A 54,215-nucleotide genomic window follows, 5' to 3' on the forward strand; every position below is an offset into this window, starting at 1 on the left:
GTTATCGGCACGCTGTTGAGTTCTCAAAGAACACGCGCACACCGCAGCTAATCTCCGAAGAGAGTCACTTCCGGGGCTGTGTCTGGCTTAGAAGTTTTTCGTCGAGCTCCGTTCCGGCTTGTTTCCGACCCGTTCCGCTCTGACTTGGAGAACATTACACGGGCCAGTTTCGATCTCCAAATCGGGGGGTGCCTCCAGCGCCGAAACCACCGCTGACCTGCGCTTTCGTCGTCGTGAGGTCGGTCGGCGGTTCGCCGCCGCCTCCAACGCCGAGACCGGGTCACCGGCGGTTGCGTCGAAGAAAGGCCTGGTCACGGCTGAGCTCCGCGCGCAGGGGGCCGGGACTGGCGCGGAATCGGCCGCAAGAACCTCGTGCAAAACGACTTGACGTGACCTACGTCCCTCCGCAGGACCGTCATGCGGGCCGACCGTGAGCTGCTGTCAGGTAGGTCGTGGCCGCGAGGTCAATCATGGACGTCGTGACGTACGACGTGGTGGTGATCGGCGGAGGTCCGGCCGGCAGGGCGCTTGCCCGTGCCTGCGCACAGGAAGGCCTCCACACGGCGATAGTCGACCGTCAGCCGGATCGCGTCTACACGGCGACTTACGGCGCGTGGGCCGACGAGCTCCCAGCAGGTACGCCGACCGCAGCCGTGAGTACGACCGTGCATGCCTACGCGCGCACGGAACACCTAATCCCCCGCACCTACGTAGTGCTCGACAACGCGAAGCTCCACGAACTGCCTGAAGAGGTGGAGGTTCTCCGACAGCCAGCGCCAGCGCGCTACACGTTCAACGCCACAGGTGCGCGCAAGGGCCGTGCCGAGCAAACGGCCGTGGGCACCGTCATCGAGTCGGACAGCACTGAGACGACGTTGATGGACTGGCGCGACGGTGACACGTTCCTCTACACGGTCCCTCTCGGCGGCAACCGCGTCCTCGTGGAGGAGACCTGTCTGGCACGACGCCCCGGCATGTCGTTGAAAGTCCTGCGTGAACGCCTGCACGCCCGGCTCCAGCCGGGGGGCGAAGAGGAACGCGTCCGCTTCCCCCTCGACGCTCCCAGGGCCGAGGGTCTGGCGTTCGGCGCGGCAGCGGGGTTCATCCACCCCGCCACGGGCTACAGCGTCGCCACCTCTCTCACGCTCGCTCCTCGGGTGGCGCGGGCCATCAAGATGAAGAAGGACCCGAAGCGCGTCATCTGGTCCCCCAGTGCGCGCCTCGTGCACGCGACGCGCAAGCACGGGCTCGAGGTGCTCCTCGAACTGGACGCCGAGGAGACGCGGGACTTCTTCGAGCTGTTCTTCCGGCTCGATCCGGACCACCAGCGCGCCTACCTGTCCGGGCGGGAGGACGTGAAGGGCGTCGCGAAGGCCATGACGGCGTTGTTCAAGGCCGCGCCAAGCCATCTCAGGTGGAAACTCCTCTAAGCGAACTCCCAGCGTGAACGGGGTGTCACCGAACGCGGCACCGGTGTGGCAAAAGGTCGCCAACATCGTGAACAGCTGATGAACCCCCTTGGAGGGGACTCGTTCGCACCGGCACGATCGGGAGCGTGCCCGCATTGCTGGATGACGTCAGGTTCGCCTTCCAGCCGCTGTTCAACCTGAACACCGGGGGTGTCGTCGCGATCGAGGCCCTGGCCCGGCCGCACGACGGCAGCGTGCAGGACCTTCTCCAGGCCGCCTTTCGCGCGGGTCTGCTCGCCAACGCCGACGTCGGGCTCGCGTGCCGGGCCGTGCGCGCCGCGGCCGACTTCGACCTGATGCTGCCGCTGCACGTGAACCTGCTCGCGATCACCGTGGCGGACAAGCCGGAGGTCATGAGCCCGCTCTACGGTGCTCTGCGGGACGCCGGGCGGTCGCCGGACAGCGTCGTGGTCGAGATCGGCGAGCCGTACTCGCGGGCCAACCGCGTCCGGCTCGCCCGCGGCATGGAGACGTTGCGCAACAACGGTTTCCGCCTCGCGCTCGACTGCGTGGGCGAGGGTGACGTGCCGCTCGGCCTGCTGACCAGCTCCTCGCCCGACTACATCAAGCTCGACCGCGAGATCGTCCGCTCGCTGCCCGACGACGCCGCGCGGGGCGCGCTGGTGAAGTCGCTGGTGCACCTCGGCGAGTACACGGGCGGTCAGGTCGTGGCCGAGGGTGTGGAGACCGAGGCGGAGCTGACCTACCTGCGGAGGCTGGGGGTGGGGTACGCGCAGGGCAGGTTCCTCGCTCCCCCGCAGCGGCGGCCGGCGGTGAACGCCCGCATCGTGCCGGAGGCGGTCTCGGAGACGGGCGAGATCCGCCGCGGCACCACCGGTCCGCGCATCACGGCGTTCCTGCACCCGGCCACGGTGCTGCCCGAGAGCGCCACGAGCGAGGAAGTGCGCGAGGTGTTCGTGTCGCAGCCGTCGGTCACGGGGGTCGTGCTGCTGGACGACGAGGGCCGCCCGAAGTGGTCGGTGGACCGCAACCGGTTCCTGCTGGCGGTCACCGGTCCGTACGGGCATGCGCTGCACGCCAAGCGGGAGGCCGCGCGTCTCGCGGACAAGCCGCACGTCATCGGCACCGAGTCGTCGGCGCTGGACCTGCTCGACGTGGTGGCCGGTGCGAACCGTGAGCGCACGAACGACGACCTGATCGTCGTGGACCACAACGAGCGGTGCATGGGCGTTGTGCGCGTGGCGGACGTTGTGCGCGGTGTGGCCGAACTCAAGGTGGAGCAGGCGGCCGCGTTGAGCCCGCTCACCCGGCTGCCGGGCAGCGACGCCCTCTCGGAGGAGGTGGACCGCCGGATCGGGCTCGGCGAGATCTTCGCGGTCTCGTGGCTGGACGTGGACAGGTTCAAGCTGGTCAACGACACGGTGGGGTTCGCGGCGGGTGACGACCTGATCCGCGAGATCGGCTACGACCTGGCGGACCTCGCGCACGCGTTCCCCGGTGTGCAGGTCGGACACGTCGGTGGTGACGACTTCCTGCTTCTCGCCGGGCTCGACGAGACTGTGCCGCTGAGTGCTCGTTTGCTCGACAAGGCGTACACGGCGGAGGGACGACACGTGACCCTCTCTCTTGCGACCCTTATCTGTGCCCCGGGATCAGTGGGGTCGTATCGCGAGGTGTCGCGGTTGTTGGCGCCGGTGAAGGAACACGCGAAGTCGCTCTCCGGGTCCAGCTGGGTCATGGGCCGGCCGGGCAGCGAACGACGTGATGTGCTGCGTGGTGTTCCGCAACGTGCGGTGAGTTGACAGATACAACCGAACGCCTCCTGTGCGGCGCACTGATCACTCATAGCATCGGGTGTGCTACTCAGTGCACAGGAGGTTCGACGTGCAGGTCGGCAGCAGAACTCAATCGGTTCCCGCGCAACGGACGAGCATGGACGGCCTCCTCACCGTTGGGGTGGAAGAGGAATTCGTCCTCGTCGAAGCGTCGACAGGCCATTTGGCCAACCGCGCCGAGGACGTTCTCGCCGGGGCGGACCGCCACGAGGTCGACCTGCAGCCGGAAATCGCGCAGTACCAGGTGGAATCGGCGAGCGGCATCTGCACGGACATGGGCGTGCTGAGCGACCAGCTGACGCGGGCGCGGCGGGCGTTGATCGAACGGGCGGCGGGCCACGACGCGAGGCTGGCGGCGACCGGGACCCCGGTGCTGGGCCTCACGATGCCGACGCCGCTGACGAACTCCCCGCGCTACCACCGGATGGCGCAGGAGATGGGCGCGCTCACCAACGACCTCGCGATCTGCGGCTGCCACGTGCACGTCGGGCTGCCCGACGACGAGTCGAAGATCTTCGTGAGCAACCACCTGCGGCAGTGGCTGCCGACGTTGCTGGCGCTGGGCGCGAACTCGCCGTACTGGCTCGACGGCGACACGGGGTACGCGAGCTGGCGGTACGTGGTGTGGAACCGTTGGCCCACTTCGGGTGCGCCGCCGCACTTCGACAACGCGGCCGAGTACTACGCCGCACGGGAGGAGATCGTCGCGAGCGGCGCGGCGATCGACGCCGGGATGCTCTACTGGGACGTCCGGCTCTCCGCCCGCCACCCCACGCTCGAGCTGCGCGTCTCGGACGTCGCGCCGACTGTGGAGGAAGCGGTGCTGATGGCCGCGCTGGTGCGGGGGATCGCCTCCACGGCGCTGAGTTCCGGTGCTGTGCCGCCGAAACTGCCGCCGCACCTGGTGAAGGTCGCGATGTGGCGTGCCGCGCGGGACGGCCTCGAAGGCTTCGGCGTCGACCCGGTGACGGGGTCGCCGACGCCCGCGTCCTCGATCGTCGCGTCGTTGCTGCGGTGGATCCGGCCGGCGTTGGAGTTCGCCGGCGACTACGAGAGGGTGACGGCGGGGATCGACCGGTTGCTGCTCGACGGCACGGGGGCGGCGAGGCAGCGCAGGGCGTTCGCGCGACGGGGGCGGCTGGACGACGTGGTGGGGTTCCTGGTCGCGCAGACCGCTCCGGTGTGACCTGCGGGTGGACGAGGTCCCGTCGAGGCCGCCCGCACGTCGATGCCGCGGACGGGCGTCGTTCGTGGAACGGGTCTACGCCGGAACGCCGCGTTCGAGGTAGCGGGTCTCGCCTGACTCCCGCGCCCGCAACGCTTGTCCCACCCGGCGCGCGAGCCTGGGAACCAGGCGGCGCGCTGCTTCGCCGGGGGTCACGAACTCGCAGGCCTTCAGCTCTTCGGTCCGCAGGACGATGTGGTCGTCAGCGGTGATCAGACCGCCTTCGAACACGAACAGGACGCGGTCCTCGCCGTCGCGCGGAGCCCAGTCGACGACGAGGAGCCGGCCGGGTTCCCTGACCAGGCCGAGCTCTTCCTCGACCTCGCGGCGGCAGGCCTGCGACGGCGTCTCGCCGTGTTCGACCGCGCCGCCGGGGATCTCCCAGTACGGCTTGTAGGTGGGCTCGACGAGCAGGACGCGGCCCGTCTCGTCGAAGAACAACGCGCCGGCCGCGGCGAGCGCTCTGCTGCTGTGGTCCATCCGTTCTTTCTACGTTGGTCGTCCCGCCAGGACTTGAACCTGGGACCTGCCGCGTATCAGACGGACGCTCTCACCGGGCTGAGCTACGGGACGGGAGTGGAAGACGAGGGTGTCGAACCCTCCAGGGCGATCTTGCAAGGATCACCTGCGCGCCGGCGCGTCCCCCTTGTCGTGTTGCAGTGCCCTGGGCAGGATTCGAACCTGCACTGGACGCGTTCTGAGCGCGTTGCCTCTTCCGTTGGGCTACCGGGGCGTGGTGCGGATCCGGGGAGTCGAACCCCGACTGGCATGGCCCTCGACCATGTGCCTCTCCCTGTTGGGCCAGACCCGCACGAGAGCGACCGGAGGGCATCGAACCCTCTTCTTCGGTTTGGAAGACCGACGTGTCCGCCGAGTTCACCACGATCGCATGCGTGCATTCTTTCGTGCCGCACCGACGGAAGGAGTCGAACCCTCGGGAAACTGTTTTGGAGGCAGTTCCGCTTCCGAAGCTCGTCGGCATTGGTGGTGCGCAAAAAGAAAACCGCCCAGGGTTTCCCGTGGGCGGCTCCGAGGTCATGACCTGGGGATCAGGTCATGGCGTGGAGCCCCACGCCACCGCCAGCAGACCGCCGGCGATGAGGGCGAGAATTCGCCATCCCGCGAGCTGTGCCTTGGCAAGCATGTCTTCCTCCGGTTGATCTCTGTCGGTTGCGATGGGATCAAGCTATGTGACGTCGGCGTGGGCGTGCAACGCATTTAAATGAGGTTCACCCGGTGTTCCACATGGTGGATTGCTGTTTCGCAGGTGTCCATGACGGGTACACGTTCGGGATTCGGGGTACGAGCCCTCTGACGGGCTGTCGGTGACCGCGTTCCTCGACCTGCTCTGAACGACGAACGGCGCGCACCCCGTGGGATGCGCGCCGTTCGGAGGAAATCCGGTCAGACGGTGAAGCCGAGCGCCCGCAGCTGCTCGCGGCCGTCGTCGGTGATCTTCTCCGGGCCCCACGGCGGCATCCACACCCAGTTGATGCGGAAGTCCGACACGAGACCGCCGCCCGCGCCGCCGGTCAGGGCCGCGCGGGTCTGGTCCTCGATGACGTCGGTCAGCGGGCAGGCCGCCGACGTGAGCGTCATGTCGATGGTGGCGACGTTCTTGTCGTCGACGTGGATGTCGTAGACGAGGCCGAGGTCGACGACGTTGATGCCCAGCTCCGGGTCCACGACGTCGCGCATCGCTTCTTCCACGTCGTCCAGCGCGGCGACGTCAGCCTTGGGCTCGAAGACCGGCATGCCTTCGGCTCCCCGGACGACTTCTTCGGTGCTCATGCTGCTCCCTGGCTTCGTGCTACTGCGTCTTTGAAGGCCATCCAGCCCAGCAGCGCGCACTTCACGCGCGCCGGGTACTTCGAGACGCCGGCGAAGGCGATGCCGTCCTCGAGGACGTCCTCGTCGGGCTCGATCTGACCGCGGCTCTGCATCAACTCGACGAACGCGTCCATCTTCTCGAACGCCTCGCCCAAGGGCTTCCCCACGACGAGGTCGGTCAACACCGACGTCGAGGCCTGGCTGATCGAGCAGCCCTGGCCGTCGTAGGAGACGTCGGAAACCACGCCGCCGTCGAGCTTGACCCGCAGTGTCACCTCGTCGCCGCAGGTCGGGTTGACCTGGAACGACTCCGCGTCGAACGGGTCGCGCAGGCCACGGCCGTGCGGGTTCTTGTAGTGGTCCAGGATGATCTCCTGGTACATCTGCTGGAGCTGCATCTCAGGCCACCCCGAAGAACTTCTGCGCCTCGCGGACGCCGTCGACCAGTGCGTCGACCTCGTCCAGCGTGTTGTACAGGTAGAACGTCGCGCGCACCGACGACTGGGCGTTCAGGCAGCGGTGCAGCGGCCACGCGCAGTGGTGGCCGACGCGCACGGCGATGCCCAGGCTGTCGAGCACCTGGCCGGCGTCGTGCGGGTGCACGCCCTCGATCTCGAACGGCACGGCGCCGCCGCGGTTCACGGCGTCGGCGGGGCCGAGCAGCCGGACGCCCTGGACGGACGACAGGCCTTCCAGCGCGGCAACGGTCAGCGCGTGCTCGTGGGCGTTGATCCGCTCCATGCCCACGACGCTGAGGTAGTCGACCGCGGCACCCAGGCCGACGGCCTGGGACGTCATCGGCGAGCCGGCCTCGAAGCGCTGCGGCGGCGGGGCGAACGTCGAGCCCTCCATCTTCACCAGCTCGATCATCGAACCGCCGGTGATGAAGGGGGGCAACGCCTCCAGCAGCTCACGACGTCCGTAGAGGACACCGATGCCGGACGGGCCGAGCATCTTGTGGCCGGAGAACGACGCGAAGTCGACGCCGAGCCGGTGGAAGTCGACCGGGCTGTGCGGAACGGACTGGCACGCGTCCAGCACGGTCAGCGCGCCGACCTTCTGCGCGGCGGCGACGAGCACGTCGACCGGGTTGACCACGCCGGTCACGTTGGACTGGTGCGTGAACGCCACGACCTTCGCCCGAGGCGTGATCACGCTGTCCACATCGGACAGGTCGAGGCGGCCGTCGGGGGTCAGCTGGAACCACTTCAGCGTCGCGCCGGTCCGGGCGGCGAGCTGCTGCCACGGAACGAGGTTCGCGTGGTGCTCCATCTCGGTCACGACGATCTCGTCGCCGGGACCGATCCGGAAGCGCGCGGCCTCGGGGCCCGAGGTCGCGGCGTTGCCCATCCCGTACGCCACGAGGTTGAAGCCCTCGGTGGCGTTCTTGGTGAACACCAGCTCGCCGAAGTCGGCGCCGACGAAGTCCGCGATGCGCTGACGCGCACCCTCGTACGCGTCGGTCGCTTCTTCCGCCAGCTGGTGGGCACCCCGGTGGACCGCCGCGTTGGCGGTCTGCAGGAATGCCCTCTCCGCGTCCAGGACCTGCGTCGGGCGTTGCGAGGTGGCGCCGGAGTCCAGGTAGACCAGGCGCTTCCCGTCACGAACGGTGCGGGACAGGATCGGGAAGTCCGCTCGGAGAGCGGCTACGTCCAATGGTGCTGCGGTGGTGGTCACAGCGCCTCCTCTCAACACCTGCAACGTCAGGAAAGGGCCGCGGCTTCCGTCTTACCGGTGTACTTCACGTAACCCTCGGACTCGAGCACGTCGGCCAGCTCGCGGCCACCGGACTCGACGATGCGGCCGTTCGCGAAGACGTGCACGAAGTCCGGCTGGATGTACTTGAGGATCCTGGTGTAGTGCGTGATCAGCATGACGCCGACCTCACCGGAGGCCTTGTAGCGGTTGACGCCCTCGGAGACGACGCGCAGCGCGTCGACGTCCAGACCGGAGTCGGTCTCGTCGAGGATCGCGACCTTCGGCTGGAGCAGGCCCAGCTGCAGGATCTCGTGGCGCTTCTTCTCACCGCCGGAGAAGCCCTCGTTCACCGAACGCTCGGCGAACGCCGGGTCGATGTCGAGGTCGGCCATCGCGCCCTTGACCTCCTTGACCCAGTGGCGCAGGGCCGGGGCCTCGCCGCGCACGGCGGTGGCGGCGGTGCGCAGGAAGTTCGACATCGAGACGCCGGGGACCTCGACCGGGTACTGCATGGCGAGGAACAGGCCCGCGCGGGCGCGCTCGTCGACGGACATCTCGAGGACGTCCTCACCGTCGAGCGTGACGGTGCCCGAGGTGATCGTGTACTTCGGGTGCCCGGCGATCGCGTAGGACAGCGTGGACTTGCCGGAGCCGTTGGGGCCCATGATGGCGTGCGTCTCGCCGGCCTTGATCGTCAGGTCGACGCCCTTGAGGATCTCCTTGGGAGCGTCCTCGCTGACGACCGAGACGTGCAGGTCCTTGATCTCAAGGGTGGCCATGACTTGCGGTTCTCCTGGTTGCCAATGGAAAGCTAGCGCTGGGCTAGAAGTCAGTTCTTGGTGGCGGTGACGTCGACGAACACGTCGCCGTCACGGATGTCGACGGCGTAGACGTCGACCGGTTCGCTGGCGGGAGGCGACGAGGGCTTGCCGGTCTCCAGGTCGAAGCACGACCCGTGCAACCAGCACTCGATCCCCTTGCGGGAGACCTCGCCCTCGCTCAGCGACACCGCGGCGTGCGAGCACAGATCCGCGAGCGCGTGCACCCGCTCACCGTCGCGCACCAGGACGACGTCCACGTCGTCCACGGTGGCGGCGAACGGCTTGCGGTTGTCCAGTTCGGACAGTGCACACACTCGGATCACTGCTCCTCCGCTGAGGAGCGCACGTCGTCGCGGCTCACACGCCCACCGCCTCGAGCTCTGCCTCGATGGCGGCCTCGAGGCGCTCGCGCACCTCGGGGACGGCGATCTTCGCGATCAGCTCCTGGAAGAAGCCGCGCACGACGAGCCGCCGCGCCTGGGTCTCCGGGATGCCGCGCGCCTGCAGGTAGAACAGCTGCTCGTCGTCGAACCGGCCGGTGGCGCTGGCGTGGCCCGCGCCCTCGATCTCGCCGGTCTCGATCTCCAGGTTCGGCACCGAGTCGGCACGCGCACCATCGGTGAGGATCAGGTTCCGGTTCAGCTCGAACGTCTCGGTGCCCTCGGCGGCGACGCGGATGAGCACGTCACCGATCCACACCGCGTGCGCACCCTCGCCCTGCAACGCGCCCTTGTAGACGACGTTGCTGCGGCAGTTGGGCTGCCCGTGGTCGATGAACGGCCGGTGCTCCTGGTGCTGGCCCGCGTCCGCGAAGTACAGACCGAACAGCTCCGCGTCGCCACCGCGACCCGCGTACTGCACGACCGGCGTCACGCGCACGACGTCGCCGCCGAGCGTGACCACGGTGTGCTTGATGGTCGCGTCGCGGCCGAGCTTCACGTGGTGCTGCGAGACGTGCACGGCGTCGTCGGCCCAGTCGTGGATGGTGATCACCGTGAGGTGAGCGCCGTCCGCGACGAGGAACTCGACGTTGTCCGCGTACGCGCCGGAGCCGCGGAAGTCCAGGATCACGGTGCCCTCGGCGAACTGCGAAGCCTTGATCTGGATGTGGCCGTAGGCAACGGTTCCGGTGCCCGCGCCGGTCACCGTGACGGTGGTCGGCTCGGTCTTCGCGTCGCCGGGCAGGGTCACGATCGTGGCCTGCTCGAACGAGGAGTAGGCCTGCGCGGCGACGCGGTCACCGGGGACGCCGGCCCCGCCGAGGCGGTCGTCGTCACGACCGACCGTCTCGACGGTGACACCGGCGGCGGCGTTCACCTCGACGGCAGCGGTACCCGTTGCCGCAGCGCCGGAGTGCAGACCGGCCAGACGCTTGAGAGGTGTGAAGCGCCAGATCTCCTCACGGCCGCCCGGGACCTCGAACGCGTCCACGTCGTAGGACGTGAAGTGCTCCGCGCGCGAGGCGACCGGGACGACGGCACCGTGGGAGTGAGGTTGAGTCGACAGGGCGGCCATGTCAGCCGACGGCCCCTTCCATCTGCAGTTCGATCAGGCGGTTCAGCTCGAGGGCGTACTCCATGGGGAGCTCGCGCGCGATGGGCTCGACGAACCCGCGCACGATCATCGCCATGGCCTCGTCCTCGTTCAGGCCGCGCGACATCAGGTAGAACAGCTGGTCCTCGGAGACCTTCGAGACCGTGGCCTCGTGGCCCATCGCGACGTCGTCCTCGCGGACGTCGACGTACGGGTAGGTGTCCGAGCGGCTGATGGTGTCGACCAGCAGCGCGTCGCACTTCACCGTGGACTTCGAGTGGTGCGCCCGCTTGTTGACCTGGACCAGGCCGCGGTAGGACGTGCGGCCACCGCCGCGCGCCACCGACTTCGACACGATGGTCGAGGAGGTGTGCGGGGCCATGTGGACCATCTTGGCGCCGGCGTCCTGGTGCTGGCCCTCGCCCGCGAACGCGATCGAGAGGACCTCGCCCTTGGCGTGCTCGCCCATCAGGAAGACGGCCGGGTACTTCATGGTCACCTTGGAGCCGATGTTGCCGTCGACCCACTCCATGGTCGCGCCCTCTTCGGCCTTGGCGCGCTTGGTGACCAGGTTGTAGACGTTGTTCGACCAGTTCTGGATCGTCGTGTAGCGGCAGCGGCCGCCCTTCTTCACGATGATCTCGACCACGGCCGAGTGCAGCGAGTCCGAGGAGTAGATCGGCGCCGTGCAGCCCTCGACGTAGTGCACGTAGGCACCCTCGTCGACGATGATCAGCGTGCGCTCGAACTGGCCCATGTTCTCGGTGTTGATCCGGAAGTAGGCCTGCAGCGGGATGTCCACGTGCACGCCCTTGGGGACGTAGATGAACGACCCGCCGGACCACGTCGCGGCGTTCAGCGCGGAGAACTTGTTGTCACCCGCGGGGATGACCGAGCCGAAGTACTCCTTGAAGAGCTCCGGCTGCTCCTTCAGGGCCGTGTCGGTGTCCAGGAAGAGGACACCCTTCTCCTCCAGGTCCTCGCGGATCTGGTGGTAGACGACCTCGGACTCGTACTGGGCGGCGACACCCGCGACGAGGCGCTGCTTCTCCGCCTCCGGGATGCCCAGGCGGTCGTAGGTGTTCTTGATGTCCTCGGGCAGGTCCTCCCAGGAGGTGGCCTGCTTCTCGGTCGAACGCACGAAGTACTTGATCGAGTCGAAGTCGATCCCAGAGAGGTCAGCGCCCCAGTTCGGCATCGGCTTGAGGTCGAAGAGCTTGAGCGCCTTCAACCGGTACTCGAGCATCCACTCGGGCTCGTCCTTCTTCGCCGAGATGTCGCGGACGACATCCTCGCTGAGGCCTCGGCGGGCGCTCGCGCCGGCAACGTCGGAGTCGGCCCAGCCGAACTCGTAGTTGCCGAGAGACGCAATCGTCTCTTCCTGCGTGAGCGGAGACTGCACCGTGGTGGGCGTGCGCTGCTCGGCAGCGGCAGTCATGCGGGCTCCCCTCCATCATCTGGGATCCGTTGAACGTTCGGGATGTGCGTCGTGCACACGGCGTGGCCGCGGGCTATCGTCGCGAGGCGCTGCACGTGGGTACCGAGGAGGTTCGCGAACGTCTCCGTCTCGGTCTCGCACAGCTGGGGGAACTCGGCGGCAACGTGGGCGACCGGGCAGTGGTGCTGGCACAACTGCTCGCCCACCCCGACGTTTCGCGCCGATGAAGCGTAACCCTCCCTGGTCAACGCGGCTGCGAGGGCCTTCGCCCGTTCGGCGGGCGTGACCTGGGCCACGATCGCTGAACGGTGCCGGTCCACCAGTGCGTCGACACGACTTCGCGCAAAAGCGCGCACAGCCTCTTCCCCACCTGTTTGGGCGAGGAACCTGATCGCGGCGACCGCGAGGTCGTCGTAGGCGTGGCCGAACCGGGCGCGTCCGGCGTCGGTCAGCAGGAAGAGCTTCGCGGGACGGCCACGGCCACGTTGGGTCTGCCGGGGTGCGTCCCTGGTGATCGCCTCGCCGTCCGCGAGCAGCGCGTCTATGTGACGACGCACGGCCGTGGGGCTGATGCCCAGTTCCTCCGCGACGGCTGCCGCGGTGACCGGACCCTGCTCCAGGAGGAGCCTGGCTACGGCACGCCGAGTCTTGCCGTCGTGCTGCGGCACGGCGTCAAGGTGGGTCTCGGCGTTTTTCACAACACCAGTGTTGCGTATTTCGCCGGAGGTCGCAAAGATCGCGGTCACAGGGTGACCTGACTCACGGCTGAACGTGGCTGGATACGCTGCTCCCATGTCCACCAACGGCGGAGCCCTGACTCCGGAGAGCGACCTCCTGAACGTGCGGGAACGTCGCCAGCTGGACATCGTGCGCCGCTGGGGCACGATCGGCGCCCTCCTGCTGACCGTGGGGTCCCTCGGCGGTGGCGCGGCACCCATCTACTCGCCGCTCTACGGCGTGCCCGTCCTCGGACTCTTCTCGAGGATGCCCAGCGTCGCGATGGGGGTCGTCTGGACCGGCATCTTCATGATCGTGTCGGCCTGGCTCGCGCTCGGCCGGTTCGTGCGCCCGGGCAGGCCGCGGCTCATCTCGCGCGGTCAGATGGACCGCACGCTGCTGATGTGGACCGTTCCGCTGGTCTTCTGCGTGCCGATGTTCTCCCGCGACGTGTACTCCTACCTCGCGCAGAGCGAGATCGCGGCGCGCGGGCAGGACCCGTACGAGTTGGGGCCGGCGACGGCGCTGGGCGTCGACCACGTGCTGACGCGCGGTGTGCCGAACATCTGGCGGGAGACGCCGGCGCCGTACGGGCCGCTGTTCCTCGCGTTCGGGCGGCTGACCGCGATGCTGACCGGGGACCACGTCGTGTCCGGCGTGTTCGTGCACCGGCTGCTGGTGCTGTGCGGCCTGGCGATGATCGTGTGGGCGCTCCCCCGGCTCGCGGCGCGGTTCGGGGTGCCGCCGGTCGGCGCGCTGTGGCTGGGCGCGCTGAACCCGCTGGTGCTGTTCCACATCGTCATCGGCGTGCACAACGACGGTCTCGCGCTCGGCCTCATGCTGGTCGGCCTGGAGCTCGCGATGCGCGGGCTGGAACCGTTGAAGTGGTCGTGGATCGTGCTGGGCTCCGGGGTCATCGTGTGCGGCGCGATGGTGAAGATCCCCGCGATGGCCGCGCTCGGGTTCCTCGGCGTGCTGGTGGCGCGCAAGCTCGGCGGTCAGGTCAAGCACCTCGCGCTGGTGGCCGGGATCATGGCGGTGATCGCCGCGGCCGGGGTGGTGGTGATCTGCCTCGGCACCGGGTTCGGGTTCGGCTGGGTCGAGACGCTGAACGTCGCCTCCACCGTGAAGTCGTGGATGTCGCCGCCGACGGCGCTGGGGTTCCTGGGGGCCGGCACCGGCATCCTGCTCGGCCTCGGCAACCACACCGAGGCGATGATCTCGCTGACCCGGCTGCTCGGGCAGGGCATCTCGATCGTGATCACCGTCATGCTGCTGTGGCGCAGCTTCAAGGGCCGGATCAAGGCGATGAACGGCCTGGGCGCGGCGCTCGGCGCGATCCTGGTGCTCGGGCCGGTGCTGCAGCCCTGGTACGTGCTGTGGGCGGCGCTCCCGCTGGCCACGGCGGTGGTCGGGCCCAAGTTCCGGATGATCGCCATGGTGGCCTCGGCGGTCATCGCGATCATCCTGCCGCCGACCGGCTCCGCGTTCGACGGGCGGGCCTACACGGTGCCGCAGGCGGTCGCGGGCGCCGTCATCACCTTCGCGGTCTGCGTGCTGATCGCGCGCAAGCGGGTCGGTCCGTTCCTGAAGTCCGACACGGCCGTGTGACGGACTTTCCGGACCGGTAACCCCGAACCCCCGGCGGACGACCCCCAAGTCACGGGAAGATCGTCGCCGAGGGGGTGGTGCGACATGACCGGGCAACCCATGTCGCGGGAAGAGGTGCGGTTCGCCGTCGTGCTCAACGGCGGCGTGAGCCTGGCCGTCTGGATGGGCGGCGTCGTGCTGGAGCTGGACCGCCTGACCAGGCCGGGATCGGTGTACCAGCCGTTGCTCGACCTGGTGGGCTGCACGGCCAGGGCGGACGTCATCGCGGGCACGTCGGCCGGGGGCGTCAACGGGGCCGCGCTCGCGTTGTCGCAGGTCAACAAGAACGCCGACCTGAGCAGGCTGCGCGACCTGTGGGCCGAGCAGGGCCGGATGGAACAGCTGCTCAGGACACCGTTCCGCGGCCAGCCCGCGTCGCTGCTGCAGGGCGACGAGTTCTTCCTGCCCCGGCTGCAGGAGGCGCTGGCCCGCCTCACCACCGACTTCTCCCCGACCGGCGCCGACGAGCGCCCGATCGACCTGCGCATCACGACGACGCTGCTCGGCGGTGTCCCGGCGGTCACCTACGACGACCTGGGCCAGCCGCTCACGCAGTCGGTGCACCAGGGCTCGTTCTCGTTCCGCCGCGACCCCTACACCTGGGTCAGCGAGGACACCAGGGACGACTTCCGCGCCGACACCCTGCCCGGCCGCGTCCGGCAGCTCGCGCTCGCGGCCCGGTCCAGCGCGAGCTTCCCGTTCGCGTTCGAGCCGAGCTTCATCCCGGTCGGCGGGCAGGGCACGCCGGACCGCCCGGACATGGCGGACGTCGCGAGCTGGGCCGGTGAGGGCGACCGCAGCAGGTTCGCGGTCGACGGCGGCGTCCTGGTGAACACGCCGACCAGGGAGGCGCTGGAGGCCATCGACCGGATGCCCGCGGACGGACCGGTGCGCCGGGTCATGCTGCTGGTGTTCCCGCACGCCGAGCCGCTGGGCTCCGAGCCGGTCGCCGACACCGCGGACGAGGTGATGACGACGGTCAGCTCCGGCGGCAGGCTGCTCAGCGCGATGTCGAGCCAGGCAGGCCGGACCTACGTCGAGAAGATCGAGGAGCACAACCGGCGGGCCGCGAGCTCGCGCGGCGGCCGGATGGCGTTGCTGGAACGGCTGCACTCGGGCGGCGGTGACGTGGTCGACGAGGTGTACTCGCTGGCGGACAAGCTCTTCGGCCACTACGAGGACGTCGAGATCCGGCTCGCGGCGCGGCAGGTCACGGCGCAGCAGTTCGCGCTGCGGGGCGGGAACCCGGCGAACTGGTCGTTCGAACGGGCGCGGCGTGCGGCCGAGACCGCGCAGCGCAGGTGGAAGGAGCGGCACGGCGTGCTGCCGTACGTGCCGGGCGTGAAGCTGCCGGACACCGTGTGCCGCGAGGACGCGGGCTGGGAGTGGGGCGTCACGATGGCCGAGCGCCTCGGGGCGTCGGCGCTCGACCTGCTCAAGCGGCTCGTGTGGGTCGTGCCGCAGGAGCAGGCCGACGAGATCACCCAGGCCCGCCGGGGACTGCACCGGGTGCGGGCGGAGCTGCGCCGGCTGCGGGCCGAGCTGTTCGCGTGGGAGCCGTCCTCGTCGCTCGGCGAGGAGTACTGGACCGGCCGGCTCGCGAGCTACCAGGAGCACGTGGTCGACGGGCGCCTCGGGCGGGAGGTCAGGGCGCAGGTCGCCGAGGTCGGGCGGATCGTCGGGCAGGCCCGGCAGGTGGTGGCGGCGCTCGACGAGCACCGGCTGCGGCTCGGCGGGCTCGTCTGCTGGCACGCCCTGCTCGACGCCCCGCCGACGCCGCGGGAGGCCGGGCTGGACGACGGCGAGCGGTGGCTGAACCGCCTGCTGGCGCTGGAGGTCGCGGGCACGTGCCTGTCCGACGACGCCTCGACCGGGCTGGACACGCCGGTCGAGCTGGTGCAGGTGTCGCTGCAGACGCGCAACGCGTTCGCGCAGCAGTCGATCACCGCCGACGACAAGGCGGGCGGGGCGTCGCTGTCGCGGTTCTCCGGGTTCCTCAAGCGCTCGTGGCGGGTCAACGACTGGATCTGGGGACGCCTGGACGGCGCGACGATGCTGTGCCGGGTGCTGTTCGACCCGCGGCGGCTGCGGCGGATGGACCAGCTGGGACGGCCCGCCGGTGACGAGCGCACCTCGGCGCAGCGCGCGCGGGCCGTGGTCGACCAGGTCGTCGCCACCATGTTCGGGCCGGAGCTGCCGGTCCGGGTCGCGGCGTGCGCGGAGCTGGCGTGCGAGGAGCTGACCGGGATCTACGAGGCCGAGGGCGACCTGTCGCCGTCGTCGCTGAAGCTCGCGGAACTGGCCGCGTGGGGCCTGCACTGGCGGATCATCTGCGAGGAGCTCCCCCGGCTGCGCGCCGCGATCATCGCCGACCGGGGCGACGGCGCGGACAAGCGGTCACGGGGAGAGCTGTTCCTCGAAGAGCACGCGGACCTGTTGCGGCGGCTGGAATATCCGCACGAGCACACGGTCACCCTCGGCATGTCGGCGCTCAGCGCCTTCGACCGCGCCGGCATCGGCCGCGAGCCGCTCACCCAGGAGGCCGCGTCGGACCAGATGATCCGCACGGCCGCCACCGCCGCGGCCGTCGCGGTCACGGTCGCCGACTCCGAGCAGTCCGGGCTCGCCGCCGTGCGGCCCGTGACGCGGGTCCTGCGCGGAGCCGCCCTGCTGCCCTACTGGACGATCACCGGCCTGACGCGGGGCGGCAAGCTCGCGCAGTTCCTGGGGTTGCTGGGGCTCGCGGTCGGCGGCGCGCTGGTCGTGATGGCGCTGTTCGGGATGCTGCCGGCGTGGGCGGCGGGGCCGGGCGCGGCGATCGGCGCCGCGAGCCTGCTCGCCGCTTTCGGTTACGCGGCGCTGAGAAGCGGCACGATGCTGCACGGGCTGGTGTTGCTGTCCCCGGTGATCCCGCTGGCGGCGATCGCGGTCGACAGGATGCCGGACGACCGCTCCGAGGTCACGACGGGCACGGTGACGGTGGCGGGGGTGGCGTTCGTCGTCGCGTCCCTGCTGGTGCTCGGCTCGTTGCCCGCCCCGGTCCGCACGCCGCTCGCGGTGCTCGCCGACTTCGAGCCGTTGCGGATCATCCGGCGGCGCTGGAAGCAGGCCGCCGTGGCGCTGGTGGCGGCCGGGGTGGCCTGGTCGGTGTGGCGGTTCGGGCTGTACGCGCAGCCGTGGCTGGTGGTCCCGGCTTCGGTCCTGTGTGGAGCGTTCGGGGTGTGGACGGCCCTCAGCGGCGGCAAGTCGCTGCAGCGGTGGCGCCGGGCGGAGGGCGTGTGGGGCACGGAACGCGCGGAGCCTCCCGCCGCCGCGACCGCGGGCTGGGCCGTCGTCTACGGCGTCGCCTACCTCGCGGTCGCCGACGTGCTGCTGGTCGCCGGGCCGCGCGGGTGGGGCTGGCAGGCGGTGATCGGCACGGCGCTGGTGTTCGGCCTGACGCTGCTGCTGATCACGTCCTGGTACGTGCCGCGCGCCGAACGGCGCCGCATCCGCCGCCAGCTCGTCGACGAGGCGATCCCGGCGATCTACCCGCGTGGCTGCGACGTGGCGGCGACGCTGCGCGAACGGCTGGAGGGCCACGCCTCGCTGTACCGGTTCCTGGTGGACGGCGAGGGCGAGCACCCGGCCGAGCTGGCGCTGTCGCGCACCGGGCTAGGCGTGGCGCGGCGGATCGAGGAGAAGCTCCGCTAGTCGCTCCACAAAGGACCGAAAGCCGGTACGGCGACTCGCGCGAGGAGCGTCCGGGAAAGCGGCACCCGCGCAGTGGCCGGGAGCTGAGGCCCGGCCGCCACGCGCGACCAGGCCGTTCCCGTGCGCAACCGTCAGGCCGCCAGTGCGATGACGGGTGCGGTGCGTCCCATCGCTCGTGCGTAGAGGCCCTCGAAGCGTTCCAGCGTCGTGGCCAGCGCGTGGTGGGAGATGATCTCGCTGCTGGCGGCCCCCATGCGGGCCCGCATGGGGGCGTCGTGGACGAGGGTGTGCAGGCGTTGGGCGAGTTGGTTGACGTCGCCGGGCTCGAACAGCCAGCCGTTGCGGCCGGGGTGCACCAGGTGTGGCAGGGCCATGGCGTTCGCGGCGATGACCGGTTTGCCCGCGGCCATCGCCTCCATGGTGGCGAGGCTCTGCAGCTCGGCGACACCGGGCATGACGAACAGGTCGGCGCGGGCGTAGGCGTCGAGCAGTTCGTCTTCGGAGACGAAGCCGTGGAAGCGCACGCGGTCGGCGATCTGCAGGTCGCGGGCCAGCAGCTCCCACTCGGCCCTGCAGGTGCCGTCGCCGACGATCTCGCCGGACGCGCCCGGCACGCGGGCCAGGGCGCGCAGGAACTCGCCGACGCGCTTCTCCTCGTCGAGCCGGCCGACGAACAGGGCGGTCGGGCGGTCGTTGCGGGTGACCGAGCGCCGGTAGCGGGCGATGTCGATGCCGCACGACACGGGGATCGCGCGTTCGGGGAAGCCGCTTTCGTGCAGCAGCTGCACGGCGCGCGGTGTCGGGGCGGTGACGACGTCGGCGCGGCCGAACACGCGGGCCAGGTCGCGGTAGGCCCACTTGCGGGACAGGCCCTGCAGGAACGCCGGCACGTGCGCGTGGCTGAACAGGTTCTCCGGCATGAAGTGGTTGGTCGCGAGGGTCGGTATGCCTTGGGCGACGGCGGAGTTGAGGACGAACCGGCCCACCACGAAGTGCGCCTGCACGTGCACGACGTCCGGCTTGAGCGCCTTGACCAGTTCGTCGGCCTCCTTCGACGCCTGCCAGGGCAGGCAGAAGCGGAAGTCCGGGTAGAACGGCAGCCGGTGCGACCGCAGCCGGTGCACCGTCACGCCGGGGATGTCGGTGGCCTTCGGCGAGTCCGGGGCGATGACGTGCACGTCGTGGCCGTTGCCGGCGAGACCGACCGCCAGGCGCTGCGCGAAGCGCGCGGCACCGTTGACGTCCGGCGGGAACGTGTCGGCGGCGATGACGACGCGCAGGGCGCTGGAGGTGTTCACGGGAAGCTCCGTTCGGATGTTTTCACGAGGTTGACGAGCAAGTGCGAACACGCCGAAAACAGCGGCGAGAGCGCAGGCGAACAGCGCGGCACCGGTCATGACGGACAGGTGCGCGGCCTCGCCGAGCAGGAAGGCGCCGATGCCCACCGCGATCAGCGGGTCCACCACGGTCAGGCAGGCGACGGCGAGATGAGGGGGTCCGCCCGCGTAGGCGAGCTGGACCATCCAGCCGCCGACGGCGAGCGAGAGGGCGATGCCGAGCACCGACGCGAGGTGCGAGAGCCCGAAACCGCCTTGCTGCACCGACTGCGAGACGGCGCGCATCAGGACGGACACGTACCCGTACGCGACGCCACCGGCTGATGCGAATGCCACAGCGCGGATGCGTGCGTTGGATGTCAGGGCAGCCACGAGGCCAGGCACCGCGATCGCGCCGAGAGTGACGAGCCCGGCCGTGAGTTCGGCGTCCGGCGCCACCCTCGTGGCGGTCGCACTGCCGGAGGCCAGCAACACGAACGCACCCACGCCCACGGTCGTGAGCAGGATCGCGGGCATCTCGCGGAAACGGCGGTCCAGCAACGCGGTCAGGCCGATCGCGACGACACCGATCGGCTGCACGACGGTCAGCGGAGCCATGCCCAGCGCGGCGGCGTGCACCCCGGCACCGGCGACCAGCAGCGCGAGGCCGCCCAGCCAGCGGGGCTGGCGCAGGACACCGGCGCGCGCACCGGTCGAGGCGACCACGTCGTGCTGCAGGCGTGCCGCGAAGGCGAAGCAGACGGCGCCGAGCACGGCGAGCGTGATGGCGAGCAGTGTCATGGCGTGCGCCTCACCTGTAGTGCCGCGATGGCGAAAAGGAGTGCGTAAAGGGATGCGAACAAAACGCGTTCGGTCAGCCCGCGCGCCTCGAAACCGGCGAACGAAACGTGGCTGACCAGAAATGCCGCGCTGGAGATGCTCGCCGTTGTTGCGATACCGATCAGGGCCGGAAATTGCCGGGCGATGAGCACGCCCGCGGCGGGCAGCGCCACGAACATCACCGCCCCGGCGTAGCGGTGGACGTAGCCCGACGTCGACGTCGGCGCCCCCGCCGGGTCCGTCGGGAAGATCGTCGCCACCGCCAGCCCCGCCGACCAGATGCCGATCAACCACTGCGCTGACCTGCCCACACCCCGCAGGTTGACGGCGAGCAGCGCCGACACGGCCGCGAGACCGAGAGACGTCGCCGCGAGCCACCCCGTGCCGTTGTCGACGAAGACGTAGTCGCTGATCACGTCCGTGACCGGGTTGAGCTGACCCGCCGACACGACGTGCAGGTAGAAAATCGGGACCAGTGACAACACCAGTCCCCCGACCGCCAGGCCCCGCCTTTTCGCCCCCACCTCGACCACGAGAAAATTCTCTGGTGAACGCGGTGATCAACCAATGGGGAACTCCCCCGACGCGACCCTGAGGTGTCCCTGAGGTACCGGGGTAGGGCCAGCCCCACCTTTTTCCGCCGTACTCCGGGAATGAGGGCCGTAACCCGGTCGAGTGCGGATTGCCCGGACCGCCTAGGCTGCGTGGTCGTGAGCCCGAATCCCCAGCCTGCGGTGGAAGTGTCGGGGCTGGTCAAGAGGTACGGCTCGAAGACCGCCGTCGACGGCCTCGACCTCGTCCAGCAGCCCGGCACCGTTCTCGCGCTGCTCGGACCCAACGGCGCGGGCAAGACGACGACCGTCGAGATCTGCGAGGGCTTCCGGCGAGCCGACGACGGCTCGGTGCGCGTGCTCGGTCTCGCCGCGGGCTCCGAGGAGCTGCGGCCGCGGATCGGCGTCATGCCGCAGGGCGGTGGCGGCTATCCCGGCATCCGCGCCGAGGAGATGCTGAACCTCGTGGCCGCGTGCGCGAAGAACCCCCTCGACCCGAAGTGGCTCATCGAGGTCCTCGGGCTCGGCGGTGCGGCGCGCACCCCGTACAAGAGGCTCTCCGGCGGGCAGCAGCAACGGCTTTCCCTGGCGTGCGCGCTGATCGGCCGTCCCGAGCTCGTGTTCCTCGACGAACCGACCGCGGGCATGGACCCGCAGGCGCGCCGGCTGGTGTGGGACCTGGTGTGCGCCCTCAAGGACGACGGCGTGGCCGTGCTGCTCACGACGCACCTCATGGACGAGGCCGAGGCGCTCGCCGACGACGTCGTGATCATCGACCAGGGCCGCGTGGTCGCGCAGGGCACGCCCGCCGAGCTGACCGCCAACCGGCCGGACGACCAGCAGCTGCGGTTCCGCGCGCGGCCGGGTCTCGACACGTCGTTGCTGTCCGCCGCACTGCCCGAGGGGCTGAAGGTGCGCGAGGCGACGAGGGGCGCGTACGTCGTGGAGGGTCACATCGACCCGCAGGTCGTCTCGACCGTCACGTCGTGGTGCGCGCAGCAGGGCGTGCTGGCCGAGGAGCTGACGGTCGCCAAGCGCAGCCTCGAAGACGTTTTCCTGGAGCTGACCGGCAGGGAGCTGCGTTCGTGACCACCTTCGCTCCCGGCACCTTCAAGCCCGCGCCCGGCCGCGGCTCGCTGCCGAAGATGCTGTTCGTGCACGCCCGCACCGAGGCGATGCTGACGTTGCGCAACGGCGAGCAGGTCCTGCTGACCGTGCTCATCCCGCTGGCGCTGCTGGTGGCCCTGTCGGTGATGTCGGTGATCCCGATGCCCGAGCCCCGCGTGGGTTCGGCGACGGCGCGGATCTTCGCGCTGGCGATCATCTCGTCGGCGTTCACCGGGCAGGCCATCGCACTCGGGTTCGACCGGCGCTACGGCGTGCTGAAGCGGCTCTCGGCCTCCGCGCTGCCCCGGTGGCTGCTGGTCGCCGGAAGGGTCTGCGGCGCCCTGGTCGTCGTGGCGCTCCAGATCACCCTGTTGGCGGTGACGGCGCTGGTCCTGGGCTGGCGCTTCCCGCTCTCGGGCCTGCCGTGGGTCGTGCTGCTGATCATCTTGGGCACGCTGACGTTCGGTGCGCTGGGCGTGCTGCTCGGCGGCTCGCTGCGGGCCGAGATCGTGCTCGCGCTGGCGAACATCATCTGGTTCGCGCTGCTGATGGCCGGCGGTGTGGCGCTGTCGGCGCCCGTCGGGTTCATCCACCTGCTGCCGTCGGCCGCGCTCGCCGAGGCCCTGGAGACTTCTGTGGTGCACGGCACGGCACCCGGTGCGGGCCCCGTCGCGGTGCTCGTGGCCTGGGGCGTTGTCGCCGGGGCACTGGCAACCCGGACGACTCGCCTGACCTGAGCACGCCTACCATCAGTGGCGTGTCGAAGCTGACCGCCTTCCTCGTGTCCTGGCAGCGCGCGTTCGCGATTGCCGTCGTCATCGCGCAGGCCGGAATCGCGGTCACCGGGTCGATCGTCCGCGTGACCGGCTCGGGCCTCGGCTGCCCGACCTGGCCGCAGTGCTTCGAGGGCAGCGTCACCCCGGTCGACCACCCCGAGGTCGCGACCCTGCACCAGTGGGTCGAGTTCGGCAACCGGACGCTGACGGGCGTCGTCGGCGTCATCGCGGGCCTGTGCGTGCTGGCCGCGTGGTTCCACCTCCCGCGCCGCCGCCGGGTGCTGGTGCTCTCGCTCGTGCAGCTCGTCGGCGTTGTCGTGCAGGCCGTCGTCGGCGGCATCACGGTGCTCACGGGCCTCGCCTGGTACACCGTGTCGATCCACTTCATGATCTCGATGGCGCTCGTGTGGATGGCCGTGCTGCTGGTGAGCTCGCTGTCCGAGGGCGACGGGCCGGCGCGGCTCAAGGTGCCGGCACCGTTGATGAGGCTTCAGGTCGTCATGGCGGTCGTGCTGGGCGCGCTGCTGGTGGCGGGCACGTGGGTGACGGCCGCCGGCCCGCACGCCGGTGACGCCTCCACGCCGCGGCTGGGCGGCGACGTCGCAACGCTCGCGCAGATCCACGCGGACCTGCTGTTCCTGTTCCTGGGCCTGCTGATCGCGGTCGGGTTCTTCACCCGCACCCGCGCGTACTGGACGCTGGTCGGCGTCGTGCTCGCCCAGGGCGCGCTGGGAATGGTCCAGTACTGGACCGGGGTGCCCGAGGTGCTCGTGTCGCTGCACGTGCTCGGCGCCGGTGCCGTCGTCATCGCCACGGCCGCGCTGTGGACGTCGTCGCGCGAGCGCACGCACCAGGTCGAGCTGCCCGCCCCCGGCGATCAGGCGCTCAGCAACGCCTGAGCCTCGCCCTGGTCGTTGTGGCCCGCCCAGTTCGCGGGCGTGGCCTCGAAGTTGACGTCGGTGATGGTCCGGTCGGCGCCCGCGTCCAGCAGGACCCGGATGACCGGCAGGTGGCCGCGCTCGGCCGCGAGGTGCAGCGCCGTCACGCCCTCGCCGTGCATCGGACCGCCGAACGTCGTGCGCTGGTTGGGGTTCGCGCCCAGGTCGAGCAACACGCGGGTGGCGTTCTCCAGCCCGCACCACGCGGTCCACGCCAGCGCCGTACCGCGGTAGACGTCGGCGTCGATCCGGGCGCCGCGCTTGAGCAGGTCGCCCAGGACCTCGACGCGGTCGTTGCGGGCGGCCCACGACAGCGCCTCGTCCAGCACCTCCTGCGGGTCGTTCGTCGGCCACCAGCGCGGGAAACCGCTGTGCGGCCGGTAGTAGCCGCGGCCGGCCTCCGGCGCGGTGGCGAGGCCGAGGTCGCCCAGCCCGGCGGCGACGCGCAGGTTCGGCGGGTGCACTCCGTGCCGCGCCAGCAGTTCGGCGGTCTTCGTGTTGCCCCAGAACAACGCGACGGCCAGCGGTGTGCCGCCCTCGCCGCGCGCTTCCAGGTCCGTGCGCGCGCCCTTCGCCAGCAGGAGCGCCGCCAGGTCGTCGAGACCGGCGCAGGCCGCCTGGTGCAACGCCGTCCAGCCGTGGACGTTGCGGTGGTCGACGTCCGCACCGGCGTTGAGCATCACCTCGACCAGCCGCTCGTCGTACTTGGCCGTGGCGAGGCCGAGGAGGTCGTTGCCGTTGGTACCGCTGGCCTTCACGAGCCACGGGTCCCGCGTGATGATCGCCTGCAGCTCACCGGGGTTCCGCATCTCGATGGCCTGGTAGGCGCGGGCGAACGGCCGGGGCTTGCGGATGTTGGCCTTGAGCGCCTTCCAGTCCTGGCAGCCGTGGGCCTGGGCGAGCACGATGTGCGCGCCCTCGTCCGTAAGCGGCACGTCGTCGAAGACCTCGAGCGCGCCGGGCACCCCGTCCCACGCGGAGGCGAGCAGCCCGCGCGCCCGCTCCTCGTAGTACTCGACGTCGTCGCGGAACGGGTGCCACATGGCACCCACGCTACTTCGGCGCGGCGGGCCTGCGCTCCCACAAAGCGGGAAGTTCCTCCGAGAGCCAACCGTACAGCCGGTCGACGGTCTTCAGCCGCTGCGCGCGCTCGGGGTCACCGCTGAGCAGCCGCATGCCGTCGTCGGTGAGCGTCTGGACGCTCGCGATGGCGTTGAGCTTGCGCTGGATGAACTCCGTCCAGGCCTTCTCGTTGATCCGGTACTCGGCCGCCTGCCGGCCGCGGCGGGTCCGCTTGGTCACCAGGCCGACGTTGACCAGGTACTTGAGGTTCGTGCTGATCGACCCGCTGCTGGCCTCCAGCTCCTGCGAGAGCTCGGCGGCGGTGCGCTCGACCGGCTGGCACACGAGCAGGTAGCCGAGGATGCGGCCGCCGATCAGCGGGATGCCCTCCTCCGCGAAGTGGGCGGCGAAGCGCTCGATCCAGGCCGAGAGGCGGGTTTCCCTGCCGACGCTCATCTCAGTGATCCCTTTCGGTCGACACTGAAATCATCGTAGCGATCTTGTCAACGGCTTGTGCAACCTCGTGGTTGCAGAGCGGGATTCAACGTGCAACCATTGGTTGCACATCAGCCGACTTCGACCCGAGGACGTACCCGTGGACACGACCGCACTACGCAGCGCGTACGAGGAGTTCTTCGAGATGGCGGCGCTGCCGGACCTCGGTGACGCCGCCGACGGCGGCTGGGACACCGACCAGGTGCTGGCCCACGTCCTCAGCGTCGACGCCGCGACCACCGCTGTCGCCCTCGGCGTCGTGTCCGGCGCGCGGCCCGCGTTCGACAACCGGATCTGCCTCGACGGCGGGAACCTCGACCGCATCATCGGCGCGCATGCCGGCAGGGCCGGCCTGATCGACGGCGTGCGCCACCAGGCGGCCGTCCTCTGCGACGTCGCCGACCGGCTCGACGAGGCGTCCGGCGCGGTGCCGGTGCCGACGCTGCTGATGTCCGGGGACGAGGTGCTGGTCGACCAGCCGGTGCCGCTCGCCGACCTCGTCCACGGCCTCGCCGCGAACCACGTTCCCGGGCACACCCGGCAGCTCATCGAGCTTCGGCGCTAGCCCCGGAAAGCGAGAACCGGGAGGCGGATCGCTCCCGGTTCCGGATGGCCCGCGGAAGCCGGGCTGATCAGCACACGGGCGCGAGCGGGGTCGTCTCGTCAGGTCCCGCCCGGCGCCGCCACCGGTCCAGCTTGGCGTGTTCCGTCAGCGAGATCAGCGTCTCCCGCACGGACAGCCGCACGCGCGGATCGCAGTTCAGCACCGGCACGTCGGGAGAGATCCCCATGCCGCGGATGATGGCCTTCACGTCCGACCGGACAGACGCGTGCACGTTGTTCAGCGCCAGCACGTACGGGATGTTGTGGTCCTCGAAGTACCGCATCGCGTCGACGGAGTCGGCGGGGCGCATCACGTCGAACAGCACCACGGCACCGACGGCGCCACGCACCACGTCTTTCCAGCCCGCGCGCGGGTCCTGCCACTGCGGGGCCACGAAGAGGTGCAGGGCGAGGCCCGGGTCGAGCCACACGCGTCCGAACTGGATGCGCACGAGTTCCGTGACGCCGCCCGCGCGTTCGGGCGGGAGTGCGCTCATCGAGAGGAGGTCGTTCTCCACGATGGACCTGATGAAGGTGCTCTTGCCCACGCCGAAACCGCCGGCTACGACGATCTTGGCCGAGGTCAGCTCCCGTCCGGGCGGCCCTGGGGGCCCGAATTCGGGAAATCTAGAGCCGACGTAGTCCACTCAGCACTCTCTCCATCAACCCGAGGTCCGGCGTGTCACCGCCCGCGGAAGCGGTCTGGTGCACGTCCACCAGACCTCGTTCCGCCATGTCGCCGAGCAACACCTTCACGACTCCCAGCGGGAGCCGCATCAGTGCCGCCACCTCCGCGACGGACCGCGGGGAGTGGCAGAGCTCGACGACGCGTTGGTGCTCAGCCTGCAAGATACCTGCCGACTGCCGAGTCTGATCATTCGCGGAGACAAGTGTCTCGATCTCGAGGCTGACGTTCGACCGCGTGCGCCCGCCCGTCCAGGCGTACGCACGAACGATCGAGGCGTCGGAGGCCTCCGGGAGCACCGGCTCGAAGGCGGGGACCTCCTCCTGCCGCACGACGGGAACTTCGTCCTGTCCGGGCGTGGCGGACTCCGGCTCGTGCGTCCGCTTGCGACTCGAGTCCAGCGAGAACCCGTTCATCAGGTCGGCGAACGTCTGTTCGGCGGGCGTCTGGGCCCGCCGCCGTCGCCGGGGCGCGTCAGGAGAAGAACTCATGGATCACCTCACGCTGTGCAGCTGCGCTCGCAGTTCGGGGGTGAGGATCTGGCCCACCTGGTCGACGACCACGGTCATCTCGTAGGCCACCTGGCCGACATCGCTGTCGGGCGCGGCGAGAACCGCCAGACAAGACCCGTCTCGAATGGACATGAGGAGCATGATCCCGTAGTCCATCTCGATCACGGTGCGCAACACTCCGCCCCCGTCGAAACAGCGCGAGGCGCTCGCCGTGAGCGCCGCGACGCCCGAGGCGATGGCGGCGAGCTGGTCGGCGCGCTCCGGCGGGAGGCCCGACGACTTGGTGAGCAGCAGGCCGTCCACCGAGATGACGATCGCGTGGGCGACACCGGCCACGCGATCGGTGAAGTTCGTGACCAACCAGCCGAACTGGTCCACCTGGCGCGACTGAGGCGTGCTCATGCCTTCTCCCCGTTCCACTGGCCGTTCCCCTGGCCGTTGCCACTCCCGCCGCCCAGCGGGGCCTGGCGCAGGCCCGTCTGGTAGCTCGCGAGAAACCCTCGTGCTCGTTCCGGATCGCGCTTCTGGCCCACCGCAGGGCGTGTGCCGTTCTCGGGACGTTCCGCGAGGTCGGGAAGCAGGTTCTTACGCGGCGCCCGTTTCGGCAAGCCGGCATCGGTCTCGCCGGCGTCCGCGACGGGGTCGCCCGCCTGTTCCCAGACGGTCCCGCCCGGCTTCTTGCCGAACCAGGATGCCACTACGGACGGTGACGAGGCCGGGGAGGGCTCGGATCGGGACGCCGCCGGCGAACGGCCGCCGTCGACCGGTTCGGCCGAGCCACCGCTGCCCGCGAACCAGGACGACGTCTTCTCGCCGGGCGACTCGGCCGGCACCCCGTTGTACGGGGTTTGCGCGGCACGGGGCGCGGGCTGGGGGTGGTGGGCGCGCTGGGGCGCGGGCTGGGGTGCCGACTCGTCGATCGCGGCGCCGCGGAACGACGACCACTCGGCCGACTCGCGCGGTTGCTCGATGACCGGGGCGGGCGGTGCCAGGTTCGGGGTCTTCACGACGACGTGCGGCTGCTTGGCCAGCGCCGGCTTCGGCTGCGGCAGCGCGGCGTGCCGCGGCTGGGACGGTGCCGGGGCGGCCTCCTCGCGCGAGCGGACGAGCTCCGCCGGCACGAACACGAACGCCCGCAGGCCCTCGCGGCCCTCCCCCGCCCCGCGCAGGCGCACGGTGATGCCGTGGCGGCCCGCGAGGCGTCCGACGACGAACAGACCCATCTGGCGCGAGACGGGCACGTCCTCCTCGTTGCCGGACGACAGCCGTTCGTTGGCCTCGGTCAGTTCGGCCGGACCCATGCCGATGCCCTCGTCGGCGACCTCGACGAGCACGGCTCCCTGCTGGTCGAGCCGGGAGCCGATCACGACCTGCGTGGCGGGCGCGGAGAACGCGGTGGCGTTGTCCAGCAGCTCCGCGACGAGGCGCACCAGGTCGCTGGCCGCGTAGCCGACGATCTCGACCGACGGCGTCGACTTCACGACGACGCGCTGGTAGTGCTCGATCTCGGACGCGGCGGCGCGCAGCACGTCGGCCAGCGGGACGGGCTGGTGGAACCGGCGGGCGACGTCGCTGCCGGACAGCACCATCAGGTTCTCGTTGTTGCGGCGCATGCGCGTGGCGAGGTGGTCGAGCTTGAACAGGTTCGCCAGCTGCTCGGGGTTCTCCTCGTGGCGCTCGAGCTCCTCCATGAGCTTGAGCTGGCGCTCGACGAGGCCCTGCGAGCGGCGCGACAGGTTGACGAAGATGTTCTTCATGCCCGACCGCATCGTCGACTGCTCGACGGCGGAGCGGATGGCCTGCTCGTGCACCGCGTCGAACGCGCGGGCGAGCTGGCCGAACTCCTCGCTGGTGTGCACGGGCACCGGTTCGATCTCGGTGTCCGGTTTGCGGTCGGCGCGGATGGCGGCGACGACCTCGGGCAGGTGGTGGTGCGCCACGTCGAGCGCGGAGTGCCGCAGCTCGGACAGCGAGCGCAGCAGGTAGCGGCCGATGACGAAGCCGAGCGTGCCGGCGACCAGCAGCATCGCGAGCAGGATGACCGCGGCGGCGCCGGCCTTGTTGGACGTGTCGTCCTGCAGAGCCGCGGCGGAGTCCGCGAGCTCGTCCTGCATCTGCCGGACGACCTGCTCCATCAGCCGCGCGGTCGTGCCGGAGGACCTGTTCCAGTCCTCGACGGCGATGCCGAACGACGGCGCGGGTTTCGGCTGGCCGGGACGGGTGGCCGGGGGCGGCGTGCCGTCGGGCTGGGTGAGCGCGCGTTCGACGAGGGCGGAGCGGTTCGCCACGGCGGCACCGGTCACGGTCTGGTCGTAGGCGCGGCGCTGGTCGGTGGTGCCGATGGCCTGGAAGTCGCCCAGGCGGTCCTGCAGCCGGATGTCGGACTGCTCCAGCACGCGGACCTCGGGGCCGAGGAGCTTGCCCCGGCCGATCGCCGCCAGGACGACGGCGTGCTGCAGCGAGACCTGCTCCTGCGCGATGACGAGGTTGTGCAGCGCCGCGGCGGTGCCCGAGATGGCGTTGTCGTTGAACTGGCCGATGAGCGCCTGCTCGAAGTCCAGCAACGACTTCACGATCGCCGCGTAGCCCGCGGTGCCGCCGGACGGGTCGCCGCCGTCGCCGCCCTGCGCGACCTTCTCGCGCAGGTTCTTCAGCGTCTCCAGCTGACCGCCGAGCTCGACGAAGCGGCTGCGCGAGACGTCGCTAATGCCGTCCGTGCGGTCGACACGGCGGCGCAGCGTCTCGGCGGCGTTGTCCGTCGAGCGGATCTGGTTCTGGTAGGCGCCGACGCCGGAGCCGCTCGTGGAGCTCTGCGCGGCGAGCGTGCGTTCCTGCTGGACGCTGGAGATCAACGGCGCGAGATCCGCCCTCAGGCGAACCAGGCCCTGCATCCGCACGTAGTCGTTGGACCGGTCGACGTAGCCGGAGATCTGCAGGGCGCCCGCACCGACGGCAACGGCGACCGGCACCAGCAGCACGACGCCGAGCTTGACCGGCAGCCTCCAGTTGCGCCAGTCGCTGATCTTTCTCCACTCGACATTCACGAAATGGTCCCCAAGGCGCGCTCGAAGTGCCCCACTATCGGCTACCTCCTGGCCTGGTGAATCCTCGAGAGTCGATACCCCCGCAGCTCGATATCCAGATCAGCCGTACCGGGTGTGAGCGGATAGTAGGCCAGACAGCGTGACGCGACAACGACCTCACGCGTGCACGATCGATCACCGACGGTGACGTTCTACCTTTTGGGGTGGTCCTGGGGGTTCAGGGGATTGACTCCCCGCCACTCGTGGTTACGCTTGCGCCTCCCACCCCCGGATCGGACGCGCCTTCCGCGCGGAGTCTCGCCGGGCACTCCCCGTAACGAATGCGAGCGGTTGATGACGAAGGCGCTGCCCTCCGTGTCACGCCCGGCCTCCCCCGGTTTCGCGACCTTTGAAGAACCCCGTCACTCATTGCTCATAGATGGTGACGGAGAGCCGGATTACAGTTCCATCCAAACGAGTGACGATTTCCTCGCGCTGAAGCGGCGCATCACCCGCTTCATTCTCCCGGCGACGTTGCTGTTCCTGGCTTGGTACGTCACGTTCGTATTGCTTTCCGCCTACGCCGTCGACTTCATGAGCACCCCGCTGTTCGGAACGGTGAACGTCGGCTTGACGATGGGATTTCTCCAGATCGTCACCACCGTCATCATCACAATGGCGTACGCGCGTTACTCCAAGCGGAAGCTCGACCCGCAGGTCGAGAAGGTGCGCGCGCTCGCGGAAACCGACGAGGAGCTCGCGTGACCGGGACGAACACCGCGATCAACCTGTCCGTCTTCGGAGTCTTCGTCCTGCTGACGCTCTACATCGTCTACCGGGTGTCGACGAGGAACGTCAGCGCGTCCGACTACTACGCGGCGGGCAGCAGTTTCACGGGAACGCAGAACGGCATCGCGCTCTCCGGCGACTTCCTCTCCGCCGCGTCGTTCCTCGGCATCTCCGGCGCGATCGCCGTGAACGGCTACGACGGCTTCATGTACTCGATCGGGTGGGTCGTCGCCTGGCTGATCGGCCTGATGCTCATCTCGGAACGGCTGCGCAACACCGGCCGCTTCACGATGGGTGACGTCATGGCGTTCCGCATGCGCCAGCGCCCCGTGCGCGCGGCGGCGGCGAACGCCACGCTGGTCATCTCGCTGTTCTACATGATCGCGCAGATGGCGGGCGCCGGCGGCCTCATGGCGTTGCTGCTGGACGTGCACAGCAAGGTCGGCCAGGCCGTCATCATCGCGGTCGTGGGCATCGTCATGGTGCTGTACGTGCTGGTCGGCGGCATGAAGGGCACCACGTGGGTGCAGATCATCAAGGCCGTCCTGCTGCTGCTGTCGGTGTCGCTGCTGACGATCTTCCTCATCGGCAAGTTCGGCTTCGACATCTCCTCGATGCTCGACCGCGCCACGCAACGCTCCCCCTTGGGCGAAGCCGTCCTCTCACCGGGCGTGAAGTACGGCGCCACGGGCTTGTCGAAAATCGACTTCATCTCTCTCGCACTGGCCCTCGTGCTCGGCACCGCAGCGTTGCCGCACGTACTGATGCGCTTCTACACAGTCCCGAACGCCCGCGAAGCACGTAAGTCCGTCGTGTGGGCCACGTGGATGATGGCGATCTTCTACTCGTGCACCCTCGTCATCGGCTTCGGTGCGATGGCCCTCGTCGGCACCGACGAGATCACCAGCGCACCGGGCGGCGAGAACTCGGCCGCACCGCTGCTGGCGTTCAAGATCGGCGGCACCGTGCTCCTCGGCATCGTCTGCGCCGTGGCGTTCGCCACGATCCTCGCCGTCGTGGCCGGCCTGACCCTGACCGCCTCGGCGTCGTTCGCGCACGACGTCTACGCGAACGTCATCAAGCACGGCGAGGCCGACCCGCGCGACGAGGTCCGCGTGGCCCGCATCACCGCGGTCTGCGTAGGCGTGCTCGCGATCGCCGGAGGCATCGCGGCGAACGGCCAGAACATCGCCTTCCTGGTCGCCCTCGCGTTCGCGCTGGCCGCGTCCGCGAACCTGCCGACGCTGCTGTACTCCATGTTCTGGAAGCGGTTCAACACGCGCGGCACCCTGTGGAGCATCTACGGCGGCCTCACGTCGTGCTTGCTGCTCATCCTGTTCTCGCCCGCGATCTCCGGCTCGAAGTCCTCGGTGTTCCCGGACGTGGACTTCGCGTTCTTCCCGCTGGCGAACCCAGGCATCGTGTCGATCCCGCTGTCGTTCCTGGCCGGGTTCCTCGGGACGGTGCTCGGCGGGGAGCGGGCGGACGCGGAGAAGCAGGCGGAGATGGAGGTGCGCGGGCTGACCGCGATCGGGTCGGGTCTGCGCTAGTGGTGTGGCGGTGCTCCAGGGTCGGTGTGGTGGCCCTGGAGCAGGACGGCGGGACCTTCAGTTGTCCACCGGCTGTTGAGTGTTTGACCTGCGTCTTCACTGGTCGCGGTGAATGACGGACCGGTCGTGCCGGCCGCGCCCGACGCCCCGCGTTCCTCCACCGGCCCACGGCCGGGGCACATCGGACTAGCCCCGCGACGCCGCCGCCTGGATCACCTTGCTGAACCGCGACGCGGCTTCCTCGTTCGTGTGCTTGAACCCGAGCGACGGCTCGGTCAGCTCCAGTTCGAGCAGCACCGGTTCGCCGTCCGGCCCCTCGACGACGTCCACGCGTGCGTACAGGAAGTCGCTGCGCCGCAACGAGAGCAGGTCCGCGGCCACGTCGAGCACCTGCTCACCGAGCTCCACCTGACGGCGCGACGGCTCGATGCTCCCGAGGCGTTCCTCGACGTAGAGCCCGGACTCCGCCTCGGCCAGACCTTGGGCCAGCATCGGTCCCTTGTGGAACGCGTGCGAGTACTCACCGGCGAAGAACACCAGCGCGGTCTCGCCGTTCGCGTCCACACTGGACTGGTAGGGCTGCACCAGCGCCTTGCCACCCAGGGCCTCGAGGTGTGCGGAACCCTCGGCGTGGTCGGTGAACCGGCCGGCGCCGCGCGACCCCGCACCGACGGCGGGCTTCACCACGAACTCCCCGGCGGGGAAGACGACGTCTTGTCCGGGGAGCACGACGGCGGTGGGCACCACGGCGACGCCGCGCTCGGCGAGCTCGACCATGTACGACTTGTCGGTGTTCCACCGCACCACCGGCAGCGGGTTCGCCAGTCCGCGCACCCCGGCACACCACGTCAGGAACTCGTCGAGCCGGTCCGGGTAGTCCCAGGTCGTGCGCAGCACCACGAGGTCGGCCGTAACGGGCCCGCCCCACGGCTGCCACACGACCTCCACGCCGTCGCGCTCCAGCGCGGCGACGAGTGCTTCCTCGTCGCCGTCGCCGGAGGGCAGCCGGTCGCACGAGGCGAGCACGACCTTCATGACTGCATCTTGGCCATCTTGCGGCGGTGGGCGGGACCGATCTTCGTGGCGGCGGTGGTCTCGCGGTCCCACTCGGCCGCCTCGACGTCGGCGGCGGCTTCGACGGCGGCTTCGACGGCGGCCGTGGCGGACTCGACGTCCTTCGTCATGACGTCGCCCATGGCGCCGTCCGCGCCGACCAGCACGATGCGCGCGCCGGCGCGGCCGATCGGTTCGACGACGGCCTTGACGGCCGTGCCGGGCTTGCCGTGGGCCTTCACGAAGTCGGCGATGCGCTTCTGCGCGGTTTGATCAGACACCCCCACACTGTAAAACCAGCGAGTAGCTTCAGCCGGGTGAGCACCGACACGCTGGCGTCCTTCCTCTCCTGGTACTTCGACCACCACCCCGCCCACGCGGCCTCGGCCGGTTCGCTCGAGCACTACTCGACGTTCGGGGACTTCTCCGCCTCCGCGTTCGAGCAGCGGGCCCGGGAGAAGGAGGCGTGGCTGGCGCGGCTCGAGCCGTTGCCGGCGTCGGTGGACCGGGATCTCGCGCTGTCGGTGCTGCGCGGGTCGTCGGCGGCGGAGACGTGGCCGGGGTGGCGGCGCGATCCGCACGAGTACTCCGGGATCGTGTTCTTCGGGCTGCTGGGGCCGTTCCTGCACAGGTTGCTGCCCGAGGCCGAGCTGGTCGAGCCGGCGGTGGCGAAGCTGCGGGAGGTGCCGTCGGTCCTCGCCGCCGCGGAGGCGAACCTCGACCCGTCCCTCGCGTCGGAGCTGGTCGTGCGCAGGGCGCTCGGGCAGGTGCGGACGGGGCGGTCGTTCCTGCTGGAGTCGTTGCCGCTGCAGGTGTCGTCACCCGAGCTGCGCGCGGTGCTGGTCGAGGCGGCCGGGCCCGCGGCCGAGGCGTTCGACCGGCACGCGGCGTTCCTGGAGGACCTGGCCCTGCGCGCGAGCGGCGACTGGCGGATGGGCGAGAAGCTCTATTCGGCCCTGTTGCAGGACAAGGAGCTGCTCGGGTACGGGGCGCCGGAGCTGCACCAGCGCGGGCAGGACGCGTACGCGTCGCTGGAGGCCGAGCTGGAGGAGCTGGCGGGCGCGGAGGACTGGCGGGCGGTGATGAGCTCGTTGCAGGACGACCACCCACCGACGCTGGAGGCGATGCGTGCCGAGTACGAGGCGGAGACCTCACGGGCGCGGGCGGCGTTGGTGGAGCACTCGCTGGTCACGATGCCCGAGGGCGAGGACTGCCGGGTGGTGCCGTCGCCGCCGTTCCAGCGGGCGATCATGTCGGTGGCGAGCTACCTCGGACCGCCGCCGCTGACGTCACGGCGGGTCGGGTACTTCTTCGTGCCGTTCACGCCCGACGGCGCCACGGACGAGCAGGTCGCGCACCGGCTGCGCACCAACGCGCGGTCGCAGCTGCCGACGATCTCGGTGCACGAGGCCTACCCCGGGCACCACTGGCACTCGGCGTGGCTGGCGGCGCAGGGGCCCGCGCACCCGTTGCGCAAGGTGTTCCGGACGTCGTACTTCTCCGAGGGCTGGGCGCTGTACTCGGAGAAGCTGCTGCGGTCGGTCGGGTACTACACGACGAGGGGCGCTCTCATGGGCCACGTCGAGGCGCGGCTGTTCCGGGCGGCGCGGATGATCGTCGACACGGCGCTGCACTGCGGTGACATGACCCCCGCTGAGGCCGAGTCGTTCATGGTGGCGCGCACGGCGCTGACGCCGGGCACGGCCGCCGGCGAGGTCAAGCGGTACTGCGCGTGGCCGACGCAGGCGCCGTCGTACCTGACGGGGGCGTTGGAGATCGACGCGATCCGCGAGGAGTACCTGGCCGCGGGGCTGGGGTCGTTGCGCGACTTCCACGACCGGATCGCCGGGTCCGGCGCGCTGCCGCTCGGGCTCGCGCGCCGGGTGGCCCTGGGCGAGGACTAGGCGCGCTGGTAGGCGCGGCCCGCCGCGGTGAGGGCCGTGCCGGTGGAGAGACCGGTCGGGCTGGTCTTGGTGGAGAGCGTGAACCACGCGTACCGCTCCACGAACGGCAGCCCGTCGAGCATCCTGGCCGACGCGGTGATGAAGGCGGTCTGCTGCTGTTCGGTGGGGTGGACCGCCCGGCCGGAACGCCAGTCGATCAGCGCGTACTCGGTGAGCCAGATCGGTTTGCCGTAACGGGCGTGCACGTTGCGCAGGTAGGACTCCAGGTGTCCGGTGGCCGCGCTGGAGAAGTCCTGGCCGTACCAGTGGATCGGGATGAAGTCGACGCGCAGGTTGCGCGCCTTCGCGCCGGCCATGAACCGGTCGAGCCAGCCGCCGGCGACGTCACCGCCGAACGCGACCGCGGGTGCGCCGAGCCGCAGACCGGTGCTCTGCAGGCGGGGCCACAGGTCGAGGGCGCGTTCGACGGTCATGTCGGCCTGGCCCGCCAGGTCGGGCTCGTTGAACCCGAGCAGCTGCCGGCCGCTGGCCTTGGCGTTGCGGAGCTCGGCGTCGGTGACGCTGGCGGCGCCCCAGATCATCGGGACGAACTCGGCGCTGCTCTGGATCCCCCGCCGGTCGGAGGCCCAGTTGTAGTACCAGCGGGCGTCCAGCGCGGCCATCGCGGCGCCGGCCGGGCCGGGGTCGTCGGCCGCGTTCACGCCCTTCTTGGCGGAGACGGCGTGTGATGGAAGCGCTCCCATGAGCAGCAGGCATGCGATCAGCAGCAGGGTTGTTTTTCGCATGCACCGGTCTTACCAGTCCGGCGAGCTCGTTTTGCCCGTACGGGCCGGGAGCGGGAACATCGGGTCGTTCACCGGGGTTGTCCCAGGTTGAGCCGATCCAGGAGGACAGATGCCCAAGGCAGTGGTGGTGCGGGAGACCGGTGGTCCCGAGGTGCTGGAGCACGCGGAGGTGCAGGCCCGCACTCCCGGCGACGGCGAGCTGCTGGTCCGCACGGCCGCGGCCGGCGTGAACTACATCGACACCTACCAGCGCAGCGGCGCCTACCGGATCCCGCTCCCCACCACGCTCGGCCTGGAGGGCGCGGGCGAGGTCGTCGTGTCGAACTCCCCCGACTTCGCCGCCGGGGACGAGGTCGCGTGGATGAGCGTGCTGGGCAGCTACGCGTCCGAGGTCGTCGTGCCGGCGTCCGCGGCGGTCCGGGTCCCCGCGGAGCTCGACGTGGAACTGGCCGCGGCCTCGTTGCTGCAGGGCGTCACCGCGCACTACCTCGTGCACTCGACGTACGCCGTGAAGGAGGGCGACCGGGTGCTGGTGCACGCGGCCGCCGGTGGCGTCGGCCTGCTGCTGACGCAGTGGGCGAAGGCGAAGGGCGCGGTCGTCGTGGCGACGGTGTCGACCGACGAGAAGGAGGCGCTGGCCAGGGAGGCGGGCGCGGACCAGGTGCTGCGGTACGGCGACTTCGCCTCGCAGATCGAGAAGGTCGACGTCGTGTACGACGGCGTCGGGCGCGACACGTTCGACCAGTCGCTGGCGTCGTTGAAGCCGCGCGGCCTGCTGGCGCTGTTCGGGGCGTCGTCCGGAGCGGTCCCGCCGGTGGACCCGCAGCGGCTGAACGCGGCCGGATCCGTGTTCCTCACGCGTCCGTCGACCGGCGCGTACCTGCTCGACCGGGCCGAGTTCGAGTGGCGGGCCGCCGACCTGTTCGGCGCGATCGCGTCCGGTGAGCTGAACGTCCGGATCGGCGGGCGTTACGAACTGGAGGAGGCGGCTCAGGCGCACACGGACCTCCAGTCGCGCAAGACGACCGGGAAGCTGCTGCTCCTGCCGTGACGGCGAACGGCCCCGGACCGCCCTCTTGGGCTTGCGTTCCGGGGGCCGTCGTCGCTCGTCAGGCGGAGGGGGTGACCTTCACGCCGTCGATCACGAAGACCAGCGTCTCGTTCGGCTTGATGCCCTGGCCGCCCTTGCCGTAGCCCTTGGCCGGCGGGACGATCAGCAGACGGCGGCCCTTCTCCTTGAGGCCGACGATGCCCTCGTTCCAGCCGTCGATGACCGGCGCCTGGCCGACGTTCTCCACGTCGAACGGCGCGCCGCGCTCGAAGGAGCTGTCCAGCACCTTCTTGTCGCTGAACGTCGTCAGCTGGTAGTTGACGGTGGCCGTCGTGCCCGTCTTCACCTCTTCGCCGGTGCCCTGCACCAGGTCCTTGACGATGAGCTCGTCGGTGGGCTTGCACGCGGGGATCTCGACCTTGGGCGCCGACCCGAAGTCGCCGGAGACCTTGAAGTCGTCGGCCTTGCAGGGGTTCGTCGGGGTCGCGGTGGAGCCGCCCGAGGAGGGCTGGGCGGAGCTGCCGCACCCGGCCAGGCCGGTGGCCGCCGCGAGCGCCAGGGACGCGATGAGCAGGACGTTGCGCATGGTGCGTGAGCGTATTCGGAGTGGTGTTAGCCGGGCGTAGCAGGCCGGGCGAGCGTGCTCGGGCGGTGGCCCGCGGACTCGGCCTGGTGGACCAAAGGCGGGCAACGCCGAGCGGGCGAAAACACACGGCTTGGGTGCTTTCGGGTGGGTGGGTCACCCTCATCCGACACGTTGAGGGCAACCGGCGACTTTGTGTCACCGAAGTACACGTATGCGGGCTGCCCACCGGGTTCATACACGCTTATTCCGGCCGTGGATGTCGCACGAACAGCAGCTTCCTTATCTTTTGACCGGCGCGTACAGTAACTCCTCGCACTTGATCGGACACCGCCCGCATTCGTCCGTTCGGGTAGCGGCCAATCTGGTGATGCAGGAGGTGGAACTCGTGTCCGCGGAGGCCGGAGGCATCCGCAGCAACCTGATCCAGGAGTTGTTCTGGACTCGGACCGGGTTGCTCCTCCTCATACTCGTCGTGACGTCCGGTGCGTCGCTGGCCATTTCCAGTCAAATGGATTCCGGGGCAGCGAGAAACCTGCTGACAGCACTGGGCACCGGCACTCTCATTTCGGCTGTCGTGAGCTTCACGCAAACGTTGATCACGTCGAAAGCGGCGCAGAAAGCGCTTCTCGCTCCCGTGGTCGAGGAGAGCCGCAAAGCGCTCAAGGAGCTGAGCGAGGAGTACCGGGCGCTGGACCGGGAGTTCTTCCCCAGCCACGTGTTCGAGCCGACGGCCACGCCGGACCCGGTGTTCAACCAGCTGATGATGCAGGACCTGGAGCGGACCCGGCTGTACTGCTTCCGCGGCTTCGCCGGGCGGTACGCGGCGGGAAGGGTGCTGCTCAGCCAGTCGGAGTGCGAGCTCAGGGCCGTGCTGGCCGACCCGCGCGACGACAACGCCCTGAGCGGGCGGGCGCGGTACCTGTTGCGCAACGAGGGCGCGGACGGCGATTACGAGGAGATCCAGAAGCGGCTCAAGGAACAGATCCGAATAGGACTCGTCGGGTTGTTCGCGGCACGCAGCCGGTGCAGCCGGATCGACGTCACCATCGTGTCGGATCCGCCTCTGGACCGCCTCGAACTGTTCGACGACTCGGCGTGGCTCACGCTCTACAGCAACACCGCGGGAGTGCTGAGGCCGTATCCGCGCACGTTGCGGTTCACCGAGAGTTCGTTCCTTTACGCGATGGAACGCGCGGAGTTCCTGCGCATCAGCAATTCCAGGGCCGGCTACCACTTCGCCATCACACCGGGAACGTCGCGCACCGACTTCCTGGCGTTGTTCGAGAAGATCACCGGCGAGACTCTCACCCAAGGCGGTTTCGCGGAACTGGAGGACAAGTTCCACGCATTCCGCCGCGAATTCTCCGCATCCGCTCAGTTGAGGAGCTGATCGATCTTGCCAGCCGAGTTCACCGGGTTGTCCGCGCTCGAGGAGCTCGCCGCCCGGGTGAAGAACGCCGAATCACCGGTCGTCGACCACTGGGCCGACATAGGCACGTGGTTCCGCGACTGGGCGGCCCGGCCGGAGCTGCGCAAGGAGATCCGTGCGCACATCGACGGGCTCACGCCCCAGCAGGCGACCTGGGTGATCGCGCACTCCCGCGAGACGACGACGCACTTCGCCTGGTGCCTGCGCGACGAGGTGGAGGAGCCGTTCACGTTCTGGTTGCACGAGTACAAGCCGCTCGCGGACTGGCGAACCGGGTACGCCGACTCCGTCCACAACCACCGCTACCACTTCTGCACCACCATTCTGAGCGGCGCCTACCTGCACGAACGCTTTGACGCGCGGCTTGGCGTCGGCGGCCGTTCGATCGTCGGCACCGAGCTCAAGAACCGCACCCAGTGCACCGAGGGCACCACGGGCACGTTGCTCGCGCACGAGTTCCACCGCATCCCACGGGCGGCGGACGGGACGATGACGTTCCTCGTGAAGTCGCGTGCCGTCACGCCGTGGAGCCTCAGCTACGACCCGGACACGGGCATCAGCCACCGCCACGTGCCCGTCGAGGACCGGCTGGAGGATCTGACGAACCGACTCTGAAGCCCCACCTGCGCCGCCGCGGCGCGCCTACCATCAGCCCACCTGGTCGGGAGGGCTGATGATGCGTACGCGCACAAGGATTCCGAGGTCTGTCATAGCGGACGTGGAGCAACGCGTGAGGCGGCTGTGCGAGGACCTCGCCGCCAAGCTGCAGTTCCACGGGTGGCACCACGTGAGCTTCGTCCGCGACAAGTCCGTGCACTTCGCGGAGCGCAACGGCGCCGCGGTGGACGTCGTCGAGGTCGCGGCACTGGTGCACGACCTGAACTACATGGTCCGGCGCAACTCGCTGCCCACGGACGGCGCGGCGCTGCGCAGGAAGGTCCTGTTCGTCGCCGGCGTACCGCTCGGCGACATCGAGTGGATCGAGCGGATCGTCGTCGAGGCCGAGATGCGCACCCGCTCCCGCGACATCTCACTGGAGGCGCAGGCGCTGTCGGACGCGGACACGCTGTTCAAGGCGCTGCCCGTCACGCCGGTCGTCCTCGCGCACAGGTACCTGCAGGAGAACGGCATCACGCTGCGCGAGCTCGCGCACAAGATCGTGGGCGAGCAGGTGGGCAAGGCCGACGAGGGCTACTACTTCTACGACGCGGAGGCCGCCGCGACCTACACGAAGTGGGCCGAGGCGAACCTGTCGCTGTGGCGGTGCATCGTCGAGTCGCTCGACGACCCGTGCGTGGAGGACCTGCTGACCAGCGTCACCTGAGGCGCAGGTCGGCACCCGCGTGCAGGGTCCAGGCGAGGCCGAGGACGTTGCCCCGGCCGAGCATCTCCCAGCGTGTGCGCCGCACCGCCTCGCCCGCGGGCATGCCGCCGGCGAGCCTCGCCAGCAGCATGCCGCTCACCCAGCCGGCCATGCCCTGGTCGACGACCACCTCCGGGTGGACCACACCGGCGGCACCGGCCTGGTTCACGAACGCGTCGACCAGGTGCGCCGCCGGTGACGTCGTCACGACCAGCGGCCGGTGGGGCCACCCGTCGATCTCGACCGGCTCCAGGGCGTTCTCGTCGTAGACGAGGTGCAGGACGTCCGCACGCTCGTCGGCCAGCGCGCGCGGAAGGTCCGCGGGGCTGACGTAGGCGGACGAGATGACCTCCGGCGGCAGGAAGGACATCAGCTCGGCCACGTGCCGCTGGGTGAGCGCCCGGTCGAGGCCGGGGTCGGCGGCCAGCGCGACCTGGACCTGGCGACCGGTCGGCGAGACCTGCCACGCCAGCGGGCCCGCCGGCTGTTCGAGGACGCTCGACAGGCCCCAGAAACCGAAGGGGCACAACACGTTCCCGCTGTGGTCCGGTTCCGGGCAGCCGAGTGGCACCTCTCCCCCGGCGCCGAACGGGCCGAACCGCGACACCGACGCGCACAGCCGGTACGGGCCTTCGGCGAACGGCAGGTCGTAGACGTGCGCCCACGGCACGCGCGTCGCGCCCGCGACCGTGATCACCCCTCCGCGCCGGACCGCCGCGCCACCGGGGAACAGCCGGGCGTGCAGCGCGGCACCCCGCACCGCGAACGCGGCCAGGTCTTCGCAGAACGCCGGGAAGCCCTTGCCGTACCAGGGGTCCAGCCCGGACACGACCGGGAGTTCGGCGACCGGGCCCACGCCGACCGGGTGCGGCACGCCGCCGGTCGTCACCAGTGCCCGTTCGCCGAGCACCAGGACCGACGCCGTCCGGGACGACAGGGGCGCGAGGTCCGCGAACGTCCGGGAGAGCCGGAACCGCGACCAGACCCGCGACTCGCCTCCGCCGACCGGCAGCACGACCTGCTGGACGTGCACGGGCACGGCGCCGCGGTAGATGACCAGCTCACCGCTCCACGGCACGGATGCGTACGGGGTCGTCACCGGGAAGCTGACCCACGGGCTCGCGCCGTCCGCCGGCAGCACGAACGTCTCGGTCTGCACCTCGCGGCCGTTCATGCCGAGCACCGCTCGCAGTTCCAGGTCGCCGGGCAGGGTGGGGCCGGCTCCGACGCGGGTCCACACCTCGTACCGGGCGCCGGGCCGCAGCGCTCCGGCGATGCCCTCCGTGGCTCCGGGGAGCGCGACCACGACCGGCACGGACCGGTCGGCGACCACAGGCGGTGCGGGGAGGGTGGTGTAGGTCATCATCCCGCGCCGTTCCCGCTCGCGGAACTGCCAGAGGACGTCCTCGACGCGGCCCTCGCCGGAGCCGTGCGGCACGGCGAGGACGACGTGCGGCGCGCTCCAGCCCATCAGCACCGAGGTGGTGTCCACACCGGGCACCCACGTGTGCACGGCGGTGAACAGCACGACCGGGCGGCCGAGTCCGCGCAGGGCGGCCACGACGGGGGCCGAGTCCCACGAGCGCGTGTCGTGCAGCGCCACCAGGTCGCCGGGGACGTCCGGGATCGGCGGCAGCGACGAGGCGGAGGCGAAGTGGCGGAGGTCCAGGACGGCGAACCGCAGCGGGCGCACCCGCGTGGCGACCGTCGTGGAGGCGGCGGCGCCGACCGGCAGGCCCGCGCTGACCTGGGCCCAGCCCGCCGGATCGGTGATCACGACCAGCGAGGCCGACGGGGTCAGGGCCGCGACGAAGTCCAGTGGTGAACCCTCACCACCGGTGACGGTGAACTCAACGGGCGCCACAGCCGTACGCCTGGAAGTGCAGCTAGAACGGCCAGCCCAGCACCGGCAACCCGACCACGGCGTCCACGGCGAGACCGCAGAACACGAGCATCAGGTAGAGGTTCGACATGTGGAAGAACTTCATGGTGTTCGTGGAGCCGCCACGGCGCACGACGTTGTGCAACTTGTGCGCGAAGACGGCGAACCACACGCCGGACAGCGCCGCGACCGCCACGTAGATCCACGAGGTGACGGGGGCGAGGGCCAGGGTGCACAGGACGGTGATCCAGCTGTAGATCACGATCTGCCGCGTCACCTGCTGAGCTGTGGCCACCACGGGCAGCATCGGCACGCCTGCTCGGGCGTAGTCCTCCTTGAACTTCATCGCGAGGGCCCAGGTGTGCGGCGGCGTCCAGAAGAAGATGACGCCGAACATGACCAGCGCGGGCCACTCGACGGTGCCCGTCACCGCGCTCCAGCCGATGATCACCGGCATGCAGCCCGCCATGCCGCCCCAGATGATGTTCTGCGAGGTGCGGCGCTTGAGAACCAGCGTGTAGACGAAGATGTAGAAGAGGATCGTCGCGACCGCGAAGGCCGCGGACATCAGATTGACGAAGATCCACAGGAACGCGAACGAGAAGACGCCGAGCACGATGCCGAAGATCAGGGCGTTGCGCGGCGGGATGGCGTTGTGCGCGAGCGGGCGGGCCGCCGTCCGCTTCATGACCGAGTCGATGTCGGCGTCGACGAAGCAGTTGAGGGCGTTGGCGGACCCCGCGGCGAGCGTGCCGCCGGTGAGGGTGCAGGCGATCAGCCACAGCGGCGGCAGGCCGTGCTGGGCCAGGAGCATCGCGGGGATCGTGGTGATCAGCAGGAGCTCGATGACCCGCGGCTTGGTGAGTGCCACATAGGCGCCAACTACCTGACGAGGCGACCGTTGAGGGGCCTCGAGGACGGCACTCATCGCGTGATCGCTCCTCATGGTGCATGTGGTGGGGAATCCAGCGATTGATGGTAACTGCGTTCAATATTCACAGCCCGTTCGGGTACTCGTGTGCCTGGGCACACACCGGCCTGCGACCTTCCGGCACAACATCCGAATCACTCAGGACTAGGCTGGCCGGAGGACGTGGGAGACACGCGGGTCAGGCTCTTCGGGATCGATTCCGAAGCGGCCGGGCACCCGCCCTAGCGACAAGTTTGGAGCTGTAAGTCCGTGACCGTCACCGACGACATCGCCCGGCTCACCAAGGCCGATCTGCCTGACGACTGGACCGAGCTCGACAAGCGCGCCGTCGACACCGCGCGCGTGCTCGCGGCGGACGCCGTGCAGAACGTCGGCAACGGCCATCCCGGCACGGCGATGAGCCTCGCACCCCTGGCGTACACGCTGTTCCAGCGGGTGCTGCGGCACGACCCCGCCGACCCGGACTGGATCGGCCGCGACCGGTTCGTGCTGTCCGCGGGCCACTCCAGCCTGACCCTGTACGTCCAGCTGTTCCTGTCGGGCTACGGCCTGGAGCTGGACGACCTGAAGCACCTGCGCAAGTGGGGCTCGAAGACGCCGGGCCACCCCGAGCACGGCCACACCCGCGGTGTGGAGATCACCACCGGCCCGCTCGGCTCCGGTCTCGCCGCCGCCGTCGGCATGGCGATGGCCGCCCGCCGCGAGCGCGGCCTGTTCGACCCGTCGGCCGCGCCGGGTGAGAGCCCGTTCGACCACCACGTCTACGTGATCGCCTCCGACGGCGACATCGAGGAGGGCGTCACCTCCGAGGCGTCGTCGCTCGCCGGCACGCAGCAGCTGGGGAACCTGGTCGTCTTCTACGACGACAACAAGATCTCCATCGAGGACGACACGACGATCGCGCTGTCCGAGGACACCGCGAAGCGCTACGAGGCCTACGGCTGGCACGTCCAGGTCGTCGAGTCCGGCGAGAACGTCAAGGGCATCCTCGAGGCGGTCGAGAAGGCCAAGGCCGTCACCGACAAGCCGTCGTTCATCCTGCTGCGCACGATCATCGGCTACCCGGCGCCGAACAAGCAGAACACCGGTGCCGCGCACGGTGCCGCGCTCGGCGTCGACGAGGTCAAGGCCACCAAGGAGATCCTCGGCTTCGACCCCGAGCAGACCTTCGAGGTCGCCGACGAGGTCCTCGCGCACGCCCGCGAGGTCGTCAAGCGCGGTGAGCACGCCAAGGCCGAGTGGCAGAAGAGCTTCGACGCGTGGGCCTCGGCCAACGCCGAGAACAAGGCCCTGCTGGACCGCCTGGTCGCCCGTGAGCTCCCCGAGGGCTGGGACGCCGGTCTGCCCGTGTACGAGGTGGGCGGCAAGGAGATCCCGACCCGCAAGGCCTCCGGTGAGGTCATCAACGCGCTCGCCGAGCAGCTCCCGGAGCTGTGGGGCGGTTCCGCCGACCTGGCCGAGTCGAACCTGACCACGATCAAGGGCGCGAAGTCGTTCGGCCCGGCGGAGATCTCCACCGGCATGTGGAGCGCCGACCCGTACGGCCGCGTGCTGCACTTCGGTGTCCGCGAGAACGCCATGGGCATGATCCTCAACGGCATCGCGCTGCACGGCCCGACCCGCCCGTTCGGCGGCACGTTCCTCGTGTTCTCCGACTACATGCGCCCCGCGGTGCGCCTGGCCGCGATCATGAAGGCCGCCGTCACGTACGTGTGGACGCACGACTCCATCGGCCTGGGCGAGGACGGCCCGACGCACCAGCCGATCGAGCACCTCGCCGCCCTGCGCGCGATCCCGGACTTCGCGGTCGTCCGCCCCGGTGACGCGAACGAGACCGCCTTCGCGTGGAAGGCCGTCATCGAGCAGCTCGGCCCGGTCGGTCTCGCGCTGAGCCGGCAGAACCTCCCGATCCTGGAGGGCACCTCCGCGGAGGGCGTGAAGCGCGGCGGTTACGTGCTCTTCGGTGACGAGAACCCGGAGATCGTGATCATCGGCACCGGCTCTGAGCTGCAGGTCGCCGCCGAGGCCGGGAAGGTTCTGCAGGGCGAGGGCGTTGCAGTGAGCGTGGTCTCCATGCCGTCCATCGACTGGTTCGAGAAGCAGGACGCCGACTACCGCGAGTCGGTCATCCCGTCGTCGGTGAAGGCCCGCGTCGCCGTGGAGGCCGGCATCGCGCAGCCGTGGTACCGCTACGTCGGCGACGCCGGCGAGATCGTGTCGATCGAGCACTTCGGTGCCTCGGCCGACTACCAGGTCCTGTTCAAGGAGTTCGGCTTCACGACGGACGACGTCGTCGCCGCCGCCCGCCGTTCCCTTGACAACGTGAGGGGTAAGAAGTGAGCAAGCCGAATTTGGAAGCGCTGTCCGGCGCCGGTGTCTCGATCTGGCTCGACGACCTGTCCCGCGAACGGCTCACCAGCGGCAACCTGGACGAGCTGATCCGCGACTGGAACGTCGTCGGGGTCACGACGAACCCGACGATCTTCGCCGGGGCGCTGTCGAAGGGCGAGTCCTACGACGAGCAGGTCCGCGAGCTCGCGAACCGGGGCGCCGACACCGAGGCCACCATCCGCGAGGTCACGACGACAGACGTGCGCAACGCGTGCGACAAGTTCCGCGACATCTACAACTCGACGAACGGCGTGGACGGCCGCGTGTCGATCGAGGTCGACCCGCGCCTGGCGTTCGAGACGGACAAGACCGTCGCCGAGGCGCAGGACCTGTGGAAGACCGTCGACCGGCCGAACCTGCTGGTGAAGATCCCGGCCACCGAGGCGGGCATCCCGGCGATCACGAAGGTGATCGGCGAGGGCATCTCCGTCAACGTGACGCTGATCTTCTCCGTCGAGCGGTACGAGAAGGTCATGGAGGCCTACATCGCGGGCCTCGAGCAGGCCAAGGCGAACGGCCACGACCTCCGATCGATCCACTCGGTCGCGTCGTTCTTCGTGTCCCGCGTGGACACCGAGATCGACAAGCGCCTCGACAAGATCGGCACGGACGAGGCGACCGCGCTCAAGGGCAAGGCCGCGCTCGCCAACGCCTGGATCGCCTACGGCTCGTTCGAGAAGACGTTCCGGGGTGAGCGCTGGGAGGCCCTGAAGGCGGCCGGCGCGAACGCGCAGCGTCCTCTGTGGGCGTCGACCGGCGTGAAGGACCCGAGCTACTCCCCCACCCTCTACGTCGACCAGCTCGTCGTGAACGACGTCGTGAACACGATGCCGGAGAAGACGCTGCAGGCCGTCGCCGACGCGGGCAAGATCACCGGTGACACCGTCACCGGACGCGCCGCGGAAGGCCAGGAGGTGTTCGACCAGCTCGCCGCCGCGGGAATCGACCTCCAGGACGTGTTCGTCGCGCTGGAGACCGAGGGCGTCGAGAAGTTCGAGAAGTCCTGGGAAGAGTTGCTCGAGACGGTGACGAACCAACTGGCTCAACTGAAGGGCTGATACCCAAGTGACCTCCGTCGAAATCGTGAGGTCACCGAACGCCGACCAGGTCAGCACCATCGCTGCTGACCTGGTCGCGGATTCGGTGCCGAGCAAGCTGACCGCGCAGGACCCGACCCTGTGGGGGCCGGAAGCCGAGTCCGAGGCGAGCATCCGCCTCTCGTGGACGACGTTGCACGAGACGTCCCGTCCACTGCTCCCGGAGCTCAAGGCGCTGCGCGAGGAACTGCACGCCGAGGGCGTCGACCGCGTCGTGCTCGCCGGGATGGGCGGCTCGTCGCTGGCCCCCGAGGTGATCACGCGGACGCAGGGCGTCCCGCTGGTCGTGCTGGACACCACCGATCCCGCCCAGGTCGCCGACGCTCTCGCCGGTGACCTCGAGCGCACGGTGATCGTGGTGTCGTCCAAGTCCGGTGGCACGGTCGAGACCGACAGCCACCGGCGGATCTTCGAGAAGGCTTTCGCCGACGCGGGCATCGACGCCGCGTCGCGCATCGTGGTGGTCACCGACCCCGGCTCGCCGCTGCAGACCGCGTCCGAGGAGGCGGGCTACCGCAAGGTGTTCCTGGCCGACCCGAACGTCGGTGGCCGGTACTCGGCGCTGACGGCGTTCGGCCTGGTGCCGTCCTACCTCGCCGGCGCCGACGTGGAGTCGCTCCTCGACGACGCGGCCGAAGTCGCCGAGGTCGTGTCGCAGGACGACGTGGACAACCCGGCCGTCCGATTGGCCGCGATCTTCGGTGCCGCGCACGCGAACGGCGCCGAGAAGATCGTCTTCGCGGACACCGGTTCGGGCATCAAGGGCTTCGGCGACTGGGCGGAGCAGCTGATCGCCGAGTCCACGGGCAAGAACGGCACCGGCCTGCTGCCGGTCGTCGTCGAGGGCCCCGGCGCCGAGGGCTTCGTGAACGCGCGTTCGGACGCCACGACCGTCGCGATCGGACCGGCCACCGGCTCCGCGAACGTCGCGGTCGAGGGCAAGCTCGGCGCGCAGTTCCTGCTGTGGGAGTACGCGACCGCGCTCGTCGGCCGGGTGCTCGGCATCAACCCGTTCGACCAGCCCGACGTCGAGGCCGCGAAGAAGGCGGCGCGCGCGCTGCTGGACGCGCCGGTCGCGTCGGCGACCGCCCCGTCCTTCGTGGACGGACCGGTCCAGGGCCACGGCACCGACTGGGCGCAGCGCAAGGTGCACACGGTCGCGGAAGCGCTGGCGGCGCTCGTCGAAGTGGCGCCCGACCACGGCTACATCTCCGTTCAGGCGTACTTGGACAGGATCGACGACGCGTCGTTCGAGCTGCTCCGCGCGGAGATCGCGAAGAGGACGCACCTGCAGACCACGTTCGGCTGGGGTCCGCGCTTCCTGCACTCGACCGGCCAGTACCACAAGGGCGGTCACCAGAACGGTGTGTTCATCCAGATCACCGGCGAGTCCGGCGACGACCTGGAGGTGCCCGGCCGTCCGTACACGCTGGCGCAGCTGCAGCTCGCGCAGGCGCTCGGCGACGGTCAGGTGCTCGCCGAACACGGCCGTCCCGTGCTGCGGCTCCACCTCGAGGACCGCATCGCAGGTCTCGCCCAGCTCGTCGAGGCAGTCCAGGAGGACGGCTCGTGACCACATCCGCCAAGTGGCGCAACCCGCTGCGGGACGCGCGCGACAAGCGCCTGCCCCGCATCGCGGGCCCGAGCGCGCTGGTCATCTTCGGTGTCACCGGTGACCTGTCGCGCAAGAAGCTGATGCCCGCGATCTACGACCTCGCGAACCGGGGTCTGCTGCCGCCGGGCTTCGGTCTCGTCGGCTTCGCCCGCCGCGACTGGGCCGACCAGGACTTCATGAAGGTCGTCCACGACGCGGTGAAGGAGCACGCGCGCACGCCGTTCAACGAGGCGGTCTGGGCGCAGCTCGCCGAGGGCATCCGGTTCGTGCAGGGCACGTTCGACGACGACGAGGCGTTCGACAACCTCGCGTCGTGCCTGGCGGCCCTCGACAGCGAGCGCGGCACGGGCGGCAACCACGCGTTCTACCTGTCGATCCCGCCGGGCGCGTTCCCGACGGTGGTCAACCAGCTCAAGCGCGCGGGCCTCGCCCAGGCCAAGGACGACCAGTGGCGCCGCGTCGTCATCGAGAAGCCCTTCGGCCACGACCTGAAGTCGGCCAAGGAGCTCAACCGCACGGTCAACGAGGTCTTCCCCGAGGAGTCGGTGTTCCGCATCGACCACTACCTCGGCAAGGAGACCGTGCAGAACATCCTGGCGCTGCGGTTCGCGAACCAGCTGTACGAACCCATCTGGAACTCGAACTACGTCGACCACGTGCAGATCACCATGGCCGAGGACATCGGTCTCGGTGGCCGCGCCGGCTACTACGACGGCATCGGCGCGACGCGCGACGTCATCCAGAACCACCTGCTGCAGCTGCTCGCGCTGATCGCGATGGAGGAGCCCGTCTCCTTCAAGCCGGCCGACCTGCGGGCGGAGAAGGTGAAGATCCTCTCGGCGACGCGTCCTGCGGAGCCGTTCGAGGAGACCACCGCGCGCGGCCAGTACACCGGTGGCTGGCAGGGCGGCCAGAAGGTCCCCGGCCTGCTCGAGGAGGGCGGGTTCTCGCCCGAGTCGAAGACCGAGACGTTCGGCGCGATCACCTGCGAGGTCAACACCCGCCGCTGGGCCGGGGTGCCGTTCTACCTGCGCACCGGCAAGCGCCTGGGCCGCCGCGTCACCGAGGTGGCCGTCGTGTTCAAGCGGGCGCCGCACCTGCCGTTCGACGACACCGCGACCGAGGAGCTCGGGCAGAACGCCCTGGTGGTCCGCGTGCAGCCGGACGAGGGCGTGACGATCCGGTTCGGGTCGAAGGTGCCGGGCAACACGATGGAGGTCCGCGACGTCACGATGGACTTCGGCTACGGCCACTCGTTCACCGAGTCGTCGCCGGAGGCCTACGAGCGGCTGCTGCTCGACGTGCTGCTCGGTGAACCGTCGCTGTTCCCGAAGAACGATGAGGTCGAGCTCTCCTGGGAGATCCTCGACCCGGTGCTGGAGTTCTGGGCGCGCAAGGACGAACCCGCTCTCGAGAAGTACAAGGCCGGTACCTGGGGCCCGCCGTCGGCGCAGACGATGACCGCCAGGACCGGAAGGCAGTGGAGGCGTCCGTGATCATCGACCTGCCCTCGACCACCACGTCCCAGATCAACTCCCGCCTGGTGAGGCTGAGGGACGAGGGTGGCGCGACCACCCTGGGCCGCGTGCTGACCCTGGTCATCGTGACCGAGGACGGCCAGCGGACCGACGCCGCGATCGACGCGGCCAACGACGCCTCGCGCGAGCACCCCTGTCGCGTGATCGTCGTGGCCCGCGGCGCTCGTCAGGCCGCCCCCCGCCTCGACGCGCAGATCCGCGTCGGCGGTGACGCGGGCGCGTCGGAGGTCGTCGTCCTGCGCCTGTACGGCGAACTGGCCAAGGAAGGCGCCTCGTGCGTCATGCCGCTGCTGCTGCCGGACACCCCGGTCGTGGCGTGGTGGCCGTTCGACGCGCCGGTCTCGCCGTCGAAGGACCCGATCGGTCAGCTCGCGCAGCGCCGCATCACCGACGCGGCCGCCGAGAAGAACCCGATCAAGGCCCTGGAGTCCCGCCGGGCGCACTACGCGCCGGGTGACACGGACCTGGCGTGGACGCGTCTGACCCTGTGGCGCGCCATGCTCTCCGCGTCGCTGGACCTGCCGCCGTACGAGAAGATCACCGAGGCCGAGGTGACCGGCGAGGCCGACTCGCCGTCCACCGACCTGCTGGCCGCGTGGCTCACGGACCGGTTGAAGGTCCCGGCCAAGCGCTTCAAGGCGACCTCCGGCGAAGGCATCGTGCAGGTCAAGCTGGACCGCCCGTCCGGTGCCGTCGACCTGCACCGCCCGGACGGCAAGGTGGGCACGCTGTCGCAGCCCGGCCAGCCGTCGCGGCGGGTGGCGCTGCAACGCCGTTCGGTGCGCGACTGCCTCGCCGAGGAACTGCGCCGGCTCGACCCGGACGAGGTCTACGCGGCGGCGCTGAAGTCGCTGTCGAAGGTCTCGAAGGGCCGCACGCCGTCCGCGAAGCCGGAGGAGGTCCCGGCTGCCGCGCCGGAGGCCGCCGACGGTCCCGCCGCGAAGAAGCCGAAGGCGAAGGCGAGTTCGTGAGCAATGCGCAAGTAGTGGTGCACCGCGACGGCGACCTCCTGGCCGCCGCCGCGGCGGCACGCCTGGTGACCCGCATGGTCGACGCGCAGGCCGCCCGCGGTCACGCGTCGGTCGTGCTGACCGGTGGCCGCACCGGCACCGCGGTCCTGGAGCACCTGAACCGCAACGGCGCCCGTGACGCCGTGGACTGGTCGCGCGTCGACCTGTACTGGGGCGACGAGCGCTTCCTGCCGTCCGGGCACCCGGAGCGCAACGAGACGCAGGCCCGTGCGGCGCTGCTGGACCACGTGCCGGTGGACCCGTCGCGGGTGCACGTGATGGAGCCCTCGGACGGCAAGTTCGGCGACGACCCCGAGGCCGCCGCGGAGGCGTACGCGTCCCTGCTGGCATCGCTGGCGCGGCCGGAGGACCACGGCGACGTGCCGTCGTTCGACGTCTGCATGCTGGGCGTCGGCGAGGAGGGGCACGTGGCGTCGGTGTTCCCCGCTTCTCCCGCGGTGTACGAGAAGGAGCGGACGGTCGTCGCGGTGCGCAACTGCCCGAAGCCGCCACCTACGCGCGTGTCGCTGACGTTGTCGTCGGTGCGGCGTGCGCAGGAGGTCTGGCTGATGACCACCGGTGAGGCCAAGGCCGCCGCGGTGGCCATGGCCCTGAGCGGTACCGGCGAGGTGCAGCTGCCCGCCGCCGGCGCCACGGGCCGGCGCCGGACGTTGTGGCTGCTGGACACGGCGGCCGCCTCGGCGGTCCCCGCCCTGTTCAAGCCTCCGCTGGCATGAGCTCAGGCCCCCGGGCTCCGGCCCGGGGGCCTTCTCAGCCTGCTGATCCTCTGCGCGCACGACGGGTGCGACGCGAGCATCCGCGCCCGCATCGGCGCCCTGGCCCGTGCGTCGTCGTGACCTTCCTTCACCCACCGCTGCAACACTTCCAGCAGCAACGGCCCGTAGCCGAGCTCCGCCGCGACCCGGTCCGCGTGCAGCTCCGCCCGCCGGCTCGCCAGCGCCAGCAGCGGCGCGACCACGGGCACCAGCAACAACCACGGGCTGACCACGACCGCCGCCACCGCCAGCGCCACCACCAGCAGGAGACTGGTGAGGACCGCGGCCCTGGTCCCGATCGCCTGCCCCGCAACGAGAACGCCTGTCGCGACCAGCACCACCACCCGCACCACGGCCCGCGCCGGGAGCTCGTACCACCAGCGCAGCAACGAGATCCGCGTGTGCCCGGCCAGGTGGTGCCCGAGCTCGTGCGCCAGCACCGCCTCCAACTGCCTGCGCGGCAACTGCACCGCCGCCGTCGACACCCCGACGACGTGCCCGCCGACCGCCATGGCGTTGATCTCGCGGGAGTTCTGGACCCGCAACCAGTACCGGCCCGGCTCCACCCCCGCCGCCCCGCAGACCTCCTCGAGCAACGGCTCCAGAAGAGCCCTTTCCGCGGCCGTCGGCTTCCTGAGCCGGTGTGCGAGCGCCGCGAGCACCACGTCCGTCGCCGGCACGAACACGACCGCGCCGGAGAGCAGCCACAGCGCGGGCACCAGCCAGGGCGTCTGCGGGACGAGCGCCCTCCCCGCGAGGAAGAACACCAGCAGGCTGCTCAGCACGGTCGGCACGCCGAGCAGCAGCTCGACCACAGCGGACAGGTCGAAGCGCCTTCGGCTCGTCGGCACCGTCATCACCTCGGGGCCCGAGCGTTCCAGCCCGGGGCCATTTGTGTCCAGCCGAGTCGCCCGACCCGCCCAGTGCCGGCGGCTGGAGGGTGAACCGGGGCGGCCGGTGGACGCGGGTACGTCCGGCTCGGCGACTACGAGATCACCTGTCACCGGTGCGAACCGGCTGCGGGCTCACGTCCCGTTCACCAGTTCCTCCATCACCGGCACCGGCAACGACGGGTTCGCCGCCGCGGCCGACGCCGTGAACTCGCTCCCCAGCATCTCCACGACCACCGCCACCGGCAGGTTCGGATGCGCCGCCGCGAGGTGCCGGGCCCGCGCGTCCTCCAAGCACAGCAACAACGTCTCCCCCGAGGCGGCCGGGTTCCCGGCGATCGCCCGGCACGTACTCCCCGCCCCGGCGGCGCGCAAAGCCATGTGGTGCAACAGGTCGGCCGGGCAGGACGGGTTCACGGCCACCCGCGGGTGCGACCGCGCCCCGCACCGCGACACCAGGTCCCGCAACTGCGCGCCGGTCAACGAGGGATGCGCGGCCACGGCGGTGGCGACGGACGGATCCGGGTCGCGCGCGAAGCGGTGCACCAGGTCCAACGGCAGGTCCGGACGCATGGCCACCATCAGCCGCACCTGCGTCGCGGAGGAACCCGCCAGCGCGCGGAGTTCGGCCTCGGAAGCGGAGGCGATGCGGGGCAGGACCTCCGCGGAACCGACGCGGGCGGAGGGTGCCAGCTCCACCAGCAGGTCCAGCGGGATCGCGGGGTTGCGCAGCACGCCGCTGAGCCGGCGCAGCACGCCGCTGAGCCGGCGCAGCACGGCCACCGGCACGGCGGGGTTCACCGCGAGCGCCGACAGGGGGCCCGGTTCGATCTCCGAGGCGAGTTGTTCGTACACCGCGGGAGGCAGGTCTGGGCGCGAGGCGAGGAAGTAGCGGGCCTCGTGGTGGCGCACCAGCTCCGCCGCCAGGGCCGCCGGGGTCGACGGGTTGGAGGCCAGTTCGCGGGCGGCGGAAGGACCCAGCCGCGCCAGCACGGCGGGAGGTGTGTGCGGGGAGGCGGCGAGGGCGCGGCGCACGTCGGGGCTCGGGTGCCGGCTCAGCGACAGCGCCAGGGCCGGTGGCACGGCGTGGAAGGTCACCAGTCCGGCGACCACCTCCGGGTCGGGGTCGGCGGCCAGCAGGTCCACGACGTCGGGAGCCAGGTGGTGCGCCCACTCGGGGAGCCGGCTCCGGATCGCGGGGTCCGGGTGGAAGGCGAGGACGCGGGCCAGGGCGGGGTCGGCGTCGGGGTGTTCGACCACGGCCAGTGCGACCGATTCGTCCGGGATCGGCACGTTTTCGGGCCGGGCAAGACCTTTGAAGAGAAGCTCGCTCACGACCGCGGAGTCACCGTGTGCCAGCAACGCGCGCACGTGGTCGGACGAGAGGTCGTTGCGGGAAGCCAGTTCCCACGCCAGTTCGGGGCGGGTGACCAGGCGGTCGAGCAGGTGGCCCGGGAGCGCGGGGTTCGACGCCAGGCCCTCCAGTACAGCGTTCACCGATCTCCCCGGTAACACGGCGCTCATTCCCCCCGGCAACGCGTATCATCCCCAATCGCGTTGAGTAGCGGGGGTTTTGTGGCAAACGGCAGTGGTGGGCGGCGTCCCACCATCGGGATGATCACCGCTGGCCCGCTCATCGAGCTCGCGGGCGAACAGTGGCGTGGTGTCAGTGACGGCGCTCAGCGGCTCGGGTGCGACCTCGTGTGTTTCGTGGGCAGTGCTTTGAACCATCCGGATCCGCACAAGCGTAGGGCCAACACGGTCTACGACCTCATCTCGCCGAACCGCATCGATGCG

At 70.2% G+C, this 54,215-nt stretch carries 48 protein-coding genes and 4 tRNA genes; 23 read left to right on the forward strand and 29 right to left on the reverse strand.

The genetic code is table 11. The features are described from left to right. Positions 1-470: 470 nt before the first annotated feature. The 3 genes from BLQ91_RS37225 to BLQ91_RS37235 all read left to right on the forward strand — a co-directional run bounded on the left by BLQ91_RS37225 (position 471) and on the right by BLQ91_RS37235 (position 4,451). Complete coding sequence (locus tag BLQ91_RS37225) at positions 471-1,430, forward strand: lycopene cyclase family protein (protein ID WP_090104968.1); 960 nt, start codon at positions 471-473, stop codon at positions 1,428-1,430. Between the two features lie 125 nt (positions 1,431-1,555). Then, complete coding sequence (locus tag BLQ91_RS37230; RefSeq protein ID WP_090104902.1) at positions 1,556-3,232, forward strand: GGDEF domain-containing protein; 1,677 nt, start codon at positions 1,556-1,558, stop codon at positions 3,230-3,232. A gap of 130 nt (positions 3,233-3,362) precedes the next feature. After that, positions 3,363-4,451 (forward strand): carboxylate-amine ligase, encoded by a 1,089-nt coding sequence (locus BLQ91_RS37235; RefSeq protein WP_090104904.1) that lies wholly within the window; start codon positions 3,363-3,365, stop codon positions 4,449-4,451. A gap of 75 nt (positions 4,452-4,526) precedes the next feature. Here BLQ91_RS37235 and BLQ91_RS37240 read toward each other — a convergent pair whose 3' ends face one another. The 13 genes from BLQ91_RS37240 to BLQ91_RS37300 form a co-directional block, all read right to left on the reverse strand. Beyond that, entirely contained in the window at positions 4,527-4,970 is a 444-nt protein-coding gene (locus BLQ91_RS37240; protein ID WP_090104906.1) for an NUDIX domain-containing protein, read from the reverse strand. 15 nt (positions 4,971-4,985) lie between these two features. Then, a tRNA-Ile gene (locus BLQ91_RS37245) sits at positions 4,986-5,063 on the reverse strand. Between the two features lie 87 nt (positions 5,064-5,150). Then, positions 5,151-5,223: transfer RNA gene (locus tag BLQ91_RS37250), tRNA-Leu, on the reverse strand. 1 nt (position 5,224) lies between these two features. Continuing rightward, positions 5,225-5,301 (reverse strand) — tRNA-Leu (locus BLQ91_RS37255). Between the two features lie 5 nt (positions 5,302-5,306). Next, positions 5,307-5,379: transfer RNA gene (locus BLQ91_RS37260), tRNA-Gly, on the reverse strand. Positions 5,380-5,894: 515 nt separating this feature from the next. Beyond that, entirely contained in the window at positions 5,895-6,281 is a 387-nt protein-coding gene (locus BLQ91_RS37265; RefSeq protein ID WP_090104908.1) for a metal-sulfur cluster assembly factor, read from the reverse strand. Beyond that, on the reverse strand, positions 6,278-6,718 hold the full coding sequence (gene sufU / locus BLQ91_RS37270) for a Fe-S cluster assembly sulfur transfer protein SufU (protein WP_090104910.1): 441 nt from the start codon (positions 6,716-6,718) through the stop codon (positions 6,278-6,280). Before sufU ends, BLQ91_RS37265 begins: the two co-directional genes overlap by 4 nt. Position 6,719: 1 nt before the next feature. Continuing rightward, on the reverse strand, positions 6,720-7,997 hold the full coding sequence (locus tag BLQ91_RS37275) for a cysteine desulfurase (RefSeq protein ID WP_090104912.1): 1,278 nt from the start codon (positions 7,995-7,997) through the stop codon (positions 6,720-6,722). Positions 7,998-8,023: 26 nt separating this feature from the next. Further along, complete coding sequence (gene sufC, locus BLQ91_RS37280) at positions 8,024-8,797, reverse strand: Fe-S cluster assembly ATPase SufC (protein WP_090104914.1); 774 nt, start codon at positions 8,795-8,797, stop codon at positions 8,024-8,026. Positions 8,798-8,847: 50 nt separating this feature from the next. Further along, on the reverse strand, positions 8,848-9,162 hold the full coding sequence (locus tag BLQ91_RS37285) for a non-heme iron oxygenase ferredoxin subunit (protein ID WP_090104915.1): 315 nt from the start codon (positions 9,160-9,162) through the stop codon (positions 8,848-8,850). Between the two features lie 34 nt (positions 9,163-9,196). Next, entirely contained in the window at positions 9,197-10,354 is a 1,158-nt protein-coding gene (gene sufD / locus BLQ91_RS37290; protein WP_090104916.1) for a Fe-S cluster assembly protein SufD, read from the reverse strand. Between the two features lies 1 nt (position 10,355). Next, positions 10,356-11,810, reverse strand: a complete 1,455-nt coding sequence (gene sufB, locus BLQ91_RS37295; RefSeq protein WP_090104917.1) for a Fe-S cluster assembly protein SufB — start codon at positions 11,808-11,810, stop codon at positions 10,356-10,358. Further along, positions 11,807-12,508 (reverse strand): helix-turn-helix transcriptional regulator, encoded by a 702-nt coding sequence (locus BLQ91_RS37300; protein ID WP_245734231.1) that lies wholly within the window; start codon positions 12,506-12,508, stop codon positions 11,807-11,809. The genes sufB and BLQ91_RS37300 overlap by 4 nt, the downstream gene beginning before the upstream one ends. Positions 12,509-12,602: 94 nt before the next feature. Between BLQ91_RS37300 and mptB the strand changes: the two genes are divergently transcribed. Then, entirely contained in the window at positions 12,603-14,138 is a 1,536-nt protein-coding gene (mptB, locus tag BLQ91_RS37305; protein ID WP_090104918.1) for a polyprenol phosphomannose-dependent alpha 1,6 mannosyltransferase MptB, read from the forward strand. An 84-nt stretch (positions 14,139-14,222) separates the two neighbouring features. Further along, positions 14,223-17,870, forward strand: coding sequence for a patatin-like protein (locus BLQ91_RS37310; protein WP_090104919.1), 3,648 nt, complete (start codon positions 14,223-14,225; stop codon positions 17,868-17,870). A 131-nt stretch (positions 17,871-18,001) separates the two neighbouring features. Here the strand turns inward: BLQ91_RS37310 and BLQ91_RS37315 are convergent, their stop codons facing one another. Next, positions 18,002-19,987, reverse strand: coding sequence for a glycosyltransferase (locus BLQ91_RS37315; protein ID WP_090104920.1), 1,986 nt, complete (start codon positions 19,985-19,987; stop codon positions 18,002-18,004). After that, a complete protein-coding gene (locus tag BLQ91_RS37320; RefSeq protein WP_090104921.1) occupies positions 19,984-20,559 on the reverse strand; it encodes a DUF998 domain-containing protein in 576 nt (191 codons plus the stop codon). The genes BLQ91_RS37315 and BLQ91_RS37320 overlap by 4 nt, the downstream gene beginning before the upstream one ends. A gap of 201 nt (positions 20,560-20,760) precedes the next feature. Between BLQ91_RS37320 and BLQ91_RS37325 the strand changes: the two genes are divergently transcribed. From BLQ91_RS37325 to BLQ91_RS37335, 3 genes are read left to right on the forward strand one after another with little or no spacing between them, the layout of a single operon-like run. Then, positions 20,761-21,666 carry an ABC transporter ATP-binding protein gene (locus BLQ91_RS37325; RefSeq protein WP_245734241.1) on the forward strand — a complete coding sequence of 302 codons (906 nt, stop codon included), beginning with the start codon at positions 20,761-20,763 and terminating at the stop codon, positions 21,664-21,666. Next, the gene (locus tag BLQ91_RS37330; protein ID WP_425412579.1) at positions 21,663-22,421 is read left to right on the forward strand and encodes an ABC transporter permease; all 759 of its coding nucleotides are present in this window, start codon (positions 21,663-21,665) and stop codon (positions 22,419-22,421) included. Before BLQ91_RS37325 ends, BLQ91_RS37330 begins: the two co-directional genes overlap by 4 nt. 11 nt (positions 22,422-22,432) lie before the next feature. Then, positions 22,433-23,359, forward strand: a complete 927-nt coding sequence (locus tag BLQ91_RS37335; RefSeq protein ID WP_090104971.1) for a COX15/CtaA family protein — start codon at positions 22,433-22,435, stop codon at positions 23,357-23,359. Here BLQ91_RS37335 and BLQ91_RS37340 read toward each other — a convergent pair. Both BLQ91_RS37340 and BLQ91_RS37345 read right to left on the reverse strand, forming a co-directional pair. After that, positions 23,338-24,441 carry an ankyrin repeat domain-containing protein gene (locus tag BLQ91_RS37340; RefSeq protein WP_090104972.1) on the reverse strand — a complete coding sequence of 368 codons (1,104 nt, stop codon included), beginning with the start codon at positions 24,439-24,441 and terminating at the stop codon, positions 23,338-23,340. The two genes, BLQ91_RS37335 and BLQ91_RS37340, sit on opposite strands and share 22 nt — an antisense overlap. Before the next feature lie 10 nt (positions 24,442-24,451). Next, positions 24,452-24,916 carry a GbsR/MarR family transcriptional regulator gene (locus tag BLQ91_RS37345; RefSeq protein WP_090104923.1) on the reverse strand — a complete coding sequence of 155 codons (465 nt, stop codon included), beginning with the start codon at positions 24,914-24,916 and terminating at the stop codon, positions 24,452-24,454. A 139-nt stretch (positions 24,917-25,055) separates the two neighbouring features. Between BLQ91_RS37345 and BLQ91_RS37350 the strand changes: the two genes are divergently transcribed. Continuing rightward, positions 25,056-25,520 carry a hypothetical protein gene (locus BLQ91_RS37350; RefSeq protein ID WP_090104924.1) on the forward strand — a complete coding sequence of 155 codons (465 nt, stop codon included), beginning with the start codon at positions 25,056-25,058 and terminating at the stop codon, positions 25,518-25,520. Positions 25,521-25,587: 67 nt separating this feature from the next. Here the strand turns inward: BLQ91_RS37350 and BLQ91_RS37355 are convergent, their stop codons facing one another. The 4 genes from BLQ91_RS37355 to BLQ91_RS37370 all read right to left on the reverse strand — a co-directional run bounded on the left by BLQ91_RS37355 (position 25,588) and on the right by BLQ91_RS37370 (position 29,799). Beyond that, on the reverse strand, positions 25,588-26,106 hold the full coding sequence (locus tag BLQ91_RS37355) for a hypothetical protein (RefSeq protein ID WP_090104926.1): 519 nt from the start codon (positions 26,104-26,106) through the stop codon (positions 25,588-25,590). A gap of 79 nt (positions 26,107-26,185) precedes the next feature. After that, entirely contained in the window at positions 26,186-26,734 is a 549-nt protein-coding gene (locus BLQ91_RS37360; protein WP_090104928.1) for a DUF742 domain-containing protein, read from the reverse strand. A gap of 3 nt (positions 26,735-26,737) precedes the next feature. Further along, on the reverse strand, positions 26,738-27,157 hold the full coding sequence (locus BLQ91_RS37365; RefSeq protein ID WP_090104930.1) for a roadblock/LC7 domain-containing protein: 420 nt from the start codon (positions 27,155-27,157) through the stop codon (positions 26,738-26,740). Continuing rightward, a complete protein-coding gene (locus tag BLQ91_RS37370; RefSeq protein ID WP_090104932.1) occupies positions 27,154-29,799 on the reverse strand; it encodes a sensor histidine kinase in 2,646 nt (881 codons plus the stop codon). The genes BLQ91_RS37365 and BLQ91_RS37370 overlap by 4 nt, the downstream gene beginning before the upstream one ends. A gap of 333 nt (positions 29,800-30,132) precedes the next feature. On the opposite strand from BLQ91_RS37370, the gene BLQ91_RS37375 reads away from it, so the two are divergent. Together BLQ91_RS37375 and BLQ91_RS37380 are read left to right on the forward strand one after the other, a co-directional pair. Further along, positions 30,133-30,543 (forward strand): DUF485 domain-containing protein, encoded by a 411-nt coding sequence (locus tag BLQ91_RS37375; RefSeq protein WP_090104974.1) that lies wholly within the window; start codon positions 30,133-30,135, stop codon positions 30,541-30,543. Next, positions 30,540-32,117, forward strand: coding sequence for a solute symporter family protein (locus tag BLQ91_RS37380; protein WP_090104934.1), 1,578 nt, complete (start codon positions 30,540-30,542; stop codon positions 32,115-32,117). The genes BLQ91_RS37375 and BLQ91_RS37380 overlap by 4 nt, the downstream gene beginning before the upstream one ends. 186 nt (positions 32,118-32,303) lie before the next feature. Here the strand turns inward: BLQ91_RS37380 and BLQ91_RS37385 are convergent, their stop codons facing one another. Together BLQ91_RS37385 and BLQ91_RS37390 are read right to left on the reverse strand one after the other, a co-directional pair. Further along, complete coding sequence (locus BLQ91_RS37385) at positions 32,304-33,152, reverse strand: ATP-grasp domain-containing protein (protein WP_090104936.1); 849 nt, start codon at positions 33,150-33,152, stop codon at positions 32,304-32,306. Further along, a complete protein-coding gene (locus BLQ91_RS37390) occupies positions 33,149-33,451 on the reverse strand; it encodes a hypothetical protein (protein ID WP_245734235.1) in 303 nt (100 codons plus the stop codon). Before BLQ91_RS37390 ends, BLQ91_RS37385 begins: the two co-directional genes overlap by 4 nt. Before the next feature lie 36 nt (positions 33,452-33,487). Here BLQ91_RS37390 and BLQ91_RS37395 point away from each other — a divergent pair, with 36 nt between their 5' ends. Continuing rightward, on the forward strand, positions 33,488-35,074 hold the full coding sequence (locus BLQ91_RS37395; protein WP_090104940.1) for a DUF885 domain-containing protein: 1,587 nt from the start codon (positions 33,488-33,490) through the stop codon (positions 35,072-35,074). On the opposite strand, the gene BLQ91_RS37400 is transcribed toward BLQ91_RS37395, so the two are convergent. After that, the gene (locus BLQ91_RS37400) at positions 35,071-35,859 is read right to left on the reverse strand and encodes a glycoside hydrolase family protein (RefSeq protein WP_090104942.1); all 789 of its coding nucleotides are present in this window, start codon (positions 35,857-35,859) and stop codon (positions 35,071-35,073) included. The genes BLQ91_RS37395 and BLQ91_RS37400 overlap by 4 nt on opposite strands. Before the next feature lie 109 nt (positions 35,860-35,968). Here BLQ91_RS37400 and BLQ91_RS37405 point away from each other — a divergent pair, with 109 nt between their 5' ends. After that, on the forward strand, positions 35,969-36,910 hold the full coding sequence (locus BLQ91_RS37405; RefSeq protein ID WP_090104944.1) for a quinone oxidoreductase family protein: 942 nt from the start codon (positions 35,969-35,971) through the stop codon (positions 36,908-36,910). Positions 36,911-36,968: 58 nt separating this feature from the next. Here the strand turns inward: BLQ91_RS37405 and BLQ91_RS37410 are convergent, their stop codons facing one another. After that, entirely contained in the window at positions 36,969-37,496 is a 528-nt protein-coding gene (locus BLQ91_RS37410) for an FKBP-type peptidyl-prolyl cis-trans isomerase (protein ID WP_090104946.1), read from the reverse strand. Positions 37,497-37,863: 367 nt separating this feature from the next. Here BLQ91_RS37410 and BLQ91_RS37415 point away from each other — a divergent pair, with 367 nt between their 5' ends. The 3 genes from BLQ91_RS37415 (at position 37,864) to BLQ91_RS37425 (ending at position 40,249) form a co-directional block, all read left to right on the forward strand. Beyond that, positions 37,864-38,886, forward strand: coding sequence for a hypothetical protein (locus BLQ91_RS37415; protein ID WP_176960168.1), 1,023 nt, complete (start codon positions 37,864-37,866; stop codon positions 38,884-38,886). A gap of 6 nt (positions 38,887-38,892) precedes the next feature. Next, on the forward strand, positions 38,893-39,540 hold the full coding sequence (locus tag BLQ91_RS37420; RefSeq protein ID WP_090104948.1) for a hypothetical protein: 648 nt from the start codon (positions 38,893-38,895) through the stop codon (positions 39,538-39,540). Between the two features lie 61 nt (positions 39,541-39,601). Continuing rightward, positions 39,602-40,249, forward strand: coding sequence for an HD family phosphohydrolase (locus tag BLQ91_RS37425; RefSeq protein WP_090104978.1), 648 nt, complete (start codon positions 39,602-39,604; stop codon positions 40,247-40,249). Here the strand turns inward: BLQ91_RS37425 and BLQ91_RS37430 are convergent. After that, the gene (locus BLQ91_RS37430; RefSeq protein WP_090104950.1) at positions 40,242-42,152 is read right to left on the reverse strand and encodes a hypothetical protein; all 1,911 of its coding nucleotides are present in this window, start codon (positions 42,150-42,152) and stop codon (positions 40,242-40,244) included. The genes BLQ91_RS37425 and BLQ91_RS37430 overlap by 8 nt on opposite strands. Before the next feature lie 22 nt (positions 42,153-42,174). After that, positions 42,175-43,098 carry a heme o synthase gene (locus tag BLQ91_RS37435; protein ID WP_090104952.1) on the reverse strand — a complete coding sequence of 308 codons (924 nt, stop codon included), beginning with the start codon at positions 43,096-43,098 and terminating at the stop codon, positions 42,175-42,177. Between the two features lie 252 nt (positions 43,099-43,350). Here BLQ91_RS37435 and tkt point away from each other — a divergent pair, with 252 nt between their 5' ends. The 6 genes from tkt to pgl are packed head-to-tail and all read left to right on the forward strand — an operon-like array spanning position 43,351 to position 51,489. Then, positions 43,351-45,441, forward strand: a complete 2,091-nt coding sequence (gene tkt, locus BLQ91_RS37440) for a transketolase (protein ID WP_090104954.1) — start codon at positions 43,351-43,353, stop codon at positions 45,439-45,441. Continuing rightward, on the forward strand, positions 45,438-46,550 hold the full coding sequence (gene tal, locus BLQ91_RS37445) for a transaldolase (RefSeq protein WP_090104956.1): 1,113 nt from the start codon (positions 45,438-45,440) through the stop codon (positions 46,548-46,550). The genes tkt and tal overlap by 4 nt, the downstream gene beginning before the upstream one ends. A 25-nt stretch (positions 46,551-46,575) precedes the next feature. Next, a complete protein-coding gene (locus BLQ91_RS37450) occupies positions 46,576-48,162 on the forward strand; it encodes a glucose-6-phosphate isomerase (RefSeq protein ID WP_245734237.1) in 1,587 nt (528 codons plus the stop codon). Then, complete coding sequence (zwf, locus tag BLQ91_RS37455) at positions 48,159-49,700, forward strand: glucose-6-phosphate dehydrogenase (protein ID WP_090104960.1); 1,542 nt, start codon at positions 48,159-48,161, stop codon at positions 49,698-49,700. The genes BLQ91_RS37450 and zwf overlap by 4 nt, the downstream gene beginning before the upstream one ends. Beyond that, entirely contained in the window at positions 49,697-50,713 is a 1,017-nt protein-coding gene (gene opcA, locus BLQ91_RS37460; RefSeq protein WP_090104980.1) for a glucose-6-phosphate dehydrogenase assembly protein OpcA, read from the forward strand. The genes zwf and opcA overlap by 4 nt, the downstream gene beginning before the upstream one ends. Further along, a complete protein-coding gene (pgl, locus tag BLQ91_RS37465; protein WP_090104962.1) occupies positions 50,710-51,489 on the forward strand; it encodes a 6-phosphogluconolactonase in 780 nt (259 codons plus the stop codon). Before opcA ends, pgl begins: the two co-directional genes overlap by 4 nt. Positions 51,490-51,491: 2 nt before the next feature. On the opposite strand, the gene BLQ91_RS37470 is transcribed toward pgl, so the two are convergent. Together BLQ91_RS37470 and BLQ91_RS37475 are read right to left on the reverse strand one after the other, a co-directional pair. After that, positions 51,492-52,379, reverse strand: coding sequence for a M48 family metalloprotease (locus BLQ91_RS37470; RefSeq protein WP_245734239.1), 888 nt, complete (start codon positions 52,377-52,379; stop codon positions 51,492-51,494). Between the two features lie 174 nt (positions 52,380-52,553). Beyond that, positions 52,554-53,915 (reverse strand): hypothetical protein, encoded by a 1,362-nt coding sequence (locus tag BLQ91_RS37475; protein ID WP_090104966.1) that lies wholly within the window; start codon positions 53,913-53,915, stop codon positions 52,554-52,556. A 117-nt stretch (positions 53,916-54,032) separates the two neighbouring features. On the opposite strand from BLQ91_RS37475, the gene BLQ91_RS42330 reads away from it, so the two are divergent. Beyond that, on the forward strand, positions 54,033-54,215 hold a 183-nt coding region (locus BLQ91_RS42330), incomplete at its 3' end, for a hypothetical protein (protein WP_218130558.1).

The organism is Lentzea jiangxiensis (genome assembly GCF_900104175.1).
Lineage (GTDB): Bacteria > Actinomycetota > Actinomycetes > Mycobacteriales > Pseudonocardiaceae > Lentzea > Lentzea jiangxiensis.

Excerpts from the sequence above, each read along its gene's own strand:
- BLQ91_RS37225 (WP_090104968.1), top strand. The coding sequence starts at position 471 with ATGGACGTCGTGACGTACGACGTGGTGGTGATCGGCGGAGGTCCGGCC.
- BLQ91_RS37235 (WP_090104904.1), top strand. The coding sequence starts at position 3,363 with ATGGACGGCCTCCTCACCGTTGGGGTGGAAGAGGAATTCGTCCTCGTC.
- BLQ91_RS37240 (WP_090104906.1), bottom strand. The coding sequence starts at position 4,970 with ATGGACCACAGCAGCAGAGCGCTCGCCGCGGCCGGCGCGTTGTTCTTC.
- BLQ91_RS37265 (WP_090104908.1), bottom strand. The coding sequence starts at position 6,281 with ATGAGCACCGAAGAAGTCGTCCGGGGAGCCGAAGGCATGCCGGTCTTC.
- sufU (WP_090104910.1), bottom strand. The coding sequence starts at position 6,718 with ATGCAGCTCCAGCAGATGTACCAGGAGATCATCCTGGACCACTACAAG.
- sufC (WP_090104914.1), bottom strand. The coding sequence starts at position 8,797 with ATGGCCACCCTTGAGATCAAGGACCTGCACGTCTCGGTCGTCAGCGAG.
- sufD (WP_090104916.1), bottom strand. The coding sequence starts at position 10,354 with ATGGCCGCCCTGTCGACTCAACCTCACTCCCACGGTGCCGTCGTCCCG.
- sufB (WP_090104917.1), bottom strand. The coding sequence starts at position 11,810 with ATGACTGCCGCTGCCGAGCAGCGCACGCCCACCACGGTGCAGTCTCCG.
- mptB (WP_090104918.1), top strand. The coding sequence starts at position 12,603 with ATGTCCACCAACGGCGGAGCCCTGACTCCGGAGAGCGACCTCCTGAAC.
- BLQ91_RS37310 (WP_090104919.1), top strand. The coding sequence starts at position 14,223 with ATGACCGGGCAACCCATGTCGCGGGAAGAGGTGCGGTTCGCCGTCGTG.
- BLQ91_RS37315 (WP_090104920.1), bottom strand. The coding sequence starts at position 19,987 with ATGACACTGCTCGCCATCACGCTCGCCGTGCTCGGCGCCGTCTGCTTC.
- BLQ91_RS37340 (WP_090104972.1), bottom strand. The coding sequence starts at position 24,441 with ATGTGGCACCCGTTCCGCGACGACGTCGAGTACTACGAGGAGCGGGCG.
- BLQ91_RS37345 (WP_090104923.1), bottom strand. The coding sequence starts at position 24,916 with ATGAGCGTCGGCAGGGAAACCCGCCTCTCGGCCTGGATCGAGCGCTTC.
- BLQ91_RS37360 (WP_090104928.1), bottom strand. The coding sequence starts at position 26,734 with ATGAGTTCTTCTCCTGACGCGCCCCGGCGACGGCGGCGGGCCCAGACG.
- BLQ91_RS37365 (WP_090104930.1), bottom strand. The coding sequence starts at position 27,157 with ATGAGCACGCCTCAGTCGCGCCAGGTGGACCAGTTCGGCTGGTTGGTC.
- BLQ91_RS37375 (WP_090104974.1), top strand. The coding sequence starts at position 30,133 with ATGACGAAGGCGCTGCCCTCCGTGTCACGCCCGGCCTCCCCCGGTTTC.
- BLQ91_RS37385 (WP_090104936.1), bottom strand. The coding sequence starts at position 33,152 with ATGAAGGTCGTGCTCGCCTCGTGCGACCGGCTGCCCTCCGGCGACGGC.
- BLQ91_RS37400 (WP_090104942.1), bottom strand. The coding sequence starts at position 35,859 with ATGCGAAAAACAACCCTGCTGCTGATCGCATGCCTGCTGCTCATGGGA.
- BLQ91_RS37405 (WP_090104944.1), top strand. The coding sequence starts at position 35,969 with ATGCCCAAGGCAGTGGTGGTGCGGGAGACCGGTGGTCCCGAGGTGCTG.
- BLQ91_RS37410 (WP_090104946.1), bottom strand. The coding sequence starts at position 37,496 with ATGCGCAACGTCCTGCTCATCGCGTCCCTGGCGCTCGCGGCGGCCACC.
- BLQ91_RS37415 (WP_176960168.1), top strand. The coding sequence starts at position 37,864 with ATGCAGGAGGTGGAACTCGTGTCCGCGGAGGCCGGAGGCATCCGCAGC.
- BLQ91_RS37425 (WP_090104978.1), top strand. The coding sequence starts at position 39,602 with ATGCGTACGCGCACAAGGATTCCGAGGTCTGTCATAGCGGACGTGGAG.
- BLQ91_RS37435 (WP_090104952.1), bottom strand. The coding sequence starts at position 43,098 with ATGAGTGCCGTCCTCGAGGCCCCTCAACGGTCGCCTCGTCAGGTAGTT.